Raw genomic sequence first — 57,671 nt, 5'->3', positions numbered from 1 at the left:
CACCAGCAAAAATACAACCAAACACAATCCATAACATGGCTGCTGGGCCATATAACGCCCCTAAAATAGGGCCAAAAATAGGGCCGACACCGGCAATGTTTAATAACTGAATTAAGTAAACTTTACCTTTAGACATTGGCACGTAATCGACGCCATCCGTTTGGGTAAAAGCAGGGGTTTGTCTTTGGGTGTTAATGCCGAATACTTTTTCAACAAAAGCCCCGTAAATAAAATACCCACCGATGAGTAAGCCAACGCAGAGTAGAAACCAAGTCATTTTTTATATCTCCCCATAAATATAGTAAGACAAGGTTAAAGGATCTCTGTGAACTATTGGGGCGAAACTCAGTAACAGGTCAATTTGATGGGGTAAGCGGTAAATAACACCCTTAATCCGTTTTATCGTTAAGCAAAGCGTGCTGTAAATCACGCATGAAGTTGATCACTGAAACCCCAGTAATTGCTTTAACTCTTTAAGGTATCGACGTGATACCGGCACTTTCGCGCCAGTATGAGTGGTGACTTCTGCGCCGCTGTCGGTGATTTCAATTTCTGATATCGCATCCGCTGAGAGTAGATATTGTTTATGGCATCTAAATAACGGCGTTTTTTCTTCTAATACTTTGAGGGTGAGCTGAGTGTGAGACACCCCTTTGTTTGAATGAACATGAATGCCGCCCACATCACTGACAATAAATTCAACATCGGTGGTGGTGACCACTTTGAGTTTACTGCCAATGTAACAAGGTAAGTGAGCCAGTTGGCTGGGTAATATGTTTTCCATCGGTTGTGGCGTCATATTACTGCGCACTTTATCGAGGGTTTGATTAAAGCGTTTTTCATCAATCGGTTTTAATAAATAATCGAATGCATTGTTATCAAAAGCTTTTACGGCGTATTCATCAAAGGCAGTAATAAATACCGCTCGTGGCATTTGTTCTGGGTTGAGCATGGCGATTAATTCCATACCGTTGATCCGCGGCATTTGAATATCAACAAAGATTAAGTCTGGCTTATGTTGATTAATTTGTTGTAAAGCTTCAATGGCATTACCGCATTGGCCTAACACGTCAAAGTCTGGATGTTTATCGAGTAAATCAGCCACTTCCTGACGAGCAAAGGGTTCATCATCAATAATTAAACAGCGGATCATAATGTGGCCTCGTCAAGGGGAATACGCACTTGCACACAAGTGTATTCATCTGTTTTGCAGTGAACCTCGATACCATATCGTTCACCAAAAAGATTTTGTAATCGTTTATGGACGAGGTTCATCCCTAATCCCTCAGTATTGGTTGAGGGTTGGTATAACCCGGCATTATCGGTAACACTGAGCAGCAGGTCATTGCCGTCGGTGCTGGCTTTGACCTTTATCACGCCTTCATCGAACAGCAATGAAGTGCCATGTTTAACGGCATTTTCGATTAACGGCTGCAAGGTAAATGCAGGCATTTTGTGGTGATGATAAATGGCGGGAATAGCAATACTCACCTCAAGCTTGTCGATAAAACGGGCGTGCTCAATGGCAAGATAAGCGTCGATATGTTCTAGCTCATCAGCGAGGGTGACAAGGCCTGTGGTGCGAGTGAGATTAATGCGCAAAAATTGTGACAATTGTTTAATGAGTTTTTTGGCCATGGGTGGATCACGGCTAATAATTGCGCCAATGGTGTTTAAAGCATTAAACAAAAAATGGGGGTTAACCTGGGCGTGGAGTAATTTAATTTCGGCTTGCATCAATAAGTTTTTTTGTTGTTCAAAGCGGCCATATAAAATTTGATTGGACAACAACCGAGCAATGCCTTCTCCCAATGTACGGTTGATGTTGAGAAACAGCTTATTTTTAGGCTCATACAGTTTAATGGTGCCAACAACTTCGTCGTTACTGCGCAAGGGAATAACTAAACTTGAACCAAGATTACAATGAGTTGATATGGAGCAAGCGTAAGTTGTGTCAACGCCGTCGGCAAACATCACCTTGTTTTGAGCGATGGCGTCTAAGGTGATTTTTGATGAAATTGGCGTATTGGGCAGATGGTGGTCGGCACCAATCCCAATAAAGGCTAATAGTTTGTGTCGGTCGGTAATGGCTACAGCACCAACACGGGTTTCTTCAATGATAATTTGCGCCACTTTTTGGCTCGACTCTTCATTAAATCCTTTGGATAAAATACCGACACTGCGTTCAGCAATTTTTAGGGCATTGGTTGAAAAACTCGAAGATAATTTATCGAACATGGTTTTTTGGTCGCGCACTATGCTCATAAACATGGCCGCGCCCAAAGAGTTAATGAATAACATGGGAGGAGCAATAACATAAACCAATTCCCAGGCTTGATCGAACGGTTTGGCAATGAGTAAAATCAGGCTCATCTGTAATAACTCGGCCGCAAATGTCACCATAAAAACCCAGGCAGGGTTGTATAGCGACTCTTCTTTGCCAACCTTTTTCAAATAATAACTGAATAAACCGGCAGATAAGCCTTCGAGTGTGGTTGAAATAGCACAAGCCAGATCGGTAAAGCCGCCCATAGAGTAACGGTGCAAACCACCCGTTAAGCCCACAAAGAAACCAGTAACCGGCCCGCCAAGTAATCCGCCTAACACGGCGCCCATTGCTCGGGTGTTGGCTATCGCACCGGTGGTTTGTTCACCAAAATAGGTTGCCAGAATACAAAATAGTGAAAACACCACATAAATAAAGACTTTGTGGGGCAAGCGTTTTGAGCTTTCGGCAAATAACTTAAATAGTGGCGTTTTACTTACCAAATACACAATAACGAGGTACACGCACATTTGTTGCGTGAGTAATAAAATCAGCGACATGAGTTCTCACAAGATAATGATAACGGTTGAGTTACCCCAATCGAAGTTAAGTGGCGTAGCTAAATTAGCATGCGTGAATGATATTAAGTGAAATGAAACACCGTTAACGTGACGACTTACTCAATATGGTTAATTGAGCCGTGTCTTGCTGCTGATAAAATTCATCTATCAACACTCTAAGGATTTTTGATTTAGCTATTTTGGTGGTTTTGGCTATTTCGTCAAGTTGTGAAATGCTTTTTTCGGTCAGGGTAAATGTGGCATGACGATAGATTTTTGTGCTTTTTTTATCGAGGCCTTTAAGAAACTGCGCAGTGGTTTGGCTCGGAGAGTTTTGCTCCGAGGTTTTACCTAAAGCATAGTTGTTGGCATCTTCAATAAACTCATCAACTGACACTTTGTTACGAGTGTCTTTGAGCTTCTTGCGTTTAAGATCAGTTAAACTCATAACGGTTTTCTGGCGGTATGGCAAAAAGCTCATCAGCAATGGCGCGGATCTCATCGGCTGCTTTGCCATCGGGTTCGATTTCTATTACAGAAGAGCCACTTTCTTCACTGTCATCGTAGATATTACGGCTAAAGGTGACTGAGTCTAGCGCGCGTAATCCGAATGATTGAACCACTTCTTTGGCTTCTAAAATGCGTTTAACTTGCGATGGAAGTGCAGGGCATTGGGTAATGACAATCGATGCGACCATTTTAGGGTTAACCATTTTACAGGTGCTTAGCATGTCTTCCATGTGCGGTAAGGTTTTCAAATCACGGCGTTTAGGCCGTAATGGAATGACCACATAAGTGGCGACTGACATCGCTGCTCGCATGGCTAAGTTATCTTGGCCACCACAATCAACAATCACGTAGTCAAAGCGCTCGTCTAAACTCAATAAGTCATTACGTATTTTACCGTAGAGTTGAATACAATTAATGGCTTTTAAGCTGGGGTCATTGTTACGAGCTTGGATCCAATCAGATGTGGTTCGCTGTGGATCACAATCAACCATCAATACGTTGGCATCGAATTTTTGGGTAATATACACCGCAAGGTTTTGCGCTAAACAGCTTTTACCGCTGCCGCCTTTTTCTCCACCAACGAGCAATATCATGTTTGGGTCCTCTATGCTTAACTAACGCTGCAAATAGTTGATGCTGGTTATTGATTGAGTATAGAGCAGCCCACTAAGACTGCATGAAATATTCAATGTTTTAAATTAATTGAAGTGCAATATGGTAACTTTGTGCATGACATTCAGTGCATCGGCACACTTGGCCTTTGATGGTATTTTGCTTAGGGGTATTTTCATTAAATGTCACCGCGACTAAATCGCCGAGCTTAAAGGTCGCTTTAAAATCAAACAAAATACCTTTACGGGCTAAATCGATACAAATTCCATGGTCTTGGCAAGACTCACCTTGGGCGTTTATCCAATCTAAACGAACACGCTCAGCTTCCATATCGACTCGAAGTGAACCGCGTTTTTCATCAAATCCAGTTGGCTCTTGGCCCATAGTGTCGCTCCTTGAATATCAAAACCCTGAAATAATGCGTCATTGTCTGCCATGTTGAATGGCCTAAAGTTTTATCTTAACCATATTGTTAGCACAAATGCTTTGTTAAGCAAGCGCTAAGCTATACTTGTCGTAAACTCAACAAGATTAATAAGGCTTGTTATTGATGCTGTATCCTTCGCTTAACTGTCGTAATCTTGGTTTTTAGGGTAAGGCATTTTTAACTGACCCCAACGAATAACGATGACAGTACAAGCCAAGACTATGGTGGATAATGAGATGGCCAAAATGCGCCAGTCTTCCATGCCCTTCATGTCTAAAATTAGGTATCGCGCTAATGCCACAATCGCAATGTAAAGTGGCATGCGGATTGGGAGTTTGCCTGACTCAATATAGTTAACCACCATGGCCAATACTTCGAGATAAATAAACAGTAATAACAGATCAGCCAATTCAACGGTGCGAATGTCTATCATGTGGAGAATTTCTTCGCCAATGGCAAATAAGGTGGCCAGAGCAATGATGAACAATACTAAGTGTTCAAAGCTCTTTAAGGATTTGATGCTTAACTCTTTAGCTTTATGTAGGGGCATAGTTGTTATTCTGTGAGCAAATGAATCTGCATTATCGACGAGTTTCGATAATTTGCCCAGTGATCCGGTTCAACTTTAGCAAAATCAGAGATAAAAAAACCGCTAATAGCATTACTGCTATTAGCGGTTTTATGAATACGTGTCGTATTGGGGTATTAGCTTAGCGCTTTAACCCTTCGTTTAGTAACGGACGCATGGTTTTCACTAGCTGCGTGGTTACTTTTGGGCTACCGGCAACAATGTTACCTGAAGTCATATAATTGTGAGCGCCCATAAAGTCGGTCACAGTGCCGCCTGCTTCACGACAAATTAAGTCGCCTGCTGCGATGTCCCATGGCTTTAAGCCGATTTCAAAGAAACCATCTAAACGGCCAGCAGCAACGTATGCAAGGTCTAATGCTGCAGAACCTGCACGACGTAAATCAGCACATTGTGGGAAGACTTCACCTAAAATAGCCATGTAGCTTTCGGTGTGTTGACGCGCCTTGAATGGGAAGCCTGTACCAATAATGGTGTTGCTTAGGTCATTCACATTGGTTACACGTAAACGGAATTCGTTTAACTTAGCGCCTTTACCGCGAACGGCAGAGAACAATTCTTCACGAACAGGATCATAAATAACGGCAACTTCAATTTTGCCTTTATATTGAACTGCGATAGAAACCGCAAAATGAGGAATACCACGAACGAAGTTATTGGTACCATCCAAAGGATCAACTATCCAAACGTAATCTTTGTTGTCGCCACGGTTTTCACCGTCTTCTTCGCCCACGATAGTGTGATCTGGGTAAGATTTACGAATTTGATAAGTAATAGTTGCTTCTGCTTCCTTGTCTACACTAGTCACAAAATCATTAATACCTTTACTACTAACCTCAACACGGTCAAGTTCAGTATAGGCGCGCATAATAGTTTGGCCCGCAGCGCGTGCAGCGCGCGTGGCAATAGTCAGCATCGGATGCATTGCAATCCCCTGGATGTTAAAGAACGAGTAAAATAGCGCCCGCATTATACTTAATTTAACAAATATATCAAATGCAGATTTTCATATAACGTAATAAAAATGACTGTGTTAATATGCGAGCAATATTTTTTGTTGAAAGAAAGTGGTACATGCTCAGTAATATTCGTGTTGTTTTAGTTGGAACGTCTCATCCTGGCAATATTGGCTCTACTGCAAGAGCGATGAAAACCATGGGCTTATCAAACTTATACCTTGCTGAGCCTCGAGTTGAGCCAGATGGCCAATCAATTGCCCTGGCTGCTGGTGCGTCAGATATCTTAAGAAATCTTACTAGAGTTGACTCATTGCAAGATGCCATTGCAGATTGCAGTTTAGTGATTGCCACGAGTGCGCGTAGTCGTACTTTGGATTGGCCAATGCTTGACCCAAGAGAAGCTGGTCAAAAGCTGACCCAAGAGTGTTTGAATGGCCCTGTTGCGATTGTATTTGGCCGTGAAAACCATGGGTTAAGCAATGAAGAACTCCAGCAATGTACTTATCATGTGGCGATACCTGCTAACCCTGAATACAGTTCACTCAACTTAGCGCAAGCGGTACAGATTATCTGTTATGAAACCCGTGTGGCGCATTTAGCCCAGACAGAAACGCCAGCAGAAACGGAAGAATATCCATTGACTGTTGAGCTTGATAGATTTTTTGTGCACTTAGAGTCAACCTTATCTAAAACCGGTTTTGTGATTAAAAATCATCCTGGTCAAGTGATGACTAAACTTCGTCGTTTATTTACTCGAGCACGAATTGAAGCGCCTGAAATGAATATTCTTCGTGGTATTTTGAGTTCTGTTGATAAGAAAATGGACAAACAAGACTAATCCGTAAGGAACACCCCATGGCCGTCATTGCTAGAATGAAAGAAGACATCGAGTCGATTTACCATCGCGACCCTGCTGCAAACAGTACCCTCGAGATTTTATTTAACTATCCGGGTATGCATGCCATTTGGATACATAGAGTGAGCCATAAATTATGGTTGGCAAAATGGCATTTTACTGCGCGTTGTTTGTCGACGTTTTCACGCTGGTTAACTGGGGTTGAGATTCATCCTGGGGCAACAATAGGTCGACGCTTCTTTATCGATCACGGCATGGGTGTCGTGATAGGTGAAACCGCTGAGATTGGTGATGATTGTACGCTTTATCACAGTGTGACACTTGGAGGAACGACTTGGCAAGCTGGTAAACGTCACCCAACGCTAGGTAATAATGTGGTGATTGGCGCGGGTGCTAAAGTATTAGGCCCCATTACAATGCACGATGGTGCGCGGGTTGGTTCAAACTCAGTAGTAGTAAAAGATGTGGCAAGCGATCACACAGTGGTGGGGATCCCTGGTCGAGTGGTTGCATCACCCACTAACCAGTCGAAAGAAAAAACTGAGCGCCGCACAGAAATGGCCAAAAAGTACGGCTTTGATGCATATGCTGTGTCGCCTGACAATCCAGATCCGGTGGCAAATGCCATAGGCCAAATGCTTGATCACATGCATTTAATGGATTCTAAAGTTCAAGAGGTATGTCAAGCTATCCAGCAAATGGGCGGTGAGGTATGCACTAAAAAATTACCAGAATTAACCGTAGATGCTTTCGATGAAGCTGAGCGAAATGCCGCCAGTAATCGTAAGCAAGATATCGATAAGTTTGACCCAAGTATTTAGCCATAACTAAGTCATTGTAGATACAGGTCAAAAAAATAGCCGATAATGCGATTAATTACCTTATCGGCATTGAATCTTAGCGGATAAAAAGGTTAAATAGCCCGGCGAAAACCGATACCTTTTTGTTATATCAAATACCTTAATACTTGAGTAATTTAGTCGGATTAATACTTGACTAAATTACTCGGGTATGATGAAATTACTGCATACTTTTTGGGAGCAGTACAAGTTATGAAACTTACATCAAAAGGTCGCTATGCAGTGACAGCTATGTTAGATGTTGCTATTCACTCAGCTGCAGGCCCAGTGCCCTTAGCCGATATTTCTGAAAGACAAGGTATTTCTTTGTCTTATCTTGAACAACTCTTCGCAAAGTTACGTAAACATGGTCTAGTGTCGAGTGTTCGTGGACCTGGTGGTGGTTATCGTTTAGGTTTAGAAGCCGTTGATATTTCAGTCGGTATGGTCGTGCATGCCGTTGATGAATCAGTTGATGCTACTCGCTGTCATGGACAAGGTAACTGCCAAAGTGGCACTCGTTGCCTAACCCATTCGTTATGGGGCGACTTAAGTAAACAAATTTCTGAGTTTTTAGATGGTATTTCGCTTGCAGGCTTAATGCAAAAACGCGATGTTCAATTTATCTCGTTAAAGCAAGACGAAATACAAAAGGAACATAGAGTGAGTTTGTAACTCAACTATGTTGATTGATAAATAATTATTATTTGTACGTTGTATGTAGCCTCATCTGAGACTGCTAAGTACGGAGTGTGTTATGAAGCTTCCTATCTATTTAGATTATGCCGCAACAACCCCTGTAGATCCGCGTGTCGCAGAAAAAATGGTGCAACACATGACAATGGACGGCGTGTTTGGTAATCCAGCATCGCGTTCACATCGTTATGGTTGGCAAGCTGAAGAGGCAGTTGATATTGCCCGTAATCAAGTTGCTGACTTGATTAATGCAGACCAGCGCGAAATCGTTTTCACTTCTGGTGCGACAGAATCTAGTAACCTTGCTATTAAAGGTATTGCTCATTTTTACAATAAAAAGGGCAAGCACATCATCACCAGTAAAACTGAACATAAAGCGACATTAGATACTTGTCGTCAGTTAGAGCGTGAAGGTTACGAAGTCACTTACCTTGAGCCAGAAGCCAATGGCATCATCCCAATGGAACGTTTAGAAGCTGCCATGCGTGATGACACCATTTTAGTTAGCATCATGCATGTTAACAACGAAATTGGCGTAGTACATGACATTGATGCCATCGGTGAATTATGTCGTTCAAAAGGTATTTTCTTCCACATGGATGCTGCGCAAAGTGCAGGTAAATTACCGATTGATGTGCAAACCACTAAAGTAGATTTAATTTCGATTTCTGGTCATAAGATGTATGGCCCTAAAGGTATCGGCGCATTATATGTTCGTCGTAAGCCGCGTATTCGTCTTGAATCTCAAATGCACGGTGGTGGACACGAGCGTGGTATGCGCAGCGGTACTCTTGCGACTCACCAAATTGTTGGTCTTGGCGAAGCTGCGGCCATTGCCAAGCAAGACATGGCTGAAGACGGTGCACGCATTACTCGTTTACGTGACAAATTATGGAATGGCATCAAAGATATTGAAGAAACTTATATCAATGGTGATATGCAGCAGCGCTACAGCGGCATCTTTAACGTAAGTTTCAACTTTGTTGAAGGCGAATCGCTAATGATGGCACTGAAAGACTTAGCCGTTTCTTCAGGTTCAGCCTGTACCTCAGCCAGTTTAGAACCAAGCTACGTTTTACGTGCTTTAGGTTTAAATGATGAAATGGCTCACAGCTCAATTCGTTTTTCTATCGGTCGTTTTACTACCGATGAAGAAATTGAACATGCTATTAAAACGATAACTGAATCTATTGATAAGTTACGTGAGATGTCTCCTCTTTGGGAGATGTTCAAAGATGGTATCGATTTGAACCAGGTTCAATGGGCACATCATTAATCGTTTAACGACAAAGATTTAGGAGCAATATCATGGCTTATAGCGAAAAAGTAATCGATCATTATGAAAACCCACGTAACGTAGGTTCATTTGATAAAAACGATCCATCGGTAGTCACCGGTATGGTTGGTGCACCAGCTTGTGGTGACGTAATGAAGCTGCAACTTAAAATTGGTACTGATGGCATTATTGAAGATGCCAAATTCAAAACCTACGGTTGTGGTAGTGCAATAGCATCAAGCTCACTGGTCACTGAGTGGGTTAAAGGTAAAAGTGTCGACGAAGCAGCAACAATCAAAAACGCTGATATCGCTGAAGAACTTGCATTACCACCGGTTAAAATTCATTGTTCAATTTTGGCTGAAGACGCCATTAAAGCAGCAATTGAAGAGTATAAAAGTAAGCAAGCTAAGTAAGACTTAGACCTGGAGTATAGATGGCTATTTCAATGACACCAGCGGCAGCAGACCGAGTCAGATCGTTTCTTGCTAACCGCGGCAAAGGCTTAGGTTTACGCCTTGGATTGAGAACATCAGGTTGTTCAGGTATGGCATACGTTATTGAGTTTGTTGATGAACTCAATGACGACGATGAAGTCTATAACATCGATGGTGTTAACATCATCATCGATGCTAAAAGCTTTATTTATTTGCAAGGTATTGAACTCGACTTTGTCAAAGAAGGCCTAAATGAAGGTTTTCAGTTTAATAACCCGAATGCAAAAGGCGAATGTGGTTGCGGTGAAAGCTTTACCGTTTAAACATTACCTGAGCCGTTTTATCGAAAACAGTAAGCATGATATCTGCCCATGAATTATTTCGATCTGTTTAATCTAGAACCTGCCTTTGATATCGACACCGCCTTACTTGCAGAGCGCTACCGCGAACTGCAACGGGCGGTCCATCCCGATAAATTTGCCAACGATACTGAACAACAAAAAATGTTGTCTGTACAACGTACAGCGCAAATTAACGATGGCTACCAAACGCTTAAAAATCCCTTACGTCGTGCTGAGCACATGTTGAGTTTACGTGGCATTGAATTAAGCCATGAAACCACCACCCTAAAAGATGGTGCATTTTTAATGCAACAAATGGAGTGGCGTGAAGCATTAGAAGACATCCAGCATAGCCAACAACCACAAGACTTAATTGACGAGTTATACGACTCTTTTAGCGAATTTGAATCATCGTTGTCGATTCAATTAGCCACGTTACTCGCCTCAAATGATCAAGCTGACGCATTATTAGCAGCAGATCAAATACGTAAGCTTAAGTTTATGGCAAAATTGCAAGATGAGTTAAGTCGCATTGAAGATGGTTTGCTTGACTAAGTAAGGCATACATTAAATTTTATGACTAGCAATGCTGGTCAATAACACAACAAGTTGGAACACTATGGCACTGTTGCAAATTGCAGAACCTGGCCAAAGCGCCGCACCGCACCAACATCGTTTGGCTGTGGGGATCGATCTTGGCACCACTAATTCACTTGTGGCCACAGTGAGAAGCGGACTTGCATCGACCCTAGAAGATGACGATGGCCGTCACTCATTACCGTCGGTAGTGCATTATGGTGAAGACGCTGTGCAAGTGGGTTATGAAGCCCAAGCCAAATCAGCGTTAGATCCACAAAACACTATTGTATCGGTTAAACGTTTTATGGGCCGAAGCTTGGCTGATGTGCAATCGGGCGCTCATAAATTACCTTATGCATTACACGCAAGTGAAAACGGTTTACCTGTATTTAGCACACCAATGGGCCAGGTTAACCCTGTACAAGTGTCAGCAGAAATTCTCAAGCCGTTAATTGCTCGAGCTGAAACAACGTTAGGCGGCGAGCTGCAAGGTATTGTGATTACCGTGCCGGCCTATTTTGATGATGCTCAACGTCAAGGCACAAAAGATGCGGCTGAATTACTCGGCGTCAAGGTACTGCGTTTACTCAATGAGCCAACAGCTGCTGCGATTGCTTACGGATTAGATTCTAAGCAAGAAGGCGTGATTGCGATTTATGATTTAGGTGGTGGCACATTTGATATCTCAGTACTGCGTTTAAATCGTGGTGTCTTTGAAGTATTGGCCACTGGCGGTGATTCTGCATTGGGCGGCGATGATTTTGATCATCTATTAGTAAGCCATTTACAACAAGTGTGGAGTATCACTGAGCCCAACAATCAATTGGCGCGTCAGTTATTAATTGAAGCACGTCGTGTTAAAGAAGCCTTAACAGAAAACGACAGCACTGATGCTAGTGTGGTGATTGATAATCAAACATTAACGACTTCAGTTGATAAATCGTTATTTAATGAACTGATTAGCGCATTAGTGAAAAAGACCATTAGCAGTTGCCGCCGCACTTTACGTGATGCTGGTGTGAGTGTTGATGAAGTCATTGAAACCGTGATGGTGGGTGGTTCAACGCGTGTACCGTTAGTGCGCGAGCAAGTCGAAGCCTTCTTTAAAAAAGCCCCTCTGACTTCCATTGACCCTGATCGCGTCGTGGCGATTGGCGCTGCAATTCAAGCTGATATTTTGGTAGGTAATAAACCAGAATCAGACTTGTTATTGTTAGATGTCATTCCATTATCGCTTGGTGTAGAAACCATGGGCGGACTGGTTGAAAAAGTCGTAACCCGTAATACCACAATCCCAGTTGCCCGTGCGCAAGAGTTTACTACGTTTAAAGACGGTCAAACTGCGATGGCATTCCATGTGGTTCAAGGTGAGCGTGAACTGGTTGATGATTGCCGTTCATTGGCCCGCTTTACGCTTCACGGTATTCCACCGTTAGCTGCGGGTGCTGCTCATATTCGTGTGACGTTTCAAGTCGATGCCGATGGCCTATTAAGTGTTACCGCGATGGAAAAATCAACCGAGGTGAAAACTACCATTCAGGTTAAACCCTCATTTGGTTTGTCTGACACTGAAATTGCCACCATGCTCAAAGATTCAATGAAGCACGCAAAAGACGACATCACTCGTCGTATGCTGGCTGAGCAAAAAGTTGAAGCCGCACGTGTTATTGAGTCGCTCAATGCTGCACTGGCTAAAGACGGTGATTTACTCGAAGAGCAAGAGCGTCAGCAATTAACTTCTGCCATTGCTGAGCTAGCAGCAACAGCACAACAAGATGATGTTGATGCAATCGAGAAAGCCATTGCTAAGTTAGATGACCAAACTCAAGATTTTGCGTCACGACGCATGGATAATTCTATTAGATCGGCGCTAAAAGGGCAGTCGGTCGATAACATATAGGTGAAATAATGCCACAGTTAGTATTTTTACCCCATCAAGAGCTTTGTCCAGACGGCGCAGTACTTGAAGCAGAAATTGGTGAAACCATTTTAGATGTTGCACTGCGTAACGGTATTCAAATCGAACACGCTTGTGAAAAGTCATGTGCTTGTACCACTTGTCATGTGGTTGTGCGTGAAGGCTTTGATCAACTAGAAGAAAGTGATGAGCTTGAAGATGACATGCTAGATAAAGCATGGGGTTTAGAGCCAGAAAGCCGCTTGTCTTGCCAAGCTAAAGTGGTTGACTGCGATATGGTAATTGATATTCCTAAATACACCATTAACATGGTTAGCGAAGGCTAATTTACAATAGCGTGAGCATGATTCAAGCATATAAAATGAGAGTCAATCATCAAGATTGACTCTTTTTTTATTCCTGGTCATTCCTGTGATTGATTTTAAATAAACTCAGCGTATGATGCGCCAAAATTTCTATTTTGGAGCACTCTGTGCGCATCGCAATACTGTCTCAAGGCCCGCAATTATATTCAACTCGTCGCTTAGTCGAAGCTGCTGTCGCCCGCGGACATGAAGTTAAAGTCATCAACCCATTAAAGTGTTATATGAACATCAATATGACTAAGCCAAGTATTCATATGGCAGGTAAAGATTTAGGTCATTTTGATGCAGTGATCCCGCGGGTTGGTGCCTCTGTGACGTTTTATGGTTCAGCGGTATTACGCCAATTAGAAATGATGGGTGTTTATTCTGTAAATAGCTCAATTGGCATTGCTCGCTCGCGTGATAAATTACGTTCGATGCAATTATTGTCGCGCAAGGGAATTGGTCTACCTATTACTGGTTTTGCCAATAAACCGAGTGATATTCCTGATTTAATCGACATGGTGGGCGGTGCGCCATTAGTGGTTAAATTACTTGAAGGCACTCAGGGTATTGGTGTGGTGCTTGCTGAAACTCGTAAAGCCGCTGAAAGTGTACTAGAGGCCTTTATGGGCCTTAAAGCTAACATTATGGTGCAAGAATACATTGCCGAAGCCCAAGGTGCAGATATTCGCTGTTTTGTTCTCGGGGATAAGGTGATTGCCGCCATGAAGCGTCAAGCCAAGCCTGGTGAGTTTCGCTCAAACTTACATCGAGGTGGCGGTTAAGCTTTCACCACAAGAGCGTTCAGTGGCCTTACTTGCGGCGCGCACTATGGGGTTAAATGTGGCTGGGGTTGATTTATTACGTTCAAATCATGGACCTGTAGTGATGGAAGTGAACTCGTCGCCAGGACTTGAAGGTATTGAAGCGGCAACCGATAAAGATGTGGCTGATGCCATCATTTGTTTTATTGAAAAAAATGCCAATAAACAGAGCAAACAAAGCGCCAAAATGGGCGTTTGTTAATCTAAATATCCCGAGCTCAGGTTAAATAACCTCAACAAATGCTGAAATGTGATTGTCGATGCTGATAAGGCTAGGCATTTTCAGTAAAATTACGTATAATCCGCGCGAATTTTTTAAACTTGCTCACATTAAGGAAGCTAGTTATGGCGATCGAACGCACATTTTCTATTATCAAGCCAGATGCAGTTGCAAAAAACCACATCGGTGCTATTTATAACCGTTTTGAATCAGCAGGTCTTACGATCATTGCTTCTAAAATGGTTCACCTTTCGAAAGAACAAGCTGAAGGCTTCTACGCTGAACACAGCGCACGTCCTTTCTTTGGTGCTTTAGTGTCTTTCATGACTTCTGGTCCAGTAATGGTTCAAGTGTTAGAAGGCGAAAATGCAGTACTAGCTAACCGCGAAATCATGGGTGCTACTAACCCTGCTGAAGCTGCTCGTGGCACTTTACGTGCTGACTACGCTGCAAGCATCGACGAAAACGCAGTTCACGGTTCTGATGCAGTTGAATCAGCAGCACGTGAAATTGCTTACTTCTTCAGCGCTGAAGAAGTGTGCCCACGCACTCGTTAATCTCCGCTTGTAAGATGATAAAAGGAGCCTCAAGGCTCCTTTTTTGTATTTAACAATAACAATGAACATGTTAACTCCATCGCTCAGCCATCAACTTTCTGTCATCAAGCTCCTACAAGCATCACTCAAATGCAGCATTCATACCATTGCGGGTTAATAAATGATGACTCAGCGACAGTTTAAGCACTTTCAAACTCGCCTGAAAGGAATGCTCAGCAGCTTTTGCTCTGCGTTCTCGCTATTTAATAGGGAACAACCATTAAGACACTGTAACGCCTTAATTAACACAGCTGGACGCATTCTGTGTTGTTACTTATTAATTTCACTCATCTAGCATTCAACTTATAACACTCAATAGTTAACAGCAGTATTGAGATTCAGCTTGATGATGTTTTGCCTTTTCTTGCAGTTGATCTTTGAGTTTCGAACTCACAAAGGCGAAGGGATGGTTAACTGAGTTGGTTAATGCATAGGGGCTTGATTAACTGTACAGTTGAGCCGCTCAAGTCGCTGCTTTAGTTACTTTGATCTATTTATTCTTTACGAGATTTTTTAACCATTAAATGTTATCAATTTGTTGTGTTTATCATGTCAGTTTTTGAGCGATAAACGAGCCGTTTGTTGAATGTTGCGAGATAAATTGCTGCATTTATACACGGTTTACTTAATGTTTTTGACTGTTTGAATAAGCTGTTTACAGTATTTATTAACATATTTTGAATAAAAATAAGCGTATAGAATACGTTTAAGTTCTTTTGTGAATAAATAATCAGTGGGTCATAAAGACAAACTTGCTGTTTTTTAGTTCAAATAAATAATAATTTAATTAAATTTACAAAAGCAATGATAGATACATTTTGTGGTTAATTGTATTCATATTGTTGCAAGTGTACTTTTTTTGTTTTTTACAGATCTTTCATTTGTGTTCTTATGGTTTTCTATTTGTATTGTTTTTAATTTATAAAAATAACACAAAAACAACAATAACATTAAAATGCACCTAAATTTATGATTTTATTATTTATTATTTTAGTCAAATTAATTATGTTATTTTATTTTGTTATCGTTTTATTTACATGTTGCCGTTGTTGACGAAAGGTTTTTTATTCATTAATAATGTTTTTGGTAATTGGCTAGGCCGATTATTAATAATTAAAAATATAACAACTTGTTTTATTTAATTCCAAGAATAGGGAGTTTTTCATGAGTTCAGTAACATTAACTGCCAAGGCAATACGCCGCAGTTTATTAGCTGTAGCAGCAACAAGTGTCGCAACAACAGGTTTATTTTCTTCTGCTGTTATCGCGGCAGATGAAGAAAAGGTTGAACGTATCGAAGTCACTGGTTCACGTATTCAGCGACAAGATATGGAAACAGCATCACCTGTAACCGTTATCTCTGCCGAAGCAATTCGTGCAGAAGGTTTTACCTCTGTCGATGAGTTACTTCAGGCTCAAACTTCAATGGCCGGTGCCGCTTTAGGTTCTAGTTCAAACAATGGTTCAGATGGTGTTGCTCAAGTTGACTTACGCGGCATGGGCTCTCAACGTACGTTAGTGCTACTAAACGGCCGTCGTATGGTGAACTCAGGCTCAGGTGCTGACAGCTCTGTGGATTTAAACTCTATTCCCGTAGCAATGATTGCACGCGTTGAGATTTTAAAAGATGGCGCATCAGCTGTTTACGGTTCAGACGCCATTGCAGGTGTGGTTAACATCATCACCAAAAAAGACTTCGAAGGATTCCAATTAGACCTTAACGGCAGTAGCACTAGCGAAAGCGATGGTGAAACCGGTGAAATAAGCGGTTTATATGGATTTAATACCGATAGCGGTAATTACACATTTGGTGCGGCTTATTCAAAGCGTGAAGGCGTCATTCAATCTGATCGTGATTGGACTGAGCCGGGCTACAGTTCTTATCTTCCTACGGGCTCACTCGATGGCATGGTGCAAGACGGTGCCGGCAGTTGGGAAGATCGTTCAACCGGTTATGATTACACTACGAGCAGCTACTACCAAACACCAAACGAACGTTACAGCTTGTTTGCCAATATGGTTCAAGAGCTCGATAATGACATCGTGTTAACCGCTGATGCGCTTTACACAAAACGTAAATCTGATCAACAGTTAGCACCGCAACCAGCATCAGTTATGCTAGATGTGTGCGACAGTAATGCAGATAGCTCATGTGTCACATTGACTGATGCGATGACAGATGCGGGTATTTCAGCTGATGAAACTGGTCGTGTTGAATATCGTCGTCGTACTACCGATGCTGGCCCACGTATTTATTCACAAGATACCGATACATTCCGTATCTCAGCGGGGCTTGCTGGTGAGCTTGATATTAATAATGGTATGAACTGGGATGTTGCTTACACTTATGGTAAGAACAAAGCAGAGTCTAGTGTTGCAAACTCAATCAATGCGACAAACTTGTCTGAGTCAGTTTATGCAAATCAAGATGAGTGGTTCAGCGGCGATGCATTAACATCGGATATTGTTGATGACATCAGCTATACCGACAATGCAGATGGTGGTAATGAACAACATGTATTCTCTGCGGGTTTAAACGGTGATTTATTTGACGTGAGCGCAGGTACAGTTGCGTTTGCGATTGGTGCTGAATACCGTTATGAAAGTGGTTATTACAACCCAGATCCAGTTACCGTTGCCGGAGACAGTACAGCTGCACAGCAAGATGCAACAGATGGCAACTATGATGTAATCTCGGTTTTCCAAGAAGTGAGCGTTCCGTTCACCGATAAACTAACCGGTGAATTTGCACTGCGTTATGACGATTATTCAACATTTGGTAAAGCGTCTACATGGAAAATCGGTTTAACCTATGAAGCAACCGATGATTTAATGCTTCGTGGTGTTGCTGCAACAGGCTTCCGTGCGCCGAGTATCAGCGAACTATATGGCGGAGACACGGGTTCTTATGACTACTTAGAAGATCCATGGGGTAATGAGCAAGATTCACAAATCTTGGTTCGTTATACTTCAGATGAAGACTTACAAGCAGAAGAGTCAGACTCTTATACAGCAGGTTTAGTTTACTCACCTAGTTACGTTGAAGGTTTATCGCTAACACTTGATTACTGGCGCTTTAAAGTCACTAATGCGATTACTCGTTTAGATGTTCAAGCGGGTCTAGATGCTTGTTATGCAGATGCTTCATCTTCATCATGTGAAACCTTTAATATTGGTGCCAATGGTGATTTAACCAATCTGACAAGCTCACTAACTAACGTTGGTAGTCAAGATACCAGTGGTATCGACTTTAACTTAGCTTACAGCTTTAGTGCATTATCGCTAGATTGGAAAATCAACAACGATACCACCTATTTGCTGAACTTTGAGCAAGAAGGCATAGATTATACGAATATGATCGACGGTAACTTTGGTGCTTATGCTGAAGTGCGTAACAACTTCAATATCCAAGCGGGCCAAGATGATTGGAACGTCATGTATTCGAACCGTTATATTGGTGAAATGGAAGACCTAGGTACGGGTGATGATGTTGATGCAGTGCTTTATCACAACATTGCTGGTACTTACCATGTGTCTGAAATGATTACCTTAAGTGCTGGTGTGAAAAACTTCACTGATGAAGAGCCGTCAAGTGTGTCTAACGGCAGCGATGGTGGTACGGTACCAGAAGTGTATGACACTGTGGGTCGCCAATACTACGGTGGTGTCAGCGTTAAGTTTTAATTAATACCTAAATAGTGCCCATTGGGTACTGAAAGACAACAAAGCCTGCATTGTTGCAGGCTTTTTATTTAGCTCGAATATCAGACCTTAGTGACTTAAACGTAGCTCGAGTCGATGCTCTCTCATATATTTACGCTGACAACTCGCACATCGCTGCTCAGTTGGATCCTCAATTAATCGACTTATCTCGATGTCCATTTCACAATCAGAACATAAACCGTACAAGCCCAAGTCTAATTGGCATAAAGCTGCATCGAGTTTCATTAACTGAGTAAACAACTCCGTATTCGCAAGCTTAACTTTCGGCATATAATCAATAATATCTTCAAGAGTCGCTGTTTGAGCAAGCTCTGCAGAGTCAGGAGAGACATCTTTAATAATAAGCAATAGTTCACGACGAAGCTTGAGTTCAAGCAGTTGTAATTTTTGCTGAATGTCCAGGTAGTTGTGCAACGGAGGTAACCTTTACGATTTTTTCACTAGAAATTCTATTCTAAGCACAAAAAATCTGCAGGTTATGACTAAGATCAATTCTATGGGGGATTTTTCAATTCAGGCTCCTAATTAGTCTAGCAGCCTGATTGAAAAGGCGATTAGCGTAAGGTTTGATGTGCGTGCTGCAGTACCTTGACGATTTCTTCAGTGGTTTTAAATATCCGTAATTCACGAAATAGAGCATCGGCTTCAGGGTATTGACGATTTAGGTAACTAAACCACTGTTTAATACGTGAAGGATAATAATCAGACTTACGTCCAATAAGCTCTTTTTCAGTGTAATTCATTAATAATGTGAGTGTTTCGAGCCAGGTGTAGGGCGCGGCGCCGGTTTTGATGGTGTCACCCAAATTGGGTAATGAAATCGCCCCGCGGCCAATCATCACACTGTCACAACCTGTGACATCCATGCATCGTTGTGCGTCAGCGGCATTCCAAATTTCGCCATTAGCAATAACCGGGATAGGCAGACGTTTACGCACTTCGGTGATGTATTCCCAATAAGCAGGTGGTTTATAACCGTCAGTTTTGCTGCGGGCATGAATGGCCAGCTCTGTAGCGCCGGCCTCATATACGGCTAAGGCGTTTTCCATAAATAAGGATTTATCTTCGTAGCCTAAGCGTATTTTAGCGGTGACCGGTTGCTCGCTTGGCACTGCGTCGCGCATGGCTTTAACGATGTTATGAATATTTTCAGGATACTGCAGTAATACCGCGCCACCTTTACTCTTGTTAACCGTTTTAGCCGGGCAACCAAAGTTAGCGTCAACGCCATTAGAGCCCAGTTCAATGGCTCTTATTGCATTTTGCGCCATCCACTCAGGTTCTTGTCCGAGTAATTGCACCCTAACAGGCGTGCCAGCTGGAGTCAGTCCGTCATTAAGCAACTCTGGGCATAATTTATAGAAGACTTTTTCGGGTAATAACTGATTAACCACCCGCACAAACTCTGTGACTACTAAGTCAAACGGGTTAATGGCAGATAAAATATCACGCATATGGTCATCAACCACACCTTCCATCGGAGCTAAAATTACGCGCACAATACACCTTACTGAATAAAAAAGTGCGCTATTTTACCGTGTTTAATTCGCGATAGCAGCATCGTTAACATGATTAACAAGGGTTAGGTGTTTAATTTCAATTATATTATTGATTAATAAATTAATTAATCATGGTGATCAGGTTTGTTAATAGTGTGTTACTGGTATATCAGTAGTATTTTTTGTGTTAATTTTGTGCACTCCTAGCAGGGATTGCTTGCAGTTAGGGTGACTTTTTTCACATTTTTTCATTTATTTTGAAATTAATTTTACATACTGCAGGTCTTTATAACCAAGCCGGCAATGATGTTGGCCACCAATACATAATCAAAACACGAGGAAGACAATAATTATGAACTCTATCAAACAAACTACTGTAGCTGTTGCGTTAGGTGCTGTTGTGATGACTGCTGGCTTTTCTGCTGAAGTACAAGCTAACCCATTTGGATTCGAACAATTAACCGCTGGCTACCAATTAGATGGTGGCGAAGGTAAGTGCGGTGAAGGTAAATGCGGTGGCGACATGAAAAAGTCTGCTGAAAAAGCCAAAGAAGGTAAATGCGGTGAAGGCAAATGTGGTGGCGACATGAAAAAGTCTGCTGAAAAAGCAGTAGAAGGTAAATGTGGTGAAGGCAAATGCGGCGGCGACATGAAAAAGTCTGCTGAAAAAGCAGTAGAAGGTAAATGTGGTGAAGGCAAATGCGGTGGCGACATGAAAAAGTCTGCAGAAAAAGCCAAAGAAGGTAAGTGTGGTGAAGGTAAATGTGGTGGTCAGAAGTAACCCATTATAAGTTGATCATAAGCATTTGATAATGCTTATGCTTATCTGACACAATTAAGGCCTGAGTTTCAGGCCTTAATTTTATCTCAGTTTTATGGTTTAAGGACGCATTATGTCAAATGTGCAACACCCCCCACTTAATCAAGCCAGTGTTGGTTTAGGCTTGCGCCGTGAAATGCTTGATGAGTTTTGCCAGCATGTGCCGCCGGCGATTAACTTTTTTGAGGTTGCACCAGAAAATTGGATGACTTTAGGTGGCAAGTTTGCACGTCAGTTTAGGCAGCTAACTGAGCAGCATCGATTTTTTTGCCATGGGTTGTCGTTATCAATTGGAAGCCCTGAAGCGCTAGATACTCAATTTATTAAACAGGTTAAGCAATTTTTAGACAGCCATAATATAGAAGTGTATTCAGAACATTTAAGTTACTGTTCGGGTGCAGGGCATATGTACGACTTGATGCCGATTCCTTTTACAGATGAAGCCGTAACCCATACCGCTAGGCGGATTAACCAAGTCGAAGACATCCTCGAGCGACCATTTATTCTTGAAAACGTGTCTTTTTATGCCGCTCCAGGTGCGCAAATGAGCGAGCAAGCCTTTGTGAATGCTGTGCTGCAAGAAGCTGACTGCAAACTGCTACTCGATGTGAACAATATTTACGTTAATGCGATAAATCATCAATATGATGCCAGTGCATTTTTGGCGGCGATGCCGAGCGAACGTATTGCCTATTTACATATTGCTGGCCATTACGAAGAAGCGGCTGACTTAATGGTTGATACCCATGGTGCTGATGTGATTGATCCTGTGTGGGCGCTATTGCAACAATGTTATCAACTACATGGCGTGCATCCGACTTTGTTAGAGCGAGATTTTAATATTCCTAAAACTGAAGTGTTATTAAACGAAATCAATCAAATTCATCAATATCAACACGCTGCACTTAGCGAGACTAAGTAAGCGTTGAACTTCATTGACACTGAATTACTCATTAAGGACACATTATGGGATTTATTGAAGTACAGCAACAGTTTATGGATTACATTCGCGACCCCAGTTTACCTATGCCTGAGGGTATTGAACCACGGCGGATGAAGGTATACCGAGACTTATTTTTTAATAATATCTCAGGGTTTGTTGCCAGTGCTTTTCCGGTATTAAAAAGCTTGTATCACGATGATAAATGGCAGGCTCTCGTACAACAATTTTTTGCCACACATGACTGCAAAACCCCAATATTTGTCGAAATAGCTGGTGAGTTTTTGGCATTTTTACAACATGAATATCAATTAACAGAAGATGACCCTGTGTTTATGTTGCAGCTTGCACATTATGAGTGGTTAGAATTATGCGCTGCCGTTGCACCAGATATTGCTCCGTCACAACAGCTCATTGGTGACGATGTTCAACAGCATGACTTATGCTTAGCGCCGAGTGCAAAGGTGGCTCAATATGCGTTTGATGTTCAACATATTAGTGTTGACTACCAACCAATAGAGCCAACAGAACAAGCCAACTTTTTTTGCGTATATCGCGATGTTCATGACGAAGTGGCCTTTTTACAATTAACGCCATTAAGTGCACAAGTGTTAGCGTATATAGAACAAACATCGCAAGTTCAACGGGTTAACATAGATATCATTGTTGAGTGGCTGGCAGAACATTATCCGCAAATGTCGGCGGAATCACTGTTATCTGGTTGTATACCGCTATTACAACAGTTAGCACAAAAAGGCATTATTGTTACAGCAACTACTGCATAATAGACGTATTAAATTTAAGGTTTTTATTTTATTAATATGTGTCTAAAATAAGCCACTTTTTGTGACATTCCTCACGCAAAAGGCTTGTGTCTTCCTGTTAAATAATGTGGTTAACGAAATACACTTACCGAGCGATTACCGTCACAATATCACCTTACATTTAGGAATTATCATGAGTCAGCCGTTTAAAGACCCGTTTAACATCTTTTATTTCATTGGTTTTATTTTGGTTTTTTTGATTCCAACGTTGCCAGCGACGCTTTCATGGTTGAAAGTAACAGGTCTAATTTAACGCTCACTTCAGGTTAATTTGTAATGATATTGCCTTATTAAACCACTCTGATAGAGTGGTTTTTTGTTTTAGGCGAGGGCACCAATGGCGTTAAGACGTGGTTTTTTTCTTATTATTGGCTTATGCAGCTTGGTATTGGGGTTAATCGGTATTGCATTGCCGTTATTACCTACAGTGCCATTTATTTTATTGTCTGCTTTTTGCTTTGCGCGCTCAAATGACCGCTTGCACAATTGGTTAGTGACTCACCCTTGGTTTGCTGAGGGCATTCATCAATGGCAGTCCAAACGCGCGTTGAGTCGACCACTTAAGAAAAAAGCCATGATAATGAGTGCTCTTAGCTTTTTTATTAGTATCATTATTGTGCCGCTGGTGTGGGTTAAAATTATGCTGCTTTGCATGATGCTCGTTTTATTATTTTTTTTGTGGCAGATCCCAGAGTTAGAATAATAAATCAGCAGTTAATGCATGACAGTTGCAACTGAATTCAAACGGGCATAAGATCAAAGCAGAATTTTTACCAGAGTCCACCCATAACGTGGACTTTTTTATTGCGTAATCACTTTTAAACAGAGTTAACTTATTATGATGAACCAACACAGTTTAGCGCTTATCAAGAACAGCATTAAAACCATTCCTGATTATCCAAAACCAGGCATTATGTTCCGTGATGTTACTAGTTTGTTAGAAAGCGCTGAAGCGTATAAAGCCACTATTGCGATTTTAGTGGCTCACTATCAATCAAAAGGTTTCACTAAAGTGGTCGGCACAGAGGCGCGTGGCTTCTTGTTTGGTGCTCCTTTAGCGTTAGAACTTGGTGTTGGTTTTGTTCCTGTTCGTAAGCCAGGTAAATTGCCACGTGCAACGATTAGTCAAACTTATGAATTAGAATACGGTAAAGACACCTTAGAAATTCATACAGATGCGATTAATGCCAACGACAAAGTGTTAGTTATCGACGATTTATTAGCGACTGGCGGCACCATTGAAGCCACAGTAAAATTGATTCGTGAGCTTGGCGGTGAAGTAGGGCATGCAGCCTTTGTTATTTCATTACCTGAAATTGGCGGCGAAAAGCGTCTGCAAGGGTTAGGGATTGAAGTATTAAGCTTGTGTGAGTTTGATGGCGAATAGCAAGATTATAATAACTGCTAATTAATTAGGCAGTTAACTGCTGTAAAGCGTATCAAAACTCTGCTCAACAATAGCATGCCAGCCCTTGGCATGTTATTGTTATCCCCTTTAATGGGATTGACTCCCGATGGCTCTCTGTGGGGATTTTCATGTCTTATCAAGTGCTCGCCCGCAAATGGCGTCCAGCTAAATTTGAACAAATGGTTGGTCAGTCCCATGTACTCATGGCACTCACTAATGCATTAAGTCAGCAACGTCTTCATCATGCTTATTTGTTTACCGGAACCCGCGGGGTCGGTAAAACCAGCTTAGCGCGACTGTTTGCCAAAGGACTTAATTGTGAAACCGGCGTCACTGCAAATCCATGTGGTGAATGTTCAAGTTGTATTGAAATTGCTCAAGGCCGTTTTGTCGATTTAATTGAGGTCGATGCAGCGTCCCGTACCAAAGTGGATGATACCCGCGAGTTGCTCGACAACGTGCAATACCGCCCATCACGTGGCCGCTTTAAGGTGTACCTCATAGATGAAGTGCACATGTTATCGCGCAGCAGTTTTAATGCCTTATTAAAAACCTTAGAAGAGCCACCAGAGCACGTAAAATTTTTACTGGCCACCACAGACCCGCATAAATTACCGGTCACGGTCTTGTCGCGTTGTTTGCAATTTAATCTGAAAAGTTTATCGCAACAAGAAATTAGCCAACAGCTTGAATTTGTTATCACTCAAGAGCAATTGCCCTTTGAACAACAAGCCTTAACCTTGTTAGCTAAAGCCGCCAACGGCAGTATGCGTGATGCACTGAGTTTAACCGACCAGGCGATAGCGTTTGGTAGCGGCCAGGTGATGCTTGAGCAAGTGCAAACCATGTTGGGCAGTATTGATGAACAGCATGTTATTGCTTTATTAAAAGCCTTGTGTGATGCCGATGTTGGCCCATTAATGCAAATGGTCGCCAAAGTGCTAGCGTTTGGCGCAGACGCAGAAGAAGTTCTGCGGAGTTTGTTAGAGTTACTGCACCAAATTACCTTGACTCAATTTGCACCTGCGGCCGCTCAGCAATCACTCTTTGCCGAGCAAATTTTAGCTTTTGCTCAGCAATTAGCACCTGAACAAGTGCAGCTGTATTATCAAATGTTACTCAATGGCCGTAAAGATTTGGCCTTTGCACCAGACCCTAAGTCGGGTCTTGAAATGGCCTTATTGCGGGCTGTTGCATTTACCCCAGAAAAACAAGTGAAACGTTGGGTTACCACATCTGCTGCCGCGATTGATTTATCAGCAACGCACGAGGTCGCAGATACAGGCCCAAAGCCTAATAACGCCGCAGCACTTAGCCAATCTGTATCGGCGGATACTCAATCTGATGAGACGAGTGCCAAGATCATTGAGTCACCAAGCCCGATTGCGGATAAACATTCGGATAACAATGCTCAAGAGGCCATGATTCAACCGCCCGAGTCTATTAGTGCAGAAGATGATGAACTTGAATCAACTGACCCTGCCTTAAGTGCTGAACAAAGTTTATTGGTGAGTCAGGCCGAAAGTTTGGGCTATCAGTCGCAAGTTGAGCGCGCCCCAACGTTGAATGATGCACAACAGGCGTCTAAGACAGATGCTGTAGAGGCAGATACGTTAAAGCCAGAGCCACTCACGAGCGAAGCCCAAGAGGACAATAACACGCTTGAAAAGCCAGTTGTTCATACTGAGCCTAAAGCAGAACCTATTGAAGTCAGTGTTCAATTGAATACTGAAGCCGTTATTGAACCTGCCTCAAACGCGGACCCATTTGATGGCTATTCATTTAACGATTTCGACCAAGACGCAGATTATCAGCCTTCTGATCATGATGATTATTTAGCGTATTCGGCGCAAAATGATCAGGGGACATTTGATGCAATTGTTCCAGAGCAGCAAGTTACACCATCCGCTGGCGCTGAAGCTGAGTCTAATACAGATCAAACTGCACAGGTCAATGAAACAGAAGACTCACAAGCAGATACCTTAGACTTTTTGGATATGGTATTAGCTAGCCGTGATTCGCTGCTTGCCGATGTCGATGCGTTGCAACAAAAAGAGCAAAGCGCCAGTAAAGCATCTAGCGCCACTAAGACTTCTTTTGGCCCCAAAGCCAAAGCCTCTGAGTCTCACATATCCCTTCAAGCAGCCCCTCAAGTGACGCCACAACAATCGCCAGCTGAGATTGAAAGCCTCGCGCCAGTAAAGCCTGTGTCAAATAGCCCTACGCAGGTAATATCGGCAACAGTTGAGCCGAGTAATACGCAATCACAGCCCACAGTATTGCAAGATAGAGCACCCTGGGTAAAACCAGAGCCAGGTGAAGAGATTACCGCCTTTGCCGACGTTGCAGCAAAGCCTGAGGCAGAGCCTCAGAGCACCCAAGTTGATGTTCAAGTTAATGCATCTGTTGCAGTCAATCAGCATATTGATGCCCAACCATTAATGAATACAGCGCAAGCGTCAGCAAAGGAACAAACGACAGAGTTAGTGCCTTTTACGCCCCACAGTATTGAAGGAAATGAGCTTGATTTACATTGGTATAAAGTGATGACCCATGTATCAGTCGGTGGGCGCGTTCGTCAACTCGGGGTTAACTCAGTTTTTCAAGCGCACTCCAATTCAATCATGTTAGTGCTAAAACCTGATCAAAAGCATTTGTCAGCGCCGATAGCGATAGATCAATTACAAGTTGCACTAACAGAATATTTACAGCAGCCAATCGAGGTGCAAATCCAAATTGGTGTTGTTGCAAACCGTGAAACACCGTTAGAATTACGTAAACGCTTTCATCGTGAATTAATTGCCCAGGCCGAGCAGTCAATATTGCAAGATGATAATACCCAGTGGATGATCCAGCGTTTATCGGCACAATTAGACAGTGACAGTATTGAATACCCACCCGAGCAATTGGCGCAAATAGCCCAAGACATTGCTCAAATAACGGTTCAATAATGTTCAGTAAAACATAATTTAGGTTGAAATGAACATATCTTCATCTCAAAAATGCTCAGCCTAGATTGCCAATCAAATTTTTTTCAGTAAGATTAGCGCCACTATGGCGACTTGCTAACAACCTCAATTAGAGAGAGACGACTATGTTTGGTGGAAAAGGCGGAATGGGCAATTTAATGAAACAAGCCCAAATGATGCAAGACAAAATGGCAAAAGTGCAGGAAGAAATTGCACGTACCGAAATGACTGGTGAAGCCGGTGCTGGCCTAGTGAAAGTGACAATGACTGGCAGCCACAATGTCCGCAAAGTTGAAATCGACCCAAGCTTAATGGAAGATGACAAAGAAATGCTAGAAGACTTAATTGCTGCAGCATGTAACGATGCAGCACGTCGTTTAGAAGAAAATCAAAAGACTAAAATGGCCGAAGTGACTGGCGGTATGCAATTACCACCAGGAATGAAAATGCCGTTTTAATCGTTGTTTGGTACAACCCGCAAAAAAGCTCAAGCATCATGCTTGAGCTTTTTTGTTATACGTCTGAGTCAGTTGGTACTGCGTCTAATAAGACATAACCTTGGGCTTGATAATCATTAATACATTGCTGAAATTTGTTTTCGAGTTTTATTTCATCAAAAAAACCGAAGGCATATGAGTCACATTTCACTTTCATTTTTTGATCGTTTATCAATATTGCTTCTTTTTTCAGCTCTGCAAATCCCATTGCATACGCAATGTCGACAAACTTGAGATTAATTAGATAACCAAGCGCCACTGCGACAATGATAATAATCAACTTTTTCATAATACATCCTTAATATTCTTAATGATTCCATGAGTTAATCAGTGAGCGTTTACTGTTCAATTTAGTATGTTGCACTATCACTGGGTATAAAACTAGTAAGCAATCCTCATGCCAAATAAAAACATTGTAAAATCAGCGCCTTATTGAAATTATTGCACTGTCGATGGTTTACTTTGCGAGTATATGGTTAATCTGACCAATTATTTTGCTAAATGTGTGACGGTTTTTTTGGTGTTTTTAGCCACTATCTGTGATCAAAACTTCAACCTAAAGTGTCTAATTTTTGACTCAAAGTTAAAAATGTTTGACATATGGTGGTAGTGGATTATGATAAGTGAAGTTAAAGATTTTATACATCAAGTATATTGAGGCTTACATGGACAATAAACAGAAAGTGATTCAATGGTTACAAGAGACCAGTTTTAGAGAAGTGACATTATCAGTCGATTTTATCGTGACCGGGTATATTAGTTACTTTTACCTAAGTCAGTTGCTTAATGCCACACCAGAGCAACTCGCCTCCATAGAGTGGCTTTCTACAGTGCTACTTGAGGTGATTGTTTACTCAATTGTTTTGATGGTGGTCAGTTATATTGCATTGGCGTTTATCAGCGACGATGAATTATCTCGGCCGATGGATGTCAGAGAAAAGCAGATTAATTTGGTCGGGTATAAATACAGTGCCATCATTTTACAAGTAGGGGTGATTTTAGCGCTAGTTCAATATAATATCGCCGCCCAAGGTTTTGAGTTTATGCAATCGAGTGTGCCACATTTACCGTTGCATATTTTAGTGGGCGCATTCTTATTAGCCGAATTAGCACACTATGGCGTGCAGTTGTACAAGGGGCGTACAGGAGAGATATATGAGTGATCCTGCTGACAAAAAACTTGGGATTTCAAACTCTATCCGTACGTTACGATTTTTACATAATGAAATGACCCAAAAACAATTGGCTGATCTAATCGGAGTGACCCGGCAAACGGTAATGGCGATTGAGTCGAATAAGTACTCACCAACACTTGAAGTGGCCTTTAAAATTGCAGAGGTCTTTAACTTGCCGCTTGATCAAGTGTTTAGTTACCGCTCAGGAAAGTAGTCTGGCGCATTGCTGTGCCAGCATATAAAGTTTTGCAATCACTCTCGGCAACGATGATAATCCATGAGCATTTTTGATGCAGACTTTCAGCTTCGTTTTTTGCTTCGATTATCTGCTGGCACAAAGGGTTAGATTGATAGTGTTAGCCGCTCAATGGCTTAGGTGCAAAGTTGACACAAGTGTTTATTTATTAAGGTATTGGCAATTTATGAAATTTAGTCCTTTGGTTGATGAGTTAATCCAGTCTTTACGTGGTTTACCCGGTGTTGGGCCTAAATCGGCGCAACGTATGGCATTTCAACTGCTAGAGCGTGAACGTAAAGTCGGATTAAAACTGGCTGACTCATTACAAAAAGCCATGTCTGAAGTCGGGCATTGTCAAAGCTGCCGCACGTTTACGGAACAAGAATTGTGTCCTATTTGCTCAAGTCACCGTCGGGTTAATGCTGGTGTGATTTGCGTAGTTGAAACGCCGGCCGATGTACTCGCCATTGAAGCGGGTGGCCACTTCAGCGGTCGCTATTTTGTATTGCTTGGACATTTATCGCCACTTGATGGCGTTGGACCAGAAGAGTTAGGCCTGGCGTTATTAGAGAGCCATTTAGCTTCAGACGATGTCAATGAACTGATATTAGCCACCAACCCAACCGTTGAAGGGGATGCGACTGCGCATTTTATTGCAGACATGGCCAGACGTCATAAGGTGGTCATTAGCCGTATCGCACACGGTGTGCCTGTGGGCGGCGAACTAGAATATGTCGACAGCACCACGTTAGCCTTGTCGTTTAACGGCCGCATTCCGCTTTAACCGCTCATATCTGGATAATCTGCTCATAAAAATTGATGATGGCCTGCCAATCACATATTGGCAGGTTGGTTGTGGCAATATGCCCCTTACAGCCAACAGCAATCATTTTCCACTTAGTAATATGTGTTAATCAACGATAAACACTTATTGTTGGTGAAATATTGGGCAATAAAATCCAACAGCCCTTGAAAACAGTTTAAAGCCCCCCATTTCTTGGTTAACGAAGATTTTTATACGAGTAGATAGCTTCACTCGTTTTGTATTAACGTAACACCAAGGGAAATTATTCATGTCTCAACAAGAAACTCATGGCTTTCAAACCGAAGTAAAACAACTATTGCATTTGATGATCCACTCTTTGTATTCCAATAAAGAGATTTTCTTACGTGAATTAGTCTCAAATGCGGCCGATGCAGCTGACAAATTACGCTACCTTGCATTAACCGATGATGCGCTTTACGAAGGTGATGGCGAATTACGCGTTCGAGTGAGTGCAGATAAAGAAAAAGGAACTGTAACCATTTCTGATAACGGAATTGGTATGACCCGCGACGGCGTTATAGAACATTTAGGTACTATTGCTAAATCGGGTACTAAAGAGTTCTTTAATAACTTATCTGGCGAAGCTTCAAAAGACTCACAACTTATTGGTCAGTTTGGTGTGGGCTTCTACTCAGCCTTTATCGTGGCGAAAAAAGTCGTCGTACGTACTCGTGCTGCAGGCCACGCCGTAAACGAAGCGGTATTGTGGGAGTCTGAAGGTGAAGGTTCATTTAATGTTGAAACCGTCACCAAAAACACTCGCGGAACTGAAATCACTTTGCATTTACGTGACGAAGAAACTGAATTTGCAGATGACTTCCGTTTACGCTCAATTATTTCTAAATACTCAGACCATATCTCTATTCCGGTAGAAATGTTTGAAGCTGGTCAACCAGAGTCAGAAGGTGAAGATGGCGAAAAAATTGCTGCCACTGAAGGTTCTTGGAAACCAATGAACAAAGCCACCGCGCTTTGGACACGCAATAAATCTGATATTACAGACGAAGAATACCAAGAATTTTATAAGCATATTTCACACGATTACGCCGATGCACTTAAATGGTCTCACAACCGTGTTGAAGGCAAACAAGAATACACCAGCTTATTGTATATTCCTGCTAAAGCGCCTTGGGATCTGTTTAACCGTGACCACAAACACGGCTTAAAACTGTTTGTACAACGTGTGTTTGTAATGGACGATGCTGAGCAATTTATGCCAACGTATTTACGTTTTGTAAAAGGCTTAATTGACTCAAAAGATCTGCCATTAAACGTGTCGCGTGAAATTTTACAAGATAACCAAATTACCAAAAACCTACGCCAGGCCTTAACTAAGCGTGTGTTAGGTATGTTAGAAAAAATTGCTCAAAATGATCCTGAAACTTATCAATCATTTTGGGCTGAGTTTGGTCAAGTATTAAAAGAAGGCCCAGCTGAAGATTTTGCTAACAAAGAGCGCATTGCAGGTTTATTGCGTTTTGCTTCTACTCACGACAATTCAGCGGCGACAACCGTGTCTTTAGACGCGTACATCGAGCGCATGAAAGAAGGCCAAGATAAGATTTATTATATTGTTGCCGACAGCCATGATGCTGCCGTTAATAGCCCGCATTTAGAGTTATTACGCAAGAAAGGCATTGAAGTCTTATTGATGTCTGAGCGTATTGATGAGTGGTTAATTAATCACTTAACTGAGTTTAAAGGCAAAAAACTGCACTCGGTGACCAAAGGCGACCTTGAATTAGGCTCACTAGAAGATGAAGCGGATAAAGAAGCTCAAGATAAAGTGGCAGAAGAAGCCAAAGGGTTAGTTGAACGGATTAAAACGGCATTAGCAGACAAAGTGTCTGATGTTAAAGTCACTTCTCGTTTAACTGACACCCCTGCGTGTGTAGTGACGGGCGACGGTGAAATGTCGACTCAAATGATTAAATTGATGCAAGCTGCAGGGCAACCTGTGCCAGAGTCAAAACCTACATTTGAAATCAACCCTACGCACCCATTGGTTGAGCGCCTAAACAACGAAGCTGACGAGCAGTTATTTGCTGATTGGTCTAACTTGTTATTACAACAAGCGTTGCTGTCTGAAAAGGGCAGCCTGTCCGATCCGTCGGCATTTATTAAGCTCACCAACCAGATGTTAATGGCCAGTTTTAAATAAACTAACCTAAACAGTAAAAGCGGACAGTCAGTCCGCTTTTGTTTTTGTCAGTTACCGGGGGCACTATGGACTACCTGATTAATTTAACTAAAGAAAACATTCAGCAAGTTGTCGATACCTCAATGGAAAAAATGGTGGTATTGGCATTTTGGGCACAACAACAGCCTGAAAGTGTACAGATGCTGCAAACGTTAGAGCAGATAGCACAAACTCAGGCGGGTCGATTTATTTTGGCAAAAGTCGATTGTGAAGCAGAAATCGAAATTGCTAATTATTTCCAAATTCAAAACTTACCTACCACATTGGTGCTAGACAAAGGCCGCCCCATCGATGGATTTGCCGGCGTACAAACTGAGCAACAAGTGAATGAATTACTCGACAAACATTTGCCGCCATTATGGGTACAAGAGTTTGCAGCGATTAAGCAATTGTTAGCTGATGGTGAATTAACCGCAGAGGAGCTGACTCAACTCGCGACCCAGCTCAAAACAGTATATGCCAATGCGCAACAAGCCGCTGAAGTGGGCTTAGTCATGGCTGATGTAGCCTTACAGCAAGGGTTGTTAGCGGATGCAAAAGCGTTATTGGCTCAGATAGGATTGGCAGATCAAGACAGTTATTATCAAAACTTAATGGCCAAATTGGCCTTAGCAGAAGATGCTGCCGATACGCCTGAGATCCGTCAGTTACAGCAAAGTGTTGCAGAACAACCTGATAATTTAGACGCGGTTGTTTTGTTAGCAAAAGCATTAAATTTGGCGCATCGAAATGAAGAAGCCCTAGAGTTATTGTTTGCTATTTTACAAAAAGACTTAGGTGCATTAGACGGTCAAGTTAAACAAGCCTTTATGGAAATTCTCACCGCGATAGGACAAGGCAACGCGTTAGCCAATCAATATCGCCGTAAATTGTATACCTTGCTGTATTAAACATGACTTAGCGTTTTTGTTACAAACCTTATTAGATTTAGGTCTAATGTCATAACAAAAGCGCTATTAAAAGTGTGGCATTTGTGCGAAAATCGCCGCCCTAAAAAGAACACAAACTTAAAAGAGGACTTTTGAGATGCGCATTATTTTATTGGGTGCCCCAGGTGCCGGTAAAGGTACCCAAGCTCAGTTCATTATGGAACAGTATGGTATCCCACAAATCTCAACCGGTGACATGTTGCGTGCAGCCGTTAAAGCCGGCACTCCATTAGGTTTAGAAGCCAAGAAAGTAATGGATGCAGGTCAATTAGTGTCTGATGACCTTATCATTGGTCTTGTAAAAGAGCGTATTGCTCAGGATGATTGTGTAAAAGGTTTCCTACTTGACGGTTTCCCTCGCACAATTCCTCAAGCGGATGCAATGGCTCAGAATGGTATTGAGATCGATCACGTCATTGAAATCGATGTACCAGATGAAGAAATCGTTAAACGTATGAGCGGTCGTCGTGTCCACTCAGGTTCTGGTCGTGTTTATCATGTTGTGTTTAATCCACCTAAAGTGGAAGGCAAAGATGATGTAACGGGTGAAGAGCTTGCGATTCGTCCAGATGACGAAGAAAGCACAGTGCGTAAGCGTTTAGGCATTTACCACGAGCAAACTAAACCATTAGTCGATTACTATGGCAAAGTGGCTGCAGAAGGGCGCACTCAGTACAACAAGTTTGACGGTACTCAGTCGGTGTCTAAAGTCAGTGAACAACTTGCTGACGTATTAAAATAGCGATACGTGAATGTGTCATAAAAACCTGCTGATGCAGGTTTTTTTATGCCTGAAAATTGTCCCCCTTAATGTCTCCCTGTGCTGCGTCGGTTCAAACTGTGTGAGACAAGCCCAACAATTACTGCGATTTAAGTTAAAAGTAATATAAAATTGTCGTTTATCTATGATAAAATCTGCCGCCATTTTCGCAGAGGGTGACTTTTCAACGTTGAATGTCGCCATAGGCAATTAATTTCACACTTAATTTCACACTGGCACGGACGCTAAGCTATGAGAGCCCAATATGAAGTTTCCCGGTCAACGTAAGTCAAAGCACTATTTTCCTGTAAAAAGTCGTGATCCATTATTGGCTCAACTTACGCAGCAGCCGCAGCCATTTTCTACCTATATTTGTGGTATTGATCAGACACTTGTCGATATTGAAGCCAAAGTCGAAGACGAATTACTTGAGCGATATGGTTTACCTAAAGGTAACTCTACCCTCATTAACGATGAACAAGCACATAATTTGTATCACGAGCTTAAATCAAATGAGATGATCAGTGACGAGTTTGCCGGTGGTACCATCGGTAACACGGTTCACAATTATTCAATTCTAGCTGACGATCGTTCTGTTTTATTTGGTGTCATGAGTCAAAAAGTCATGGTTGGCAGTTATGCATATCGTTATTTATGCAACACTTCATCAAAAGTCGATTTAAACTATTTACAGCCTGTTGATGGCCCTATTGGCCGTTGTTTTACCTTGATTTCTGATTGTGGTGAACGCACTTTTGCTATTAGCAAAGGTTCAATGGACAAATTAACGCCAGAGTTTATTAACAAAGACGTCATCCAAGGCTGTTCAGCACTGGTATTAACCGCTTACTTGATGCGAGCCAGTGACGGTGATGGTATTACCGATGCCGCGATGACCGCCATTGAATACGCTAAAGAAGCCGAAGTGCCTGTGGTATTAACCTTAGGTACACGCTTTTTAATTCAAGAAGATCCCAAATGGTGGCAAGACTTTATTCGCAATCATGTAACCATTTTGGCCATGAACGAAGATGAAGGCGAAGCGTTAACGGGCTTTAAAGACCCGCTATTGGCCAGTGAAGCCGCGCTTGAATGGTGTGACATGGTTTTGACTACCGCAGGACCGATTGGTCTATATACCGCCGGATATGCAGAAGACAGCGCCAAACGCGAAACCAGTCATACGCTATTGCCAGGTGCCATTCCTGAGTTTAACCGTTATGAGTTTTCTCGGCCTATGCTCAAAGACGATTGCGAGACACCGATAAAAGTATATGCGCACATCTCGCCGTACATGGGCGGGCCTGAGCTTATTCGGAATACTAACGGGGCAGGTGATGGCGCGTTATCGGCTTTACTTCATGATTTGTCTGCTAATACGTTTCATAAAACTAACGTACCAGGGTCAAGCAAACATAAACGTGATGGTTTATGTTATTCATCGTTTTCACAGGTGTGTAAATACGCCAACCGTGTTGCATACGAAGTGTTAGCCCAGCATAGCCCGCGTTTATCGCGTGGTTTGCCTGAACGTGAAGACAGCCTAGAAGAGTCATACTGGGAACGTTAATTCAGCTTAATGCAAAAAAAAACGATAATGATGAATCATTATCGTTTTTTTTTGGTAGGATTTTAATAGAATAGCCTCAACCCAGAATTAAACCCCCAAATTTAAAAGCCATCAGGAGCGTCACGTGAAAGGACAAATCTTAAGAGAGATGCATGTACTTAAGGCAATCGAGCCTGAGTTTGAAGTTCAGCGCCGTGTGGCATTTATTAAAGCAAAACTTAAAGAATCACATAGTCGTTGCGTTGTGTTAGGCATTAGCGGTGGAGTGGATTCTTCATTAGCAGGGCGTTTATGCCAATTAGCCGTCGACGGACTAAACCAAGAACAGAGCGAAATCTCTTATCAATTTATTGCTGTTCGTCTGCCATATCAAGTACAAAAAGATGAAGATGAAGCCCAGCTATCATGTCAATTTATTAAACCATCTAGGCAGGTTACCGTTAATATTGCTGACGGCGTACTTGGGGTTCATCATGCAACCTTAGCAGGTTTAGTTGAAGCCAATATTGAACTACCAGATGAAAACAAACTCGATTTTGTTAAAGGTAATGTCAAAGCCAGAATGCGGATGATTGCACAATATAATATTGCTGGGGTGTTAGGAGGCTTAGTGGTAGGTACCGATCACAGCGCAGAAAACATTACCGGTTTTTATACTAAATTTGGTGATGGAGCATGTGATTTAGCGCCTTTGTTTGGTTTAAATAAACGTCAAGTACGTAAACTCGCGGCGTTTTTAGGCGCACCTGATTTATTGGTTAATAAAGCGCCAACTGCTGATTTAGAAGACAACAAGCCGCAGTTAGCCGATGAGGTTGCATTAGGGTTAACCTATGATCAAATTGATGACTTTTTAGAAGGCAAAGACGTGCCTCAAACGGTTGAAGACAAATTGGTTGGCATTTACAAGCGCACTCAACATAAGCGTCAGCCTATTCCAACCATTTACGATTAATCTTGGGGTAAATCTTCTCTGGCAATCAGCTGCCTTGTTGTTTCAATAAGGGCATTGGCATATTGTCGGTAATCTAAATATGGCGTCAGTAAACATGTTTGCTGACGCTGTATTTTATTATTAACGTCAACTGTTTGCGTATGTTCAATGGTGTGTAACCCAAGACGTTGTTGGGTTTCTTTACCGCAAACAATATGCCAAGATTGTGGGTTGCATAACCGCTCAGTCGCATGGCTTAATTGGCTCGGAATAATCTGTATTTGGCAGCTTAATCGGTGCGCTAACGATTGTGGCGATACATCTTGAAGCAGACTTTGTCTGATTGGCTTCCAGGCTGCACCATTGTTTGCGCTGAGGTCGGCGTGTCGGCAACAAATTTTAGCCATAATAGTGACAATTTTACGCCAGTGATTACCATTTAAAGCAATGATATCCGTGATGGCATTAGGGTGATTATGATGCCAATCCGGCGGCAGTAATGGTGGAGTCGGTAAGTAAAAAATTACCTCAGCTTTACTCGCGCCTAAGGTTAATGTGGTTGGCTGTGATGGCATGTTATTCCTCTATGACTGCATTAAAAAAGTCATTATTAAAAATAAATGAGTTTACGATAATCATTGATTAAGGCAAAAAATGCGTGCGATTGTCATAGGTTCTACAAAACACCTGCTGTTTGCCAGCTTGTATGCCACTGTCGGGATTGTTGTGGCTATTTTGATCACCGCAGTGTGGCTATTAAATGATCGGCCAAATTTATCTCTATGGCATACCACTCATCTTACGTCAGAATATCATCAGCAGTCAGGACTAGCCGACTTTAATCAATATCTTAAATTAGAAGATAAACTGTTTGCTGAGGTTGAACGCAAAATTTATCAACAATATCAACCTCGTTTATCATCACCTTTCAACCGTTATGAACGCCACAGTATGTCCGATCCTGCATTATGGCAGCAAAACTGGAATCGGTCTTTCGAATGGCCCAACCCGGATGCAGAGTTTGGCTTATTATTGCTTCACGGCATGTCTGACTCGCTTTATTCACTGTCACATATTGCTGAGCACTATCAACATCAAGCTCACATTGTCGGTTTACGCTTACCGGGTCACGGCACAATACCCTCTGGGCTTACCGATATCACTTGGCCCGATTTAGCCGGTGCGGTTGCGCTGGCAACCGAGCATTTATCGCAAACCTTAGCGGGTAAACCTGTGTATGTTGTGGGGTTTTCAACTGGTGCAGCATTAGCGTTAAATCACGAATTAGAAAATATCAGTTCAAATAAGCCCTGCGCATTTGCCGGGATGATATTTTTATCGCCTGCGGTAGGGTTAGCGCCCATTGCCGCAGGGGCTTATTGGCAGGCTAAGTTAGGCGGGCTACTTGGGCAAGATAAGCTGTATTGGAACAGTATTCAGACCGAGTATGATCCATTTAAATATTTGTCTTTTGCGGTCAATGCTGGTGATGTGGTTTATCAACTCACGCAACGCAATCGAACCATAATCGCAGATTTGTCACCTGCACAGGTGAAGTTAATTCCGCCAATGCTGACCTTTCAATCCGTGGTTGATAATACCGTGTCATCACTTGCGGTGGTAAAACAGCTTTATCAGTTGATGCCAGCGTCTCAAGGACACGAATTAGTGTTATTTGATGTTAACCGAGCACGCAGTCACAATTATTTGCTTATTCAAGATCCATTAGCTGAGTTTGCGCCTTATTGGCTGGCAAACCCGTTACCTTACCGGTTGAGTCTTATTGAAAATAGTCCCCATAATGAGCCATATGTTCGGGTACGAGAGCTCAGTTATAAACAACCCATTGAAGACGTTGTTGAGTTAGAGTTAACGTGGCCTGCAGAGGTATATTCGTTATCACATGTGGCGTTACCGTTTCCAATTGAAGATCCATTGTATGGACCATTAGCAAATGCAAACAAAGATATTATTCAAATTGGCAGGGAAATATATCAGGGCGAACGGGGCATTTATAGCATAACGGCTGCCGATATGTTACGCCAAAAATGGAACCCATTTTACCCTTATATGATGAGTCGGATCGATGTGTTTACAACGCAATGATGTTGGTAATTGAGCGACCTGTACTTAATGAGTACTCGCACCGTTATTATTGGCCTCGCCAGATAATTTGGCCGCTTTCAACGAGCTTATAGCCTGATAATTGCTGGGCTAATTGCGCTGTTTGTGGCTGTTTTAAGAGTGTTAATAATGCCTGTAGTTGACGTCTAAAAAAGATACTTTGCGACATAACAAAGTCAAAAGATTCAGTCAGCTTAGGGATAAAGTGTAAGCCGCTTTCTCTGGCTACGGCTTCACAACCAAAGCCAATATCGGCATTGTTGCGGGCAATATAACCGGCCAGTTCACGTTCTGAGTTTGCTGTAGCGGTGAACAGCAATTCATCCAAGCTAGTTTTATTAGAAGCTAACCAATTGGCCAGATGTTGCTGGCTCCCAGCGCCTTGTTGACGGGATACCCAGCGCAGTGGCTGCTTTGGAATATCGATATTGTCGTTAAACAAATCGGCCATTTCTTGTCTAACCATTAATCCTTGATGGCGCTCATAACCACTAACCATTATCCATTGCTGGTGGTTTGGAAAGCTTTTTAATAATGAAAATATACTGTCACGATCGTCATTGATACTCTCCCAGTGAATACTGCAAACATCGGCATAACCGCGTGACAATAACTCTAAACCTAATGTTGAGCCTGTCGCGCTGTAACTGATGATTTTTTGATGTTCACTTTTGGCCATTAATTGGGCGACAAGCATCGATAACAAAGGGTCGTCACTGCCAGTGATATGCATTCTGTCAGAGAGCATTCCACTATGGCAGGAGTCCATTAGCCAACGGTCTATCAATACTTTAGGAAATAACCATTTCCCCGTTACTTTTGTGGCTGGGAGGATGTGGTGATTTGCCATTGAGTAGACTTTCTTTTCATTTAAATCGAGATATTCTGCAACTTGCTTGGTGTTCATGTAAATGATGTTTGATTCAATAGGCATATAATTCTCATTAGGATGTTCATGAAACCCAATCTGTGTTTATTGTAAGGTGAGTTTAACGCTTTGAAAATCATCTTATTAAAAAACTGAGTCAATAGGGCGAATTTTGATTTTTTACGTTGTGTTTAAAAGTGGTATTAGCGATCATATCACTCAATATAATCCGTTTAAGGGAAGGGGATGACTGAGGCTAAGGTAGCAAGCAATGAGTGTTGAACAAATACACTGTGAAAAACCCGAACAAGCGGTATTAGTGATAGACCCCGACCTGTCTAATTGGCAGGCACTATCTTCGCTATTAAAGCGCTATTTTGGCCTCGTTGAGCTTGCTCGTAATGTTGAACATGCTTCGGCTCTGTTTCAACGGTTTAACTTTAATCTGTGTATTATTGAATTAGATGTTGTTGATGAGTTTGAATCCTTGTTCCCTGATGTAAATCAAAGTGTTCACCCAGAGACTAAAGCCACACAATTGAGCGATGCCAAGGGCTCATCGCCCATTAACGCCACGATAGAATCTGCTTATTTAACCTTTCCTCAGCAATTTATTGTCATTAGCCAGTCGCTTACATCGGAAGATATTTTATATGCTATGCGCAAAGGCGCTTGTGATTTTATTGCAAAACCAATCGAAACTGTTGAGGTGAATGCTGTTATTTCTCGCTGGTTGCTTCAACGGTCATCAGTGGCTAGTACTTCTATTGTTGATACCTTAACGCTTGATACCCAGACAAATAGTCACAACAGTGCCTTTTCACTTTATATTGGTGATAGCGTCGCGATTAAACAGGTAAAGAGAACATTAAACATCATCAGCTCTACTGGTAATGCACTATTACTGGAAGGCGAGGTGGGAACCGGTAAAAAATTAGCAGTGTCTCAATTGCAACAATCATTATGCTCTCCTAGTCATTTTATGATGATTGATTGCCGCGCCCCGAGTGAACTCGATGCAAAAAAGTTAGGCTTGTATTGTGCTAACACCTCACAAACAAATTGGTTAGTCTTTAATCATATTGCTGAATTGCCTATGGATAAACAAGTCGAGTTGCTCATCGTATTAGACTCAATAAAATTAAATGAGTATCAGCATGTTAGGCTAGTCAGTATGAGTACAGCGCGATTGTTTTCTCGGGTACAAAGAGGCGAGTTTTTAGTTGAACTGTACTATCGTCTTGCTGAATTTATCGTTTCGTTACCTCCATTGCGGCAACGTCCTGAAGATATTGTCATGCTGACGAAATTTTTCATTAATCGCTGCTTAATACAGCATAAAAGCAGTCGTAAGGCACTGTTAAATGATTATTCGAAATGGGGCATTTCAGATTTTCAATGTTTAACTGATTATTATTGGCCGGGGAATATCCAAGAGCTAAAAAATACCATTGAACAATGTTTTTTACTCAATATTGCGCCTAAGGAATATTTGCAGCAATTGCCCGAAACGTCCAACCTTCTAAGTGCCAATCAAATCGATACACCACACTCTAGCCTCGGACAACATTATCTCCCTATTGACTGGGATTTACAGTCTATTGAGAAGGCGCATATCATCCGGGTTATTGAGCAATATAATGGCAATAAAGTGTTGGCTGCTGAACATTTAGGCGTGTCGCGTAAAACGGTAGACCGTAAAGTGAAAGAATGGGAGCTCGATTAGTTGTAAATTGTTAACCATAAATTAGATGACAGTGTTGGCTTTACTTTTGGACAAATTGTCCATTTCTGTTTTTTTCGTTTCCTTTTAAGTGATTTTTGTTGCCTTAGTTGTAGTTTTTGTTAATCAAGCTTGAGCTTAATTGAGGCCATCGGCAAGAATACCCACACTTACGATTGAACCTACAGAAAACAGGACGATGTTGCCCCGTGAATCAAATTAACCTTTCGCGCACCCCCTTACGTGTTTCCCTTTTATCGATTGCGATCTTCGCTAGCTTTAACGCTATGGCTGATGACATTGAACGGGATCCTCTATTAAACATTCAAGAGGTTATTGTTGTAAAAGGCCAAAGCGCATCTGCAGTGGAATCATCAATGACTCACTGGAGTCTATCAAGAGCTGACATTGAAGCTTCAGGTGCACAAAGCCTAGATAAAGTGTTGAAAACCGTTCCTGGTATTTATGTCCGAGTCGGTGGCCAAGGTACACCAAGGGTCGATATTCGCGGCTTTAAGTCCAGACATGTTATTTATTTAATCAATGGCGTACCAGCGAATAGCGCTGAAGATGGCCAATTTGATCCTAGTGTGGTTCCTACCGCATTAATCGAGTCTATTGAAGTGTCTGTTGGGCCGTCGTCGGTACTCTATGGCCCAGGCGGGGCGGGTGGTGTAATTAATATCATTACTCGTGAAGACGATATGGAAGCCAATGTTTCCGGTAATCTCGAGTTTTCTGAAAATGACACCATGAATGGCAGCTTAAACCTTGCTGGCAGCAGTAGTAACTGGCAAGGGTTTATGAGTTATAACCATCAAGAGACAGATGGTTTTCCAATGTCATCAGATTATGAAGACACTGATGATCAAAGCGGAGATACTCGTTTAAATGCGGATAAAACTTTAGATAATGTATACGCACAAGGCAGTTACTTTGCGTCAGATGACACAACGTTAACTGGAAACATTAGCTATAATTCAGCAGAATGGGGTAAACCGAGTGCTGATGGAACGGGTACAAAGAAAGTTAAATATGAACGCATTGATGATTTTGACAGTCTAGTCGTGCAGGTAGGTGTAGCACATAAATTTTCACCGTCGCTGATATTCCGTGGTTACGTTTATCATAACGAAAGCAATACGTTAGATGTCACCTATAAGAAAAGTGATTATGAGGATATTAAATCGAGCGAAGACAGTACCTCAACGGTTCAAGGTGCCAACCTGCAATTGGTTAAAGATTTGTTTGATTATGGCATTTTTACCACCTCGCTTATTAGCGAACAGCAAGGTTGGGAATCATCCAGTATCACTTCGGGTTCTGATATAAGTGATCTGTTTGATGAGCAAGCCTGGTTGCATACCTTAGCGGCAGAGTATCAGTATCAGAGTGATGATCTTTATGGCATCACCTTAGGTTTATCGGCTCACAATCATGAGCAAGACCGAGGCAATGATGATAATTACTCGGGACAATTATCGGGTTATTGGAACGTTGCTGATAACAGCAAAGTACACGCCGGTGTTGCACGTAAAGTGCGTTTTCCTTTATTAACTAACCTGTATTCTCAATCATCCGGCAATGAAGACTTGAAGCCTGAAGAGTCTGCGCATTTTGAATTAGGTCTTAAACAGGGCTTAGGTTACCAAACCGAATTCGATGTGACTGGTTTTTATACTGAAGCAGATGATTATATTGCCAAAGATGACGACAGTATTTATCAAAATTTAGGTGACTATAAGTTTAAAGGTGTCGATTTATCGATTAAAAATCAATATTTTGATGATTTAATGCTCACGGTTTCTTATAGCTATTTAGACTCTGAATCGTCAGATGAAGATGATATGACAGAACTTGAGTACCGACCTAAGCATCAATATCGTTTCCAAGGCCAATATCAATTTGATATTGGATTGAAAGTGAACCTTGATATTGAGCACATTGCAGATCAAGTATTCTATACCAGTGAGAAAGTCAGCGGTACCAAAGTGTCGCTGCAAAATGATGTCGATAATTATACCTTAATTGATCTTGGTCTTTCGCAGCCGATTATGGGCGATAACTTAGAAGCTTATATCAGAGCGACTAATTTATTAGATGAAAATTATTATCAGAGTGAAGCACTGCCGCAAGCAGGCCGACAAGTGTTTGTTGGTATTAACTGGCAGCTTTAATTCATGACCTTACTGGCATTGCATCAGGTTGAACTGCAACAGGGTAGTTCAACTGATTTGTATCAAAACCTTAATCTTCAGATAAATGCTGGAGAATGCCACTGCATTAGTGGTGCGACAGGTTGTGGTAAAACAACCCTATTGCAACTGATGGCAATGCCAAATCAATTTAATTATCGAGGGAAAATAACCCATAGCCCAGAGCTCATCATTGGCATGATCATGCAAGACCCTCATGTGCAATTGGTGAGAGAAACCATAGGCGCTGAAGTTGCATTTGGGCTTGAAAATTTATCTGTTCCTGCTTTGGATATGTTGCCATTAGTTGAACAGGCATTAGCTAAAGTCGGGTTAGCCTTACCGCTCAATACGCCCGTAACTCATCTCTCTTTAGGGCAAAAGTATCGTTTGATGCTGGCAGCTCAATGGGTATTTGAACCTAACTTGATGTTAATCGATGAGCCTTGGGCGCAACTTGATAATCAAGGCATTACCGAGCTTTGTAAGGTATTAACCGACTTACTTGAGGCAGGTGTTAGTGTGGTAATAGTGGAGCACAATACTGATCCATTTACTGACATTATTGATTTTCAATGGCAATTAACCTTAGGCGAGCTCATCCCTGCGACTCAAGCACTACAAGCAAGCGAGCCGATTGCCGATAACATCAGCCGTCATACTGCCTCCTTATCTTCAGGCGATAACATGCCCGTTAATATGGCTCTGCAGCAAAATGGTGATGCTGCCGCGCAAAGCAATTGTTTACTGACCTTGTCGGACGTAACGATTAGGTATGCTAATCAAATCGCAACATTGCACATCAATGATACTGTGAGTCTACATGCTGGTGATATTGTGGGCTTATTTGGTGAAAATGGTTGCGGTAAAACCAGTTTGTTCAATCAAATTGTCGGTGTGAGTGATGAATACAAAGGTCAGATTTCATTGTTAGGTAAAACACCTAAACTGGGATTATTTGGGGCAAACTTAGGTTTTTTAATGCAAAGACCGTCAAGGCAGCTTTTTGAAATGACGGTACTGCAAGAGCTTGAATTTAGCCTTAAACGATTCGGATTACCATTAACCAATGCAACGGAGATATTAACACAGTTAAATTTATTGCCTTTAGCGTCGCATTCTCCGCATAAGTTGTCTTATGGGCAACAACATCTTGTGGCATTAGCATCAGTGCTGTGCATAAAACCTAAAATCTTATTATTAGATGATCCTTTCGCCGGATTAGATAATCATTATTTTCCACTGGTGATTAATGCTTTAAAACACTTTTCTGAAAACGGCGGAGCGATTATTTTTTCTAGTCATCGTCCAATATTGTCTTCATTACTGAGTAAGTGTTGGCTCATTGAGCAGCAACAGCTTACTGAACACAATGTGTTAAAAAGAGCATCTTAGTGATGATACATTTAAAATCAGCCAAACGTGACAAATATACATTAACCGACCTTACACCTGAAAAGAGTACATTAAACAACGCTATTTTACGCTCAAAACAAAAGCTTATTTTATGCAGTGCCGCAATCGCTTTTAGTATTGTTTTATCAATGAGTGCCTTTTTAGTGTTACAGCAACACCTAGGTTACTTATTGCTCATCAATACTTGCCTACTGGTTCATGCATGGTTTTGCCAGGCTAAACTCGCCCCGTTAATCAAACTCTTTATATTCCAATCGCTGGTGACCATTGGCTTGTATGTTTTGCTTTATGGCCAAGATCGCTTATTTGAAGCGGTCATTGTGGTGACTCGTATCATACTAGTAATGTTGCCGAGCTGGTGGCTTGCGAGTACGCAATCAAGCCATCAAATAAGCCAGGTTCTCAGTTTATTGCTGCCGACAAAATGGGCATTTGTAGTGACAACATCAATAAAAGTATTACCTTTTATTGGCCAAGAAGCTCGAGACATTTACCATATTCAATGCTTACGTGGCGCGCGTATTACCCCTAAAGCATTAATGAACCCTATCAATTGGTATGAGCTAGTTAAGTGCGTGTTATTTCCTTTGCTTATTCAATTGTTAAGTTTGTCAAAACACATTGCACATTCTGCAAACCAACGACATTTCGATAAATCATCAACCCACACTCATTGGCCGTTAAACTAACGTTATGACATTAAGGTATTGGTAAATGAATTCGAGATTTAATTTACACCACTCTTTGTTTATTGGTTTTTGTGCAACATTACTGGTGGTGATAAAAAGTATGTTGCGGATGAAGCTAGGTTTTTCTGGCCACTCCATGTTTTTAATGAGTTTATTTTATTTAGTGTGCTATGGAGCCACCAATAAAGTTGGCAGTATTACCTTATGCGGATTGTTATCGGGCATGTTAGCGATGATTTTAGGCGTTGGTAAAGGCGGTTTATTTATTTTATTGAAATTTACTTTACCTGCTATCGCAATGGACATCGGCTTACTGTTTATCGGGACGTTATTCTCGCTTAAGGTTCGACTGATTTTACTGGCGTTAATAGGCTCAGTTGCATGGGCTCTTAAGTCTGGTGTGCAAGATTTTTTAGTGGGAATGGACATCAACATTGTCTTACTTCAATTTGGGATTAACTGCCTAAGCGGCGGTGCGTTTGCTGTATTAGGCGCATTATTGGTACCGCTGATTTTAAAGCGTCTAGATGCGCATGATTTACTAATGAAAAATGGGATGCGAGATAAATGACAACAACCTGGTTAATTTGTATTGACGATACTGATGATATTGGCACCAAAGGCACAGGTGAAATTGCCGAGGAAATTATGCACCTTATTATGGCTAAGTCTGTTGTGAGATCGGTCAATGATCGCAAGGTAAAGCATGCTACTTGGGTGACAAGGCATCAGTTATTTGTGCATCCAGATATTCCATACACCTCCCACAATAGTGCAATGTGTTTTGAGCTAGAGTCTGATTTATCGTTAAGTCAAATCAAACAGTTATGCATTGCACATCTAGTGGCAGAGAGTGCTGCGGTAGCCGACCCAGGGTTAGCGATTGTCGATAAACACGCATTAACGGCTGATGATTGTCACCAACTCATTGGTTTTGGCGTTGATGCTAAACAGATGGTTAAAACTAAAAATGAGGCTTATCAACTGGCTAAAACAGTCAATGTCGATTTATCAGAACATGGCGGTACAGGTCAAGGTGTGATTGGTGCTCTAGCGGGTATCGGCTTACGTTTGTCCGGTAATGATGGCAGGTTAAAGGGTCAAGTTTCAGTGGGATTATCTGCAGAAATCCCTTCGGTATTGCTAAGCGTTGATCAGATCACTGAACAATGTGGCCTGGACGGCGTCATGGATGTGAATGGGCAGATGCTTAACGGCAACGAGCAGGTTTTATTAAGTGGTAAGGTCAAAGCCGTGTTCCATGGTCATTTATTTTTGTTATTGGCATATCAAGTGCCAGACCCAAAAACCGGTGCGCTGCAATGGTGTAATGCGTTAAGACAACAGCTAAAAAAATACTGAACATGGGACAGAAATGAAGCGATGCAATCACAGTCAACATCAAGAGTTTGATGGCTCAATCATGACGCCATGGTTTACTTATGAACTTTCGCGCCAAAGCACTACAGCTGAGACGCAAAATAATATTGTGGCTGGACGTTGGTTGTTTCGTTTTGATAATCATAATTTAATTCAATCTCGGCAGGCTGCTGCAGTTTGCCCGTATTTTATCGAAGATGATGAAGATGAGATGATTGATGATGTATTACTAAGCTGTTTTAACTGTATGCAGCGACGCTGGCTCATTGATGGCTTTGAATGCGTTGGTTTACCGCTAAACCAACCCTTGGTTGAGTGATTGAACCGTATCGAGTTTAATCATCAATGTTATCTTAACTCATGGGATTGCTCTGGCTGAACTCGCTAAATTGAACATGAGCTGAGCCTAGGGCTCAGCTCATGTATGTTTATGATTTACACCGGAGTGCTCATTATGCTGAAAGCTTTGTTTACTGGGCAATTAAATCTGTTTTATTAGCCATTACTCCGTGATGATATCAATCATGGTTCTATTGCGGCCGTCTTGCTTGGCTTGATACAGATTATCATCTGCCACTTTAATCCACTTGTCTAAATCATTGGCGTAATCAGCATTGGCAGTAATTGCCCCAATGCTGACAGTCACACTAAATTCACGTTTATCTTCAGGAGAGGTGAATCTCTGTTCAGATACAGCTTCTCTAAAGCTATTAAGGTGATGTTTAATGTGTAACGCGTTACTCAGCGGTAATATCAATAAAAACTCCTCGCCTCCATAACGAGCCACAATATCAATGTCGCGCTTAAAGTATTTTTGTAATAACTGAGAAAAAATACGTAAACATTCGTCACCCGCGAGATGGCCAAAATTGTCGTTTACCTCTTTAAATAAATCTAAATCTAATACGACCACGGTAAGGGCTTGTTCGCTTCGCATACAAAAGTCGAGCATTTCATTAAATTTACCTTCAGCATAGCGGCGGTTAAATAAACCTGTGAGCGGATCTCTGTCGACTAACTCTTTGAGCTTACGGTTAGCATTTTCTAATTCTTCAGTGCGTCTGGCTACGGTGTCTTCTAATTCAACTTGATTGTCAATCAACTGCTGTTTACTGGCGGCTAACCGTTGGTACAAGTTAAATACTTCTTTAGGGGAGTTTTCATCAATACTCGGTATTTTCGTCCCCCCAACAGCTGATGCACTGAACTGGCTTGCAACCGCCTCTAGCGGTACGGTTAATAGCGCGCTGAGTTTTCTTGAAATGTAAAAAGTACAAACGAGCGAAATAAGCAGCATAAGAAAACTGCTAAACATTTGCTCTTCTGCCAACTTAAGTAAAGGTGAGAACTCTTTTAAAATATAAACGGTCCAGCCATTATCCAGTGTTTTATGGGCATAGATATATTCAGGCACAATGGAATCTGGATGTTCAATATTGAGTAATTCAAGGCTCGTGCGATACACGCCATCATTGACAGTGAAATTAAACACTGACAACGCAGTTAATCCCAGCTTTTCAGAGGCATAAATAATTTGATTTTGCTCATCGACCATCACTACCGATTCATCGTCGGTATATTCATTATTTTGGTCTACATGGGAAAAATGGCTTAAATCTAACGACCCCTCAACAATGCCTGCCGTGGTTGTATGCTGAAGGTCTGTATAGAAAGGCGCACTCATAGCAATAATCGCATCATTACCAAAACCTCGGCCTAAAAACACGGATGAGACAAATAGGCGATGGTTGTAAAACGATTCAATAAAATAGTCGCGGTCTTTAATATTGATGTTTTCTTCGTTATCAATATTAATCAAGCGCGAGGCGGGACTGGCTGAAATAATGTCTGCACGGGGATCGGCTATTAGCATACTGATAAAACTTGGGTAGCTTTCGTGCAAATTGACTAACATGTTTTGCCATTGTTTAGGGTCATCTGCCACGATAGTGAGTTGCTTTGCCGCATTATCAATCACGGTTTTGTGGTTTCGTAAGTAGTTTTGTGTCGATGTCGCTAAGTGGGACACCGCATCATTGATGTTTTGTTTTAACATGGCCTGTTGGCGTTCTAAAAAATAATAATTAAATATTAACGCCGAAAATAGCATGGTAAGCGTCACCATAAGGGTGAAGAAATACGTTAATTGCGCGCTCAGCATTCGTCGATGACGATCTTTTACTTTATCCTTAAAAAACCACAGCTTAGGTATTGCTAAAATGAGTAACGAGGCCAGACTGGTATACACTAATCCATTCACGCCTTGTTTAGCGATAATAAAACCTAAGTGCGACGAAGGGATCTCCATAATAAAGGTGACATATAAGTACACTAAAGGCGCACCGATGACGAGCCAATATGCCGCATCAGCATATAAAGCATAGATATCTAATCGTCTTGCATAACCCAAAAATAACGCTTCAAGCCCGAAAAATAGGTAAACATGAGGACTATCCCAGTTAATCATTAAGCCTGTTGACGCAAACATGGCCGTTAAAAATGCATACCAAGGCCCAAGTAAAACGGCGGCAATGACCGTCACTGTGTTTCCCAGCACAAATTGCACATTGGCGAAAAACTGAATGGGATAACAGTTGATGAGTAAACCTGCAATGCCCAAAACAATAGAAAACAGCAGGTGTTGTTTGTTAATGCTGGAAAGCTTCAAAAAGAGATCCTTATTGATTTTATTATAAAAACCATCACGACAATTCAATACTTATCTCAAGAAACTGATGAGATTTCAATGTAAACCCCAATTTATATTGTGTTCACTTTTAGCGTAATTGTGTTTATTTTTAGCATAAAAGCCAATTTAACATGCAATTTCATCGGCTTTTTGTTCGACCTTGGTCTAAATAAGTTTAATCACTTTAATTAAATCTCACAATAAAAATGAATATAAGCTTCTGATAAATTTTGATTTTATTGGTTTTTATTATGTTTTATCAAAAAAGGTACGACTAAGGTCTTGATTGTGGTGCTGGTATGAATTGCTAAATTAACAATGACTTTACAAAAACTAGCACAGGGGAGTCGCAATGAGTTTTGAAAATAACGATAAGGCAGCGGGTTATTGGCGTGAGAATTTACGTCTAGTACTTAGTTTGCTTGCAATTTGGGCTGCAGTGTCATTTGGCTGCGGCATTTTATTAGCTGATGTACTTAACGAAATCACTTTTATGGGATTCAAACTGGGGTTTTGGTTTGCGCAGCAGGGTGCAATGTATGTATTCGTGGCGCTGATTTTTGTTTATGTAGCGAAAGCTAATGCATTAGACAAAAAATACAATGTTCAGGAAGACTAAGGGGCACTACGATGGATGTTCAAACACTCACTTATTTAATTGTCGGCGCTACTTTTGCGCTGTACATCGGGATCGCCATTTGGTCTCGTGCAGGTTCTACTAAAGAGTTTTATGTTGCTGGTGGCGGTGTTCACCCCGTGTTGAACGGTATGGCAACGGCGGCAGACTGGATGTCTGCGGCATCATTTATTTCGTTGGCGGGTATCGTGTCATTTGTGGGATATGACGGTTCAGTATATTTAATGGGCTGGACTGGCGGTTATGTATTACTTGCTTTATGTATGGCACCTTATTTGCGCAAATTCGGTAAGTTTACTGTGCCAGACTTTATCGGTGACCGCTATTACTCGCAAACGGCCCGAACTGTTGCGGTAGTGTGTGCCATCTTTATTTGTTTTACCTACATTGCAGGTCAAATGCGTGGGGTAGGCGTGGTGTTCTCCCGCTTCTTAGAAGTTGAGGTGGAAACCGGCGTATACATAGGTATGGCGGTGGTGTTCTTTTATGCGGTGTTAGGCGGCATGAAAGGGATTACCTATACTCAGGTTGCGCAATATTGCGTATTGATTTTTGCTTTTATGGTGCCAGCCATCTTTATTTCGGTAATGATGACAGGTCATATTTTACCGCAAATCGGTTTTGGTGCTGAGTTAGTTGACGCTGCGGGTAATGGCACTGGGGTGTACTTACTCGATAAACTCGATGGATTATCTGCTGAACTGGGCTTCGCACAATACACTGAAGGTTCTAAAGACATGATTGACGTGTTCTTTATTACAGGTGCATTGATGTTTGGTACTGCAGGTTTACCACACGTAATCGTGCGTTTCTTTACGGTACCTAAAGTGAAAGATGCACGTGTATCAGCGGGTTGGGCATTAGTGTTTATTGCAATTATGTACACCACGGTTCCTGCATTGTCAGCGTTTTCACGAGTCAATATGATTGAGACCATTAATGGTCCAGATTCAGCCGGTGTACCTTATGAAACAGCACCTTCGTGGATTAAAAACTGGGAAAAAACCGGTTTAATTAAGTGGGAAGATAAAAACAATGATGGCAATATTTTTTACACTAACGGTGAAAAAAATGAAATGAACATCGACCGCGATATCATGGTACTTGCTACCCCAGAAATTGCTTCGCTACCAGCGTGGGTTATTGCCCTTGTTGCAGCGGGTGGTTTAGCGGCGGCATTATCAACATCTGCGGGTTTATTGTTAGTTATCTCAACATCGGTATCGCACGATTTACTGAAGAAAAACTTAATGCCTGACATCTCTGACCAAAAAGAGTTGATGTACGCCCGTATTGCGGCAGCTTTAGGTGTGGTGATGGCGGGTTACTTTGGTATTAACCCGCCAGGCTTTGTGGCTGCGGTGGTAGCGATTGCATTCGGCTTAGCAGCGGCATCATTGTTCCCTGCTATTATCATGGGTATTTTCTCTAAAACCATGAACAAAGAAGGCGCTATTGCCGGTATGGTGATTGGTTTATTATCTACAGCCAGTTACATTGCTTACTTTAAGTTTATCAATCCGGCAGCTAATTCATCTGACAATTGGTTCATAGGTATTTCACCTGAAGGTTTTGGTATGGTGGGCATGTTTATTAACTTTGGTGTTGCATTTGCGGTCAGTAAAGTGACCACAAAAATTCCTGATGAGATTGTGGAAATGGTTGAATCTATTCGTTTCCCTAAAGGGTCTGGTGAAGCACACGACCATTAATCATCAAGCTTGATTATTGAGCTATTATAAAAGAGCGCTTCGGCGCTCTTTTTGTTGGGCTTTAGTCCTATAGCTCTGAGTTTAAACGCTTTGCTATAGTGATATAGGTAAACAATAGGGAGATGAATAATGGATGCAAGCGAGTTACAACCCGTAGAACAATTTTTGGCTGCACATTCTCCATTTGACTCCTTACCCGCTGAAGTGATTAGCCGTTGTGCTAAAACCATTACCGTGGGTTATTACAGTAAAGCCTCTGCTTTTGTAGAGTTTGATAAAGACGACCCTAAATTGTATATCGTCCGCAGTGGTGCATTTGAGGTACGCGATCCTGAAGGCGTATTAGTGGACCGTGTTGCAGAAGGCGAATGCTTTGGTTTTTCGACGTTATTGTCGGGTGAGAAAGTGGTTAATAAGGTCGCGATTTTAGAAGATGGCCTCGTTTATCATTTACCTCAGGCGTTATTTGCTCAATTACGTGCCGACCACCGCAGCTTTGATCAGTTTTTCACCCGAGCTTTTGCCAAGCGTTTACGCAATGAGGGCCGCTTTAAAGCAAAAGATCTCACCACTACTAGCCGCATTACATCAATTATGTGCGCTAAACCCATTACTATTCAAGCTCATGCCAGTGTAAATGATGCCGCTAAATTGATGCGAGAGCACAGAGTTTCATCGGTGTTGGTGATTGATAATCATAAATTAGTGGGGATTTTAACTGACCGTGATTTACGTAATCGTGTTATTGCCGAAGGGTTAGATGTCAGCACTCTGGTTAGCCAAGCCATGACGGTTAATCCCATTACCACCCACGCTAATGCGCTGGTATTTGAAACTATGTTAACTATGAGTGAGCATAACATTCACCACTTGCCAGTGGTCGAAGGAACCGAGGCACTGGGTATGATCACCAGTACCGACATATTGCGCGCACAACGTTCTCAACCCTTATTGCTCATCGGTGAAATAGGCCGTCAGGCCAATATCGACAGTTTAATTCAAGTGAGTAAACAAATTCCCTTACTGTTACAAAATTTGATTAGCGCCGACGCCAGAGCGGAGGAAATCGGCCGAGTGCTAACATCGGTTACAGATGCATTAACGCGCCGTTTAATTGAATTAAACCAACAGATACTGGGTCAAGCACCAATGGCTTTTTGCTGGTTAGCATTTGGATCGCAAGGTCGCCAAGATCAGGTGGCATGTTCTGATCAAGATAATGGTTTATTGTTAGCCCATGAGCCCGATGAGTTCGCTGCAGCATATTTTGACACCTTAACTAAAGCGGTGTGTAAGGGGCTTGATCAGTGCGGCTATGTATATTGCCCTGGCGATATTATGGCGCAAAACCCTAAATGGCGATTACCGCTTAACCAATGGAAAGCCTTATTTAAACATTGGGTGCTTGAGCCTGAACCCAAAGCTTTAATGCACGCCAGTATCTTTTTTGATATGCGCCCAGTATTTGGCCCGATAAGTTTGTTTAGTGAGTTACAAGATGAGGTATTAGCCTCGACAAAAGATAATGATATTTTCCTTGCTGGAATGGCGGGTAATTCGCTCACAGAGTCTCCGCCATTGGGCTTTTTTAGAAAGTTTGTGCTTGAACGAGACGGCAGCGAAGTCAAAGGTATGGATTTAAAGCATAAGGGCAGTGCACTGATTAATGACATCGCTCGGGTTTACGCATTAAGCGCGGGTATCAAAGAGGTGAATACAGCTAAAAGGATCAGAGCCTTAATGGATGCCAATATTATTAATCGTAAAGATGCGCTAAATCTTGCTGATGCGCATGAGTTTATTGCTCATATGCGCCTAGCCAATCAAGGATATCAGGTAACCAATAATTTACCGGTAAATAATTTTTTAAAGCCACAGCATTTATCATCATTATTGCGGCATCAATTGCGCGATGCATTTAAGGTGGTGCATGATGCGCAAGCAGGTATAAAGCTGAAGTTTTTGAGGAGCTTTTAGTGGCCAATCTGTGGTGGATCAAAGTATTACTGTGGCGTAGTAAAACAAAATCATTACCTTTGCCGTTAAAAAATTATTTAGCGGCAATCACACCTGTGTTAAGTCAACGTTTTATCGACGCCCCCTTAATGGCGATCGATCTGGAAATGACAGGGCTAGACCCATTGCAAGATCAAGTGATTAGCATCGGTATTGTGCCTATTGTTAATGGTGTTATCCCGTTAGATAAAGCGCAACATCTAATGATTGCGATTAGCGGCAGTGTTGGTCAAAGTGCCACTGTGCATGGCATTGTTGATAATCAATTACATAAAGCACTGTCAATTGAACAAGCCATGCAATGGTTTTTAGCACAAACCCAAGGGCACATTTTAGTCGCCCATCATGCGCCGCTAGATATTCAGTTTATTCAACAACAGTTACTGCGTTGTTTTGGACATTCAATACCTTTGGTGTTTATCGACACTTTAGCAATAGAAAAAAAGCGTTGTTTAAGACAGCAAGATGTATTACGGCAAGGTTCTTTGCGATTAGGCGCGAGTAGAGAGCGTTATCATCTACCGGTTTATTCTGCGCATAATGCGTTGGTTGATGCCTTATCTTGCGGTGAATTGTTATTAGCGCAAGTTGCAGCGATGGGGGAGATAAAACAGTTATCGCTGAAAAACCTTATCGATATATATTAATGCTCATTGATATTAAAAAACCAGTCGTGATGACTGGTTTTTTATTTTTCAAACAACAGATTATCAGCAATTATGCTTCGCTGTTGTCTACTTTACTTAAAAAATGATCAACCGCTGGCTTAATCATTTCTAAGGCTGTTTTGTCACAAGGCGATAATTCGGCATCACTGGTATGTATCGCAGTGGTACGCTCACCCCATTTGAGTAACAACGCCGCAGAGGTTAACCCCGCACCAAATGCACATGACAAAATGGTTTGTCCAGCGACAATTCTACCCTGTGATAATGCATCACAAATGGCGATAGGGATAGTTGCCGCAGAAGTATTGCCATAGTCAGCAATATTCACAAAGGCTTTTTCTTTTGGGATCTTCATTCGGCTGACTAGGGTATCAATAATCCGCTCATTGGCTTGATGTGGAATAACAAAATCAACATCATCAATATTGGTATTGCATTTTTCGAGCACTTTTGCGCTTAAGTTAGCCATGCCATGAATCGCACGCTTAAACACTTCCTGGCCATTGATGTGGATATAAAAATCCAGTGACTCATTATCAAATCGGTCCATTTGGGTGCCAAAGTTAGACTGTAAAATATGACGACCTTCAGGATCGTTATTTAACTCATAACCTAATATACCGCCCGGAGTTTCATTGGCTTCAAGCACAATTGCTCCAGCACCATCACCAAACAGCACTGCTGTTTCACGGCGTGACCAATCAAGGTAAAACGACAGACGTTCAGCACCAATAATCAACACCTTTTTATTTTGGCAACTTTTTATCAATGAGCTCGCCAAACCTACGCCATATAAAAAACCACTGCACGCGGCATTAATGTCAAATGCGGCACATGTCGCACCAATATTTGCCTGTACTGTAGAAGCAATATTAGGAATTAAGGTATCCGGACTTGCCGTAGCTAAAATGATTAAGTCAAGCTCGCTGCCATCAATGCCTGCAGCCGCGAGCGCATGTTTGGCCGCGACAGAGGCCATTTCTGACGTATTAACGTGGCTTATATTGCGCTTACTAATACCTGTACGAGTCTTGATCCACTCATCAGTAGTGTCCATGAACGTGGCTAAGTCATCGTTAGTTAGTGTGGCTGGTGGAACAGACTTTCCCCAACCGGTAATGTGTGCATACTGCATAAGCGTTCTCTCAATAGGTATTAACAATTAAATAAATAGCTTTAATATCAGATAATAATATCAAACCTGTATGTTTGATTAAGAATTTTATTGTTGTTATGACTTAATTTTTTGTTCAACTAATTTGGTAATCGAAGCGGCGGCACTCAAAATGTGCTCATGCAACAATGCCGTTGCTTTTTCGACATCACCGGCTTTACACAGTTCAAGTAATATTCTGTGTTCACGTTCAGCCGTAGGTATGCCACCCGTAAATAGCAGTTGTAATCGAATATAACGGTCGCAATTGGTATTTAACCCATGTACTACATCTAGTGTATGTGGTCTATTGGCTGCTTTATACAAACGAGTGTGAAAACGAGTGTTGAGTTCACTCCAACTGGCGACAGACTCTTTGAGCTTAAAAGCCAACTCTAATTGTACGAGTACGGCTTCAGCATCGGCAATATCTTGCTCGGTTAAATTGGGTATTGCTTTAGCCAATAAATCAGATTCAATCATGGCGCGCAACTCAAATAACTCAGTCACTTGCTCCACAGATAATTTAGTTGCTGTAGCCCCTTTATGAGGCTCAAAGTTAATGAGGCCTTCTGCTTCTAATTGTACTAATGCTTCGCGTACAGGGATGCGGCTTACGTTCAATTGTTCAGCAATCGCTGACTGTCTGAGCGGTTCGCCTCCTTCTATATCACCCGAAAGGATCTGTTCTCTGAGTGCTTCAACAACAAGTTGTGTGCGGGTTTTGTGAATAATAGGAGGTATATTGCTCATGTCATTTTCATCACTACTAATATATTCGAGCAAGGGTAACGCTTAGCTAGCGCTTTATAAAGTGAAACCTATACATAAATATGGATAAACATCATAAATGTAATATAAAGCAACTTAAAATAAACAAATAAGTAAAATTTGTGAGTTTATCTGGCACCAAATAGTCGTCAATGTGATAATCACAACAATATCCAGTTTAAGGAGTGTTAGGTTGAAGAAGGCAGTATTTCTAGATCGCGATGGTGTCATTAATAAAGACACGGGTTATGTGCATAACGTAGACGACTTTGAATATATAGACGGTGTATTTGAGGCTTGTAAAGCGTTAAAAGACATGGGCTACTTACTCGTTGTTGTCACTAATCAATCTGGTATTGCTCGTGGCATGTACAGCGAAGATGATTTTCATCACCTCACAGAGTGGATGGACTGGAACTTTGCCGATAAAGGTGTCGAACTCGACGGTATTTATTATTGTCCACATCATCCCGATAAAGGTATAGGTGAATACAAACAAGATTGTGACTGCCGTAAACCTAAACCTGGTATGTTGACCTCAGCGGCTTCATTTTTAAAAATCGACTTGAGTCAATCTGTGATGGTGGGTGACAAGGCTGATGATATCCGTGCAGCACATGCCGCAGGTATCCAAACTGCCATCTTGGTTCGTTCAGGTAAAGTGGTCGACGAGGCCGGCATTACTCTGGCGACGACCGTAGTGGATAGTATTGCTGATGTACCACAATTTTTAAGTCAAGGTTAATTATCCCAATATGAACCTATGGTGCATGCGCTAACAATCTCTTTGTATAGCGCATGTTTTATAAATCTCTCTCATTCTAATCCCACAGCATTTCTATCTACAATTATCCCTAGTATTCGTTAAAAGACATATTATTGCTTTGTTATCCTGAGTTAACATTGTTTTAACCTAGCTTGGAGTGCATTTATCGCTTAATGAGATAAATTGGGCACTTTATATAGAGACAAATGCATAACACGGGCAGTTACAGCGACATTAAAGACAAAATAGAATGATAACAACAGGCCGAATTTGTTCATAAACCCAGCTAAAACAGCCTAAAATAAGCCGTTAAGTTTAAAATCTGTGCAATTAAGCAATAAACTTAAGAAAAAACATTAAAAGGCCTTGCACAATAAAATGAGTTCCCTATAATGCGCACCACTGACACGGAACACGGCGTCTAACGCTTTGTTACTGAGTCCGCTCTTTAACAATTTATCAAGTAATCTGTGTGGACATTCACAGGTATTGAGTTATTCGAAATTGTCTCCTTGTTCTTCGGAATGTAGGCAATCAAAAATTTAAACTCGATGATGAGAATGTTCATAGTAATATGAAACTACAGTAATGTAGTAAGTAATTCGTTAGCTCTTTGAGCGAAGCGAATTATGACAGTAGAATTCATTGAGCCGAGACGTTGTCTCGAAAAAACTTTAATTGAAGAGTTTGATCATGGCTC

At 41.7% G+C, this 57,671-nt stretch carries 55 protein-coding genes and 1 pseudogene (1 of these 56 running past the window's edge); 40 read left to right on the top strand and 16 right to left on the bottom strand.

Translation table 11 applies throughout. From position 1 onward, the window contains the following. From IEY42_RS06615 to suhB, 8 genes are all read right to left on the bottom strand, one after another. Nucleotides 1–277: the 5' portion of a carbon starvation CstA family protein gene (locus IEY42_RS06615; RefSeq protein ID WP_188924515.1), read on the bottom strand. Its footprint begins 1,184 nt before the window's first position; only the first 277 of its 1,461 coding nucleotides appear in the window; it begins with the start codon at nucleotides 275–277; the stop codon falls past the left edge of the window. A 165-nt stretch (nucleotides 278–442) separates the two neighbouring features. Continuing rightward, the gene (btsR, locus tag IEY42_RS06610; RefSeq protein WP_188924514.1) at nucleotides 443–1,153 is read right to left on the bottom strand and encodes a two-component system response regulator BtsR; all 711 of its coding nucleotides are present in this window, start codon (nucleotides 1,151–1,153) and stop codon (nucleotides 443–445) included. Beyond that, nucleotides 1,150–2,826 carry a sensor histidine kinase gene (locus IEY42_RS06605; RefSeq protein WP_188924513.1) on the bottom strand — a complete coding sequence of 559 codons (1,677 nt, stop codon included), beginning with the start codon at nucleotides 2,824–2,826 and terminating at the stop codon, nucleotides 1,150–1,152. Before IEY42_RS06605 ends, btsR begins: the two co-directional genes overlap by 4 nt. Nucleotides 2,827–2,929: 103 nt before the next feature. Then, the gene (locus IEY42_RS06600; RefSeq protein WP_188924512.1) at nucleotides 2,930–3,274 is read right to left on the bottom strand and encodes a replication protein RepA; all 345 of its coding nucleotides are present in this window, start codon (nucleotides 3,272–3,274) and stop codon (nucleotides 2,930–2,932) included. Then, nucleotides 3,261–3,929: an AAA family ATPase gene (locus IEY42_RS06595; protein WP_188924511.1), complete on the bottom strand. Its 669-nt coding sequence runs from the start codon at nucleotides 3,927–3,929 to the stop codon at nucleotides 3,261–3,263. The genes IEY42_RS06600 and IEY42_RS06595 overlap by 14 nt, the downstream gene beginning before the upstream one ends. Before the next feature lie 100 nt (nucleotides 3,930–4,029). After that, complete coding sequence (locus IEY42_RS06590) at nucleotides 4,030–4,332, bottom strand: PilZ domain-containing protein (RefSeq protein ID WP_188924510.1); 303 nt, start codon at nucleotides 4,330–4,332, stop codon at nucleotides 4,030–4,032. Between the two features lie 182 nt (nucleotides 4,333–4,514). Continuing rightward, nucleotides 4,515–4,925, bottom strand: coding sequence for a phosphate-starvation-inducible protein PsiE (locus IEY42_RS06585; RefSeq protein WP_188924509.1), 411 nt, complete (start codon nucleotides 4,923–4,925; stop codon nucleotides 4,515–4,517). Nucleotides 4,926–5,085: 160 nt separating this feature from the next. Beyond that, a complete protein-coding gene (gene suhB, locus IEY42_RS06580; protein ID WP_188924508.1) occupies nucleotides 5,086–5,889 on the bottom strand; it encodes an inositol-1-monophosphatase in 804 nt (267 codons plus the stop codon). 149 nt (nucleotides 5,890–6,038) lie between these two features. On the opposite strand from suhB, the gene trmJ reads away from it, so the two are divergent. The 12 genes and pseudogenes from trmJ to IEY42_RS06520 all read left to right on the top strand — a co-directional run bounded on the left by trmJ (nucleotide 6,039) and on the right by IEY42_RS06520 (nucleotide 18,536). Next, nucleotides 6,039–6,761 carry a tRNA (cytosine(32)/uridine(32)-2'-O)-methyltransferase TrmJ gene (gene trmJ, locus IEY42_RS06575; protein ID WP_188924554.1) on the top strand — a complete coding sequence of 241 codons (723 nt, stop codon included), beginning with the start codon at nucleotides 6,039–6,041 and terminating at the stop codon, nucleotides 6,759–6,761. A gap of 17 nt (nucleotides 6,762–6,778) precedes the next feature. Beyond that, the gene (gene cysE, locus IEY42_RS06570) at nucleotides 6,779–7,600 is read left to right on the top strand and encodes a serine O-acetyltransferase (protein ID WP_188924507.1); all 822 of its coding nucleotides are present in this window, start codon (nucleotides 6,779–6,781) and stop codon (nucleotides 7,598–7,600) included. A 231-nt stretch (nucleotides 7,601–7,831) separates the two neighbouring features. Next, nucleotides 7,832–8,293, top strand: a complete 462-nt coding sequence (gene iscR / locus IEY42_RS06565; RefSeq protein ID WP_188924506.1) for a Fe-S cluster assembly transcriptional regulator IscR — start codon at nucleotides 7,832–7,834, stop codon at nucleotides 8,291–8,293. Between the two features lie 82 nt (nucleotides 8,294–8,375). Next, nucleotides 8,376–9,590: an IscS subfamily cysteine desulfurase gene (locus tag IEY42_RS06560; protein WP_188924505.1), complete on the top strand. Its 1,215-nt coding sequence runs from the start codon at nucleotides 8,376–8,378 to the stop codon at nucleotides 9,588–9,590. A gap of 32 nt (nucleotides 9,591–9,622) precedes the next feature. Further along, nucleotides 9,623–10,006 (top strand): Fe-S cluster assembly scaffold IscU, encoded by a 384-nt coding sequence (gene iscU, locus IEY42_RS06555; RefSeq protein ID WP_188924504.1) that lies wholly within the window; start codon nucleotides 9,623–9,625, stop codon nucleotides 10,004–10,006. A 20-nt stretch (nucleotides 10,007–10,026) separates the two neighbouring features. Further along, complete coding sequence (gene iscA, locus IEY42_RS06550; protein WP_188920066.1) at nucleotides 10,027–10,350, top strand: iron-sulfur cluster assembly protein IscA; 324 nt, start codon at nucleotides 10,027–10,029, stop codon at nucleotides 10,348–10,350. Nucleotides 10,351–10,398: 48 nt separating this feature from the next. Continuing rightward, entirely contained in the window at nucleotides 10,399–10,923 is a 525-nt protein-coding gene (hscB, locus tag IEY42_RS06545) for a co-chaperone HscB (protein WP_188924503.1), read from the top strand. A gap of 64 nt (nucleotides 10,924–10,987) precedes the next feature. Beyond that, nucleotides 10,988–12,847 (top strand): Fe-S protein assembly chaperone HscA, encoded by a 1,860-nt coding sequence (gene hscA, locus IEY42_RS06540; protein WP_188924502.1) that lies wholly within the window; start codon nucleotides 10,988–10,990, stop codon nucleotides 12,845–12,847. 8 nt (nucleotides 12,848–12,855) lie between these two features. Further along, nucleotides 12,856–13,191: an ISC system 2Fe-2S type ferredoxin gene (gene fdx, locus IEY42_RS06535; RefSeq protein ID WP_188924501.1), complete on the top strand. Its 336-nt coding sequence runs from the start codon at nucleotides 12,856–12,858 to the stop codon at nucleotides 13,189–13,191. A gap of 146 nt (nucleotides 13,192–13,337) precedes the next feature. Continuing rightward, nucleotides 13,338–14,238, top strand: a pseudogene (rimK, locus tag IEY42_RS06530) (30S ribosomal protein S6--L-glutamate ligase). A 143-nt stretch (nucleotides 14,239–14,381) separates the two neighbouring features. After that, nucleotides 14,382–14,813: a nucleoside-diphosphate kinase gene (ndk, locus tag IEY42_RS06525; RefSeq protein WP_188921770.1), complete on the top strand. Its 432-nt coding sequence runs from the start codon at nucleotides 14,382–14,384 to the stop codon at nucleotides 14,811–14,813. 1,203 nt (nucleotides 14,814–16,016) lie between these two features. Continuing rightward, complete coding sequence (locus IEY42_RS06520; protein WP_188924500.1) at nucleotides 16,017–18,536, top strand: TonB-dependent receptor plug domain-containing protein; 2,520 nt, start codon at nucleotides 16,017–16,019, stop codon at nucleotides 18,534–18,536. 87 nt (nucleotides 18,537–18,623) lie between these two features. Here the strand turns inward: IEY42_RS06520 and IEY42_RS06515 are convergent, their stop codons facing one another. Together IEY42_RS06515 and dusC are read right to left on the bottom strand one after the other, a co-directional pair. Beyond that, a complete protein-coding gene (locus IEY42_RS06515) occupies nucleotides 18,624–18,989 on the bottom strand; it encodes a TraR/DksA family transcriptional regulator (RefSeq protein ID WP_229779946.1) in 366 nt (121 codons plus the stop codon). A gap of 140 nt (nucleotides 18,990–19,129) precedes the next feature. Next, a complete protein-coding gene (dusC, locus tag IEY42_RS06510) occupies nucleotides 19,130–20,074 on the bottom strand; it encodes a tRNA dihydrouridine(16) synthase DusC (RefSeq protein ID WP_188924499.1) in 945 nt (314 codons plus the stop codon). Nucleotides 20,075–20,426: 352 nt separating this feature from the next. On the opposite strand from dusC, the gene IEY42_RS06505 reads away from it, so the two are divergent. The 7 genes from IEY42_RS06505 to IEY42_RS06475 all read left to right on the top strand — a co-directional run bounded on the left by IEY42_RS06505 (nucleotide 20,427) and on the right by IEY42_RS06475 (nucleotide 27,493). After that, nucleotides 20,427–20,855 (top strand): HvfA family oxazolone/thioamide-modified RiPP metallophore, encoded by a 429-nt coding sequence (locus tag IEY42_RS06505; protein ID WP_188921778.1) that lies wholly within the window; start codon nucleotides 20,427–20,429, stop codon nucleotides 20,853–20,855. Nucleotides 20,856–20,967: 112 nt separating this feature from the next. After that, nucleotides 20,968–21,816: an HvfB family MNIO-type RiPP peptide maturase gene (locus IEY42_RS06500; RefSeq protein ID WP_188924498.1), complete on the top strand. Its 849-nt coding sequence runs from the start codon at nucleotides 20,968–20,970 to the stop codon at nucleotides 21,814–21,816. A gap of 44 nt (nucleotides 21,817–21,860) precedes the next feature. Further along, nucleotides 21,861–22,619, top strand: coding sequence for an HvfC family RiPP maturation protein (locus IEY42_RS06495; RefSeq protein ID WP_188924497.1), 759 nt, complete (start codon nucleotides 21,861–21,863; stop codon nucleotides 22,617–22,619). Nucleotides 22,620–22,995: 376 nt separating this feature from the next. After that, nucleotides 22,996–23,361, top strand: a complete 366-nt coding sequence (locus tag IEY42_RS06490; protein WP_188924496.1) for a YbaN family protein — start codon at nucleotides 22,996–22,998, stop codon at nucleotides 23,359–23,361. A 132-nt stretch (nucleotides 23,362–23,493) separates the two neighbouring features. Continuing rightward, entirely contained in the window at nucleotides 23,494–24,045 is a 552-nt protein-coding gene (gene apt, locus IEY42_RS06485) for an adenine phosphoribosyltransferase (protein WP_188924552.1), read from the top strand. Nucleotides 24,046–24,194: 149 nt separating this feature from the next. Then, the gene (gene dnaX, locus IEY42_RS06480) at nucleotides 24,195–27,017 is read left to right on the top strand and encodes a DNA polymerase III subunit gamma/tau (protein ID WP_188924495.1); all 2,823 of its coding nucleotides are present in this window, start codon (nucleotides 24,195–24,197) and stop codon (nucleotides 27,015–27,017) included. 143 nt (nucleotides 27,018–27,160) lie between these two features. Further along, a complete protein-coding gene (locus IEY42_RS06475) occupies nucleotides 27,161–27,493 on the top strand; it encodes a YbaB/EbfC family nucleoid-associated protein (RefSeq protein ID WP_188921788.1) in 333 nt (110 codons plus the stop codon). A gap of 55 nt (nucleotides 27,494–27,548) precedes the next feature. On the opposite strand, the gene IEY42_RS06470 is transcribed toward IEY42_RS06475, so the two are convergent. Continuing rightward, the gene (locus IEY42_RS06470; protein ID WP_188924494.1) at nucleotides 27,549–27,821 is read right to left on the bottom strand and encodes a hypothetical protein; all 273 of its coding nucleotides are present in this window, start codon (nucleotides 27,819–27,821) and stop codon (nucleotides 27,549–27,551) included. A gap of 376 nt (nucleotides 27,822–28,197) precedes the next feature. Here IEY42_RS06470 and IEY42_RS06465 point away from each other — a divergent pair, with 376 nt between their 5' ends. The 8 genes from IEY42_RS06465 to nadE all read left to right on the top strand — a co-directional run bounded on the left by IEY42_RS06465 (nucleotide 28,198) and on the right by nadE (nucleotide 36,185). Next, nucleotides 28,198–28,695: a hypothetical protein gene (locus IEY42_RS06465; protein WP_188924493.1), complete on the top strand. Its 498-nt coding sequence runs from the start codon at nucleotides 28,198–28,200 to the stop codon at nucleotides 28,693–28,695. Continuing rightward, the gene (locus IEY42_RS06460; RefSeq protein WP_188924492.1) at nucleotides 28,688–28,921 is read left to right on the top strand and encodes a helix-turn-helix transcriptional regulator; all 234 of its coding nucleotides are present in this window, start codon (nucleotides 28,688–28,690) and stop codon (nucleotides 28,919–28,921) included. The genes IEY42_RS06465 and IEY42_RS06460 overlap by 8 nt, the downstream gene beginning before the upstream one ends. Nucleotides 28,922–29,129: 208 nt before the next feature. Further along, entirely contained in the window at nucleotides 29,130–29,729 is a 600-nt protein-coding gene (gene recR, locus IEY42_RS06455) for a recombination mediator RecR (RefSeq protein WP_188924491.1), read from the top strand. 289 nt (nucleotides 29,730–30,018) lie between these two features. After that, a complete protein-coding gene (gene htpG / locus IEY42_RS06450) occupies nucleotides 30,019–31,932 on the top strand; it encodes a molecular chaperone HtpG (RefSeq protein ID WP_188924490.1) in 1,914 nt (637 codons plus the stop codon). Between the two features lie 65 nt (nucleotides 31,933–31,997). Then, nucleotides 31,998–32,861, top strand: coding sequence for a tetratricopeptide repeat protein (locus IEY42_RS06445; protein ID WP_188924489.1), 864 nt, complete (start codon nucleotides 31,998–32,000; stop codon nucleotides 32,859–32,861). 136 nt (nucleotides 32,862–32,997) lie between these two features. After that, nucleotides 32,998–33,642 (top strand): adenylate kinase, encoded by a 645-nt coding sequence (gene adk / locus IEY42_RS06440; RefSeq protein WP_188924488.1) that lies wholly within the window; start codon nucleotides 32,998–33,000, stop codon nucleotides 33,640–33,642. A 283-nt stretch (nucleotides 33,643–33,925) separates the two neighbouring features. Continuing rightward, nucleotides 33,926–35,230 carry an inosine/guanosine kinase gene (locus tag IEY42_RS06435; protein ID WP_188924487.1) on the top strand — a complete coding sequence of 435 codons (1,305 nt, stop codon included), beginning with the start codon at nucleotides 33,926–33,928 and terminating at the stop codon, nucleotides 35,228–35,230. Nucleotides 35,231–35,354: 124 nt separating this feature from the next. Beyond that, nucleotides 35,355–36,185 (top strand): NAD(+) synthase, encoded by an 831-nt coding sequence (gene nadE, locus IEY42_RS06430; protein WP_188924486.1) that lies wholly within the window; start codon nucleotides 35,355–35,357, stop codon nucleotides 36,183–36,185. Here the strand turns inward: nadE and IEY42_RS06425 are convergent. After that, nucleotides 36,182–36,739 carry a DUF6942 family protein gene (locus IEY42_RS06425; RefSeq protein ID WP_188924485.1) on the bottom strand — a complete coding sequence of 186 codons (558 nt, stop codon included), beginning with the start codon at nucleotides 36,737–36,739 and terminating at the stop codon, nucleotides 36,182–36,184. The genes nadE and IEY42_RS06425 overlap by 4 nt on opposite strands. A 79-nt stretch (nucleotides 36,740–36,818) precedes the next feature. Between IEY42_RS06425 and IEY42_RS06420 the strand changes: the two genes are divergently transcribed. Continuing rightward, complete coding sequence (locus IEY42_RS06420; protein ID WP_188924484.1) at nucleotides 36,819–38,270, top strand: alpha/beta hydrolase; 1,452 nt, start codon at nucleotides 36,819–36,821, stop codon at nucleotides 38,268–38,270. Between the two features lie 46 nt (nucleotides 38,271–38,316). Here IEY42_RS06420 and IEY42_RS06415 read toward each other — a convergent pair whose 3' ends face one another. Beyond that, the gene (locus IEY42_RS06415) at nucleotides 38,317–39,222 is read right to left on the bottom strand and encodes a substrate-binding domain-containing protein (RefSeq protein ID WP_188924483.1); all 906 of its coding nucleotides are present in this window, start codon (nucleotides 39,220–39,222) and stop codon (nucleotides 38,317–38,319) included. A gap of 205 nt (nucleotides 39,223–39,427) precedes the next feature. Between IEY42_RS06415 and IEY42_RS06410 the strand changes: the two genes are divergently transcribed. From IEY42_RS06410 to IEY42_RS06380, 7 genes are all read left to right on the top strand, one after another. After that, nucleotides 39,428–40,882: a sigma-54-dependent transcriptional regulator gene (locus IEY42_RS06410; protein WP_188924482.1), complete on the top strand. Its 1,455-nt coding sequence runs from the start codon at nucleotides 39,428–39,430 to the stop codon at nucleotides 40,880–40,882. A 206-nt stretch (nucleotides 40,883–41,088) separates the two neighbouring features. After that, nucleotides 41,089–43,056 (top strand): TonB-dependent receptor plug domain-containing protein, encoded by a 1,968-nt coding sequence (locus IEY42_RS06405; RefSeq protein ID WP_229779945.1) that lies wholly within the window; start codon nucleotides 41,089–41,091, stop codon nucleotides 43,054–43,056. Between the two features lie 3 nt (nucleotides 43,057–43,059). Next, nucleotides 43,060–44,469 carry an ATP-binding cassette domain-containing protein gene (locus IEY42_RS06400; RefSeq protein WP_188924481.1) on the top strand — a complete coding sequence of 470 codons (1,410 nt, stop codon included), beginning with the start codon at nucleotides 43,060–43,062 and terminating at the stop codon, nucleotides 44,467–44,469. Between the two features lie 2 nt (nucleotides 44,470–44,471). Beyond that, nucleotides 44,472–45,179: an energy-coupling factor transporter transmembrane component T gene (locus IEY42_RS06395; RefSeq protein WP_229779950.1), complete on the top strand. Its 708-nt coding sequence runs from the start codon at nucleotides 44,472–44,474 to the stop codon at nucleotides 45,177–45,179. Nucleotides 45,180–45,204: 25 nt separating this feature from the next. Further along, nucleotides 45,205–45,750, top strand: coding sequence for a core component of ECF transporter (locus IEY42_RS06390; RefSeq protein ID WP_188924479.1), 546 nt, complete (start codon nucleotides 45,205–45,207; stop codon nucleotides 45,748–45,750). Then, on the top strand, nucleotides 45,747–46,541 hold the full coding sequence (locus IEY42_RS06385) for a DNA-binding protein (RefSeq protein WP_188924478.1): 795 nt from the start codon (nucleotides 45,747–45,749) through the stop codon (nucleotides 46,539–46,541). Before IEY42_RS06390 ends, IEY42_RS06385 begins: the two co-directional genes overlap by 4 nt. A 13-nt stretch (nucleotides 46,542–46,554) precedes the next feature. Further along, complete coding sequence (locus IEY42_RS06380) at nucleotides 46,555–46,878, top strand: hypothetical protein (protein WP_229779944.1); 324 nt, start codon at nucleotides 46,555–46,557, stop codon at nucleotides 46,876–46,878. Between the two features lie 183 nt (nucleotides 46,879–47,061). On the opposite strand, the gene IEY42_RS06375 is transcribed toward IEY42_RS06380, so the two are convergent. Then, entirely contained in the window at nucleotides 47,062–49,227 is a 2,166-nt protein-coding gene (locus tag IEY42_RS06375; protein WP_229779943.1) for a diguanylate cyclase, read from the bottom strand. A gap of 373 nt (nucleotides 49,228–49,600) precedes the next feature. On the opposite strand from IEY42_RS06375, the gene IEY42_RS06370 reads away from it, so the two are divergent. From IEY42_RS06370 to IEY42_RS06355, 4 genes are all read left to right on the top strand, one after another. Next, complete coding sequence (locus tag IEY42_RS06370) at nucleotides 49,601–49,867, top strand: DUF4212 domain-containing protein (protein WP_188924477.1); 267 nt, start codon at nucleotides 49,601–49,603, stop codon at nucleotides 49,865–49,867. An 11-nt stretch (nucleotides 49,868–49,878) separates the two neighbouring features. Then, nucleotides 49,879–51,597, top strand: a complete 1,719-nt coding sequence (locus IEY42_RS06365; protein WP_188924476.1) for a sodium:solute symporter family protein — start codon at nucleotides 49,879–49,881, stop codon at nucleotides 51,595–51,597. Between the two features lie 129 nt (nucleotides 51,598–51,726). Next, on the top strand, nucleotides 51,727–53,574 hold the full coding sequence (locus IEY42_RS06360) for a DUF294 nucleotidyltransferase-like domain-containing protein (RefSeq protein ID WP_188924475.1): 1,848 nt from the start codon (nucleotides 51,727–51,729) through the stop codon (nucleotides 53,572–53,574). Beyond that, the gene (locus IEY42_RS06355) at nucleotides 53,574–54,260 is read left to right on the top strand and encodes an exonuclease domain-containing protein (RefSeq protein ID WP_308424981.1); all 687 of its coding nucleotides are present in this window, start codon (nucleotides 53,574–53,576) and stop codon (nucleotides 54,258–54,260) included. Before IEY42_RS06360 ends, IEY42_RS06355 begins: the two co-directional genes overlap by 1 nt. Before the next feature lie 70 nt (nucleotides 54,261–54,330). On the opposite strand, the gene IEY42_RS06350 is transcribed toward IEY42_RS06355, so the two are convergent. Next, on the bottom strand, nucleotides 54,331–55,416 hold the full coding sequence (locus IEY42_RS06350; RefSeq protein ID WP_188924474.1) for a ketoacyl-ACP synthase III: 1,086 nt from the start codon (nucleotides 55,414–55,416) through the stop codon (nucleotides 54,331–54,333). A 96-nt stretch (nucleotides 55,417–55,512) separates the two neighbouring features. Further along, entirely contained in the window at nucleotides 55,513–56,187 is a 675-nt protein-coding gene (locus tag IEY42_RS06345; RefSeq protein ID WP_188921833.1) for a GntR family transcriptional regulator, read from the bottom strand. A gap of 211 nt (nucleotides 56,188–56,398) precedes the next feature. On the opposite strand from IEY42_RS06345, the gene gmhB reads away from it, so the two are divergent. After that, nucleotides 56,399–56,950 carry a D-glycero-beta-D-manno-heptose 1,7-bisphosphate 7-phosphatase gene (gmhB, locus tag IEY42_RS06340; protein ID WP_188924473.1) on the top strand — a complete coding sequence of 184 codons (552 nt, stop codon included), beginning with the start codon at nucleotides 56,399–56,401 and terminating at the stop codon, nucleotides 56,948–56,950. Nucleotides 56,951–57,671: the final 721 nt, after the last annotated feature.

This window comes from Shewanella algicola (assembly GCF_014648035.1).
Taxonomy (GTDB): Bacteria; Pseudomonadota; Gammaproteobacteria; order Enterobacterales; family Shewanellaceae; genus Shewanella; species Shewanella algicola.
The sequence above is the reverse complement of the archived record's forward strand: the minus strand, read 5'-3'. Positions and strand labels throughout refer to the sequence as shown.

Bases quoted from the DNA above. Each gene is read 5' to 3' on its own strand.
- btsR (WP_188924514.1), bottom strand. From the start codon at position 1,153: ATGATCCGCTGTTTAATTATTGATGATGAACCCTTTGCTCGTCAGGAA.
- IEY42_RS06605 (WP_188924513.1), bottom strand. From the start codon at position 2,826: ATGTCGCTGATTTTATTACTCACGCAACAAATGTGCGTGTACCTCGTT.
- IEY42_RS06600 (WP_188924512.1), bottom strand. From the start codon at position 3,274: ATGAGTTTAACTGATCTTAAACGCAAGAAGCTCAAAGACACTCGTAAC.
- IEY42_RS06595 (WP_188924511.1), bottom strand. From the start codon at position 3,929: ATGATATTGCTCGTTGGTGGAGAAAAAGGCGGCAGCGGTAAAAGCTGT.
- IEY42_RS06590 (WP_188924510.1), bottom strand. From the start codon at position 4,332: ATGGGCCAAGAGCCAACTGGATTTGATGAAAAACGCGGTTCACTTCGA.
- IEY42_RS06585 (WP_188924509.1), bottom strand. From the start codon at position 4,925: ATGCCCCTACATAAAGCTAAAGAGTTAAGCATCAAATCCTTAAAGAGC.
- suhB (WP_188924508.1), bottom strand. From the start codon at position 5,889: ATGCATCCGATGCTGACTATTGCCACGCGCGCTGCACGCGCTGCGGGC.
- trmJ (WP_188924554.1), top strand. From the start codon at position 6,039: ATGCTCAGTAATATTCGTGTTGTTTTAGTTGGAACGTCTCATCCTGGC.
- cysE (WP_188924507.1), top strand. From the start codon at position 6,779: ATGGCCGTCATTGCTAGAATGAAAGAAGACATCGAGTCGATTTACCAT.
- iscR (WP_188924506.1), top strand. From the start codon at position 7,832: ATGAAACTTACATCAAAAGGTCGCTATGCAGTGACAGCTATGTTAGAT.
- IEY42_RS06560 (WP_188924505.1), top strand. From the start codon at position 8,376: ATGAAGCTTCCTATCTATTTAGATTATGCCGCAACAACCCCTGTAGAT.
- iscU (WP_188924504.1), top strand. From the start codon at position 9,623: ATGGCTTATAGCGAAAAAGTAATCGATCATTATGAAAACCCACGTAAC.
- iscA (WP_188920066.1), top strand. From the start codon at position 10,027: ATGGCTATTTCAATGACACCAGCGGCAGCAGACCGAGTCAGATCGTTT.
- hscB (WP_188924503.1), top strand. From the start codon at position 10,399: ATGAATTATTTCGATCTGTTTAATCTAGAACCTGCCTTTGATATCGAC.
- hscA (WP_188924502.1), top strand. From the start codon at position 10,988: ATGGCACTGTTGCAAATTGCAGAACCTGGCCAAAGCGCCGCACCGCAC.
- fdx (WP_188924501.1), top strand. From the start codon at position 12,856: ATGCCACAGTTAGTATTTTTACCCCATCAAGAGCTTTGTCCAGACGGC.
- ndk (WP_188921770.1), top strand. From the start codon at position 14,382: ATGGCGATCGAACGCACATTTTCTATTATCAAGCCAGATGCAGTTGCA.
- IEY42_RS06520 (WP_188924500.1), top strand. From the start codon at position 16,017: ATGAGTTCAGTAACATTAACTGCCAAGGCAATACGCCGCAGTTTATTA.
- IEY42_RS06505 (WP_188921778.1), top strand. From the start codon at position 20,427: ATGAACTCTATCAAACAAACTACTGTAGCTGTTGCGTTAGGTGCTGTT.
- IEY42_RS06500 (WP_188924498.1), top strand. From the start codon at position 20,968: ATGTCAAATGTGCAACACCCCCCACTTAATCAAGCCAGTGTTGGTTTA.
- IEY42_RS06495 (WP_188924497.1), top strand. From the start codon at position 21,861: ATGGGATTTATTGAAGTACAGCAACAGTTTATGGATTACATTCGCGAC.
- IEY42_RS06490 (WP_188924496.1), top strand. From the start codon at position 22,996: ATGGCGTTAAGACGTGGTTTTTTTCTTATTATTGGCTTATGCAGCTTG.
- dnaX (WP_188924495.1), top strand. From the start codon at position 24,195: ATGTCTTATCAAGTGCTCGCCCGCAAATGGCGTCCAGCTAAATTTGAA.
- IEY42_RS06475 (WP_188921788.1), top strand. From the start codon at position 27,161: ATGTTTGGTGGAAAAGGCGGAATGGGCAATTTAATGAAACAAGCCCAA.
- IEY42_RS06470 (WP_188924494.1), bottom strand. From the start codon at position 27,821: ATGAAAAAGTTGATTATTATCATTGTCGCAGTGGCGCTTGGTTATCTA.
- IEY42_RS06465 (WP_188924493.1), top strand. From the start codon at position 28,198: ATGGACAATAAACAGAAAGTGATTCAATGGTTACAAGAGACCAGTTTT.
- IEY42_RS06460 (WP_188924492.1), top strand. From the start codon at position 28,688: ATGAGTGATCCTGCTGACAAAAAACTTGGGATTTCAAACTCTATCCGT.
- recR (WP_188924491.1), top strand. From the start codon at position 29,130: ATGAAATTTAGTCCTTTGGTTGATGAGTTAATCCAGTCTTTACGTGGT.
- htpG (WP_188924490.1), top strand. From the start codon at position 30,019: ATGTCTCAACAAGAAACTCATGGCTTTCAAACCGAAGTAAAACAACTA.
- IEY42_RS06445 (WP_188924489.1), top strand. From the start codon at position 31,998: ATGGACTACCTGATTAATTTAACTAAAGAAAACATTCAGCAAGTTGTC.
- adk (WP_188924488.1), top strand. From the start codon at position 32,998: ATGCGCATTATTTTATTGGGTGCCCCAGGTGCCGGTAAAGGTACCCAA.
- IEY42_RS06435 (WP_188924487.1), top strand. From the start codon at position 33,926: ATGAAGTTTCCCGGTCAACGTAAGTCAAAGCACTATTTTCCTGTAAAA.
- IEY42_RS06425 (WP_188924485.1), bottom strand. From the start codon at position 36,739: ATGCCATCACAGCCAACCACATTAACCTTAGGCGCGAGTAAAGCTGAG.
- IEY42_RS06420 (WP_188924484.1), top strand. From the start codon at position 36,819: ATGCGTGCGATTGTCATAGGTTCTACAAAACACCTGCTGTTTGCCAGC.
- IEY42_RS06415 (WP_188924483.1), bottom strand. From the start codon at position 39,222: ATGCCTATTGAATCAAACATCATTTACATGAACACCAAGCAAGTTGCA.
- IEY42_RS06410 (WP_188924482.1), top strand. From the start codon at position 39,428: ATGAGTGTTGAACAAATACACTGTGAAAAACCCGAACAAGCGGTATTA.
- IEY42_RS06400 (WP_188924481.1), top strand. From the start codon at position 43,060: ATGACCTTACTGGCATTGCATCAGGTTGAACTGCAACAGGGTAGTTCA.
- IEY42_RS06395 (WP_229779950.1), top strand. From the start codon at position 44,472: ATGATACATTTAAAATCAGCCAAACGTGACAAATATACATTAACCGAC.
- IEY42_RS06390 (WP_188924479.1), top strand. From the start codon at position 45,205: ATGAATTCGAGATTTAATTTACACCACTCTTTGTTTATTGGTTTTTGT.
- IEY42_RS06385 (WP_188924478.1), top strand. From the start codon at position 45,747: ATGACAACAACCTGGTTAATTTGTATTGACGATACTGATGATATTGGC.
- IEY42_RS06380 (WP_229779944.1), top strand. From the start codon at position 46,555: ATGAAGCGATGCAATCACAGTCAACATCAAGAGTTTGATGGCTCAATC.
- IEY42_RS06370 (WP_188924477.1), top strand. From the start codon at position 49,601: ATGAGTTTTGAAAATAACGATAAGGCAGCGGGTTATTGGCGTGAGAAT.
- IEY42_RS06365 (WP_188924476.1), top strand. From the start codon at position 49,879: ATGGATGTTCAAACACTCACTTATTTAATTGTCGGCGCTACTTTTGCG.
- IEY42_RS06360 (WP_188924475.1), top strand. From the start codon at position 51,727: ATGGATGCAAGCGAGTTACAACCCGTAGAACAATTTTTGGCTGCACAT.
- IEY42_RS06350 (WP_188924474.1), bottom strand. From the start codon at position 55,416: ATGCAGTATGCACACATTACCGGTTGGGGAAAGTCTGTTCCACCAGCC.
- IEY42_RS06345 (WP_188921833.1), bottom strand. From the start codon at position 56,187: ATGAGCAATATACCTCCTATTATTCACAAAACCCGCACACAACTTGTT.